This window comes from Euzebyella saccharophila (assembly GCF_014855495.1).
In the GTDB taxonomy this organism is placed as follows: Bacteria; Bacteroidota; Bacteroidia; order Flavobacteriales; family Flavobacteriaceae; genus Euzebyella; species Euzebyella saccharophila.
The window spans coordinates 1,153,426-1,211,096 of the sequence record NZ_JACYFJ010000001.1; the positions used below are offsets into that span (position 1 = coordinate 1,153,426).

The 57,671-nt window shown below is 42.0% G+C and carries 41 protein-coding genes (1 of these 41 running past the window's edge); 8 read left to right on the forward strand and 33 right to left on the reverse strand.

Translation table 11 applies throughout. From position 1 onward, the window contains the following. The 15 genes from IL355_RS04875 to IL355_RS04940 all read right to left on the reverse strand — a co-directional run. Positions 1–2,550: the 5' portion of an efflux RND transporter permease subunit gene (locus IL355_RS04875; protein WP_192461036.1), read on the reverse strand. 1,203 nt of this gene lie to the left of the window's left edge; the window shows 2,550 of its 3,753 coding nt (coding positions 1–2,550); the start codon lies at positions 2,548–2,550; its stop codon lies off the left edge, out of view. Positions 2,551–2,667: 117 nt separating this feature from the next. After that, positions 2,668–3,087, reverse strand: coding sequence for an HYC_CC_PP family protein (locus IL355_RS04880; RefSeq protein WP_192461037.1), 420 nt, complete (start codon positions 3,085–3,087; stop codon positions 2,668–2,670). A 58-nt stretch (positions 3,088–3,145) separates the two neighbouring features. Then, a complete protein-coding gene (locus IL355_RS04885) occupies positions 3,146–5,113 on the reverse strand; it encodes a heavy metal translocating P-type ATPase (RefSeq protein ID WP_192461038.1) in 1,968 nt (655 codons plus the stop codon). Next, complete coding sequence (locus tag IL355_RS04890; RefSeq protein WP_192461039.1) at positions 5,110–5,484, reverse strand: DUF3703 domain-containing protein; 375 nt, start codon at positions 5,482–5,484, stop codon at positions 5,110–5,112. Before IL355_RS04890 ends, IL355_RS04885 begins: the two co-directional genes overlap by 4 nt. A gap of 60 nt (positions 5,485–5,544) precedes the next feature. Beyond that, positions 5,545–5,961, reverse strand: coding sequence for a Fur family transcriptional regulator (locus tag IL355_RS04895; RefSeq protein WP_192461040.1), 417 nt, complete (start codon positions 5,959–5,961; stop codon positions 5,545–5,547). A gap of 14 nt (positions 5,962–5,975) precedes the next feature. Beyond that, complete coding sequence (locus IL355_RS04900; protein WP_192461041.1) at positions 5,976–7,175, reverse strand: efflux RND transporter periplasmic adaptor subunit; 1,200 nt, start codon at positions 7,173–7,175, stop codon at positions 5,976–5,978. A gap of 1 nt (position 7,176) precedes the next feature. After that, positions 7,177–11,520, reverse strand: coding sequence for a CusA/CzcA family heavy metal efflux RND transporter (locus IL355_RS04905; protein WP_192461042.1), 4,344 nt, complete (start codon positions 11,518–11,520; stop codon positions 7,177–7,179). Between the two features lie 123 nt (positions 11,521–11,643). After that, the gene (locus IL355_RS19365) at positions 11,644–11,943 is read right to left on the reverse strand and encodes a DUF6660 family protein (RefSeq protein ID WP_317175471.1); all 300 of its coding nucleotides are present in this window, start codon (positions 11,941–11,943) and stop codon (positions 11,644–11,646) included. A 67-nt stretch (positions 11,944–12,010) separates the two neighbouring features. Then, complete coding sequence (locus tag IL355_RS04910; RefSeq protein ID WP_192461043.1) at positions 12,011–13,225, reverse strand: site-specific integrase; 1,215 nt, start codon at positions 13,223–13,225, stop codon at positions 12,011–12,013. A gap of 557 nt (positions 13,226–13,782) precedes the next feature. Next, on the reverse strand, positions 13,783–15,270 hold the full coding sequence (locus IL355_RS04915) for a TIR domain-containing protein (protein ID WP_192461044.1): 1,488 nt from the start codon (positions 15,268–15,270) through the stop codon (positions 13,783–13,785). A 360-nt stretch (positions 15,271–15,630) separates the two neighbouring features. Next, the gene (locus IL355_RS04920) at positions 15,631–15,930 is read right to left on the reverse strand and encodes a type II toxin-antitoxin system RelE/ParE family toxin (protein WP_192461045.1); all 300 of its coding nucleotides are present in this window, start codon (positions 15,928–15,930) and stop codon (positions 15,631–15,633) included. Next, positions 15,923–16,174, reverse strand: a complete 252-nt coding sequence (locus tag IL355_RS04925) for a type II toxin-antitoxin system ParD family antitoxin (protein ID WP_192461046.1) — start codon at positions 16,172–16,174, stop codon at positions 15,923–15,925. Before IL355_RS04925 ends, IL355_RS04920 begins: the two co-directional genes overlap by 8 nt. A gap of 308 nt (positions 16,175–16,482) precedes the next feature. Next, positions 16,483–19,488, reverse strand: a complete 3,006-nt coding sequence (locus IL355_RS04930; protein ID WP_192461047.1) for a DNA polymerase III subunit alpha — start codon at positions 19,486–19,488, stop codon at positions 16,483–16,485. A 113-nt stretch (positions 19,489–19,601) separates the two neighbouring features. Beyond that, complete coding sequence (dinB, locus tag IL355_RS04935; RefSeq protein ID WP_192461048.1) at positions 19,602–20,816, reverse strand: DNA polymerase IV; 1,215 nt, start codon at positions 20,814–20,816, stop codon at positions 19,602–19,604. 148 nt (positions 20,817–20,964) lie between these two features. Further along, on the reverse strand, positions 20,965–22,077 hold the full coding sequence (locus tag IL355_RS04940) for a Gfo/Idh/MocA family protein (protein WP_192461049.1): 1,113 nt from the start codon (positions 22,075–22,077) through the stop codon (positions 20,965–20,967). A gap of 269 nt (positions 22,078–22,346) precedes the next feature. Between IL355_RS04940 and IL355_RS04945 the strand changes: the two genes are divergently transcribed. Both IL355_RS04945 and IL355_RS04950 read left to right on the forward strand, forming a co-directional pair. After that, positions 22,347–23,528, forward strand: a complete 1,182-nt coding sequence (locus IL355_RS04945) for an FG-GAP repeat domain-containing protein (protein ID WP_192461050.1) — start codon at positions 22,347–22,349, stop codon at positions 23,526–23,528. A gap of 116 nt (positions 23,529–23,644) precedes the next feature. Further along, a complete protein-coding gene (locus tag IL355_RS04950; protein ID WP_192461051.1) occupies positions 23,645–24,526 on the forward strand; it encodes a hypothetical protein in 882 nt (293 codons plus the stop codon). 4 nt (positions 24,527–24,530) lie between these two features. Here IL355_RS04950 and araA read toward each other — a convergent pair whose 3' ends face one another. The 5 genes from araA to IL355_RS04975 form a co-directional block, all read right to left on the reverse strand. Beyond that, complete coding sequence (araA, locus tag IL355_RS04955; protein WP_192461052.1) at positions 24,531–26,036, reverse strand: L-arabinose isomerase; 1,506 nt, start codon at positions 26,034–26,036, stop codon at positions 24,531–24,533. Between the two features lie 17 nt (positions 26,037–26,053). Continuing rightward, positions 26,054–27,679, reverse strand: coding sequence for a sodium:solute symporter (locus IL355_RS04960; RefSeq protein WP_192461053.1), 1,626 nt, complete (start codon positions 27,677–27,679; stop codon positions 26,054–26,056). 31 nt (positions 27,680–27,710) lie between these two features. Beyond that, a complete protein-coding gene (locus IL355_RS04965; RefSeq protein WP_192461054.1) occupies positions 27,711–28,412 on the reverse strand; it encodes an L-ribulose-5-phosphate 4-epimerase in 702 nt (233 codons plus the stop codon). Then, on the reverse strand, positions 28,409–30,094 hold the full coding sequence (locus IL355_RS04970) for a ribulokinase (protein WP_192461055.1): 1,686 nt from the start codon (positions 30,092–30,094) through the stop codon (positions 28,409–28,411). Before IL355_RS04970 ends, IL355_RS04965 begins: the two co-directional genes overlap by 4 nt. Positions 30,095–30,171: 77 nt before the next feature. Beyond that, on the reverse strand, positions 30,172–30,867 hold the full coding sequence (locus tag IL355_RS04975; RefSeq protein WP_222937472.1) for an NUDIX hydrolase: 696 nt from the start codon (positions 30,865–30,867) through the stop codon (positions 30,172–30,174). A 391-nt stretch (positions 30,868–31,258) separates the two neighbouring features. On the opposite strand from IL355_RS04975, the gene IL355_RS04980 reads away from it, so the two are divergent. Then, positions 31,259–31,609 carry a DUF2200 domain-containing protein gene (locus tag IL355_RS04980; RefSeq protein ID WP_192461056.1) on the forward strand — a complete coding sequence of 117 codons (351 nt, stop codon included), beginning with the start codon at positions 31,259–31,261 and terminating at the stop codon, positions 31,607–31,609. A gap of 5 nt (positions 31,610–31,614) precedes the next feature. On the opposite strand, the gene IL355_RS04985 is transcribed toward IL355_RS04980, so the two are convergent. Then, positions 31,615–32,433, reverse strand: a complete 819-nt coding sequence (locus tag IL355_RS04985) for a 3-keto-disaccharide hydrolase (protein WP_192461057.1) — start codon at positions 32,431–32,433, stop codon at positions 31,615–31,617. A gap of 310 nt (positions 32,434–32,743) precedes the next feature. Here IL355_RS04985 and IL355_RS04990 point away from each other — a divergent pair, with 310 nt between their 5' ends. Beyond that, a complete protein-coding gene (locus IL355_RS04990; protein ID WP_192461058.1) occupies positions 32,744–34,075 on the forward strand; it encodes a sulfatase family protein in 1,332 nt (443 codons plus the stop codon). A gap of 1,027 nt (positions 34,076–35,102) precedes the next feature. On the opposite strand, the gene IL355_RS04995 is transcribed toward IL355_RS04990, so the two are convergent. The 5 genes from IL355_RS04995 to IL355_RS05015 are packed head-to-tail and all read right to left on the reverse strand — an operon-like array spanning position 35,103 to position 38,961. Next, positions 35,103–35,384, reverse strand: coding sequence for a hypothetical protein (locus IL355_RS04995; RefSeq protein WP_192461059.1), 282 nt, complete (start codon positions 35,382–35,384; stop codon positions 35,103–35,105). Continuing rightward, positions 35,359–35,538: a hypothetical protein gene (locus tag IL355_RS05000; RefSeq protein ID WP_192461060.1), complete on the reverse strand. Its 180-nt coding sequence runs from the start codon at positions 35,536–35,538 to the stop codon at positions 35,359–35,361. Before IL355_RS05000 ends, IL355_RS04995 begins: the two co-directional genes overlap by 26 nt. A 15-nt stretch (positions 35,539–35,553) precedes the next feature. Beyond that, a complete protein-coding gene (locus tag IL355_RS05005) occupies positions 35,554–36,732 on the reverse strand; it encodes an acyl-CoA dehydrogenase family protein (protein WP_192461061.1) in 1,179 nt (392 codons plus the stop codon). 56 nt (positions 36,733–36,788) lie between these two features. Further along, a complete protein-coding gene (locus tag IL355_RS05010) occupies positions 36,789–37,514 on the reverse strand; it encodes a tRNA1(Val) (adenine(37)-N6)-methyltransferase (RefSeq protein WP_192461062.1) in 726 nt (241 codons plus the stop codon). A gap of 4 nt (positions 37,515–37,518) precedes the next feature. Then, complete coding sequence (locus IL355_RS05015; protein ID WP_192461063.1) at positions 37,519–38,961, reverse strand: sulfatase family protein; 1,443 nt, start codon at positions 38,959–38,961, stop codon at positions 37,519–37,521. 146 nt (positions 38,962–39,107) lie between these two features. Here IL355_RS05015 and IL355_RS05020 point away from each other — a divergent pair, with 146 nt between their 5' ends. After that, complete coding sequence (locus IL355_RS05020; protein ID WP_192461064.1) at positions 39,108–40,145, forward strand: sugar phosphate isomerase/epimerase family protein; 1,038 nt, start codon at positions 39,108–39,110, stop codon at positions 40,143–40,145. On the opposite strand, the gene IL355_RS05025 is transcribed toward IL355_RS05020, so the two are convergent. The 4 genes from IL355_RS05025 to IL355_RS05040 form a co-directional block, all read right to left on the reverse strand. Further along, positions 40,142–42,349 (reverse strand): FUSC family protein, encoded by a 2,208-nt coding sequence (locus tag IL355_RS05025; protein WP_192461065.1) that lies wholly within the window; start codon positions 42,347–42,349, stop codon positions 40,142–40,144. The genes IL355_RS05020 and IL355_RS05025 overlap by 4 nt on opposite strands. Positions 42,350–42,403: 54 nt before the next feature. Then, positions 42,404–42,934, reverse strand: a complete 531-nt coding sequence (gene rimM, locus IL355_RS05030; RefSeq protein WP_192461066.1) for a ribosome maturation factor RimM — start codon at positions 42,932–42,934, stop codon at positions 42,404–42,406. A 20-nt stretch (positions 42,935–42,954) separates the two neighbouring features. Continuing rightward, on the reverse strand, positions 42,955–43,488 hold the full coding sequence (locus tag IL355_RS05035; protein WP_192461067.1) for a 30S ribosomal protein S16: 534 nt from the start codon (positions 43,486–43,488) through the stop codon (positions 42,955–42,957). 110 nt (positions 43,489–43,598) lie between these two features. Further along, complete coding sequence (locus IL355_RS05040) at positions 43,599–45,011, reverse strand: sulfatase family protein (protein WP_192461068.1); 1,413 nt, start codon at positions 45,009–45,011, stop codon at positions 43,599–43,601. A 202-nt stretch (positions 45,012–45,213) separates the two neighbouring features. Between IL355_RS05040 and dnaE the strand changes: the two genes are divergently transcribed. Then, positions 45,214–49,650 (forward strand): DNA polymerase III subunit alpha, encoded by a 4,437-nt coding sequence (gene dnaE, locus IL355_RS05045; protein ID WP_192461069.1) that lies wholly within the window; start codon positions 45,214–45,216, stop codon positions 49,648–49,650. A gap of 127 nt (positions 49,651–49,777) precedes the next feature. Further along, positions 49,778–50,095 carry a thioredoxin gene (gene trxA, locus IL355_RS05050; protein WP_187457969.1) on the forward strand — a complete coding sequence of 106 codons (318 nt, stop codon included), beginning with the start codon at positions 49,778–49,780 and terminating at the stop codon, positions 50,093–50,095. A gap of 71 nt (positions 50,096–50,166) precedes the next feature. Here the strand turns inward: trxA and IL355_RS05055 are convergent, their stop codons facing one another. After that, entirely contained in the window at positions 50,167–51,369 is a 1,203-nt protein-coding gene (locus tag IL355_RS05055; RefSeq protein WP_192461070.1) for a Pycsar system effector family protein, read from the reverse strand. A gap of 53 nt (positions 51,370–51,422) precedes the next feature. Between IL355_RS05055 and IL355_RS05060 the strand changes: the two genes are divergently transcribed. Continuing rightward, on the forward strand, positions 51,423–55,130 hold the full coding sequence (locus IL355_RS05060) for a metallophosphoesterase (RefSeq protein ID WP_192461071.1): 3,708 nt from the start codon (positions 51,423–51,425) through the stop codon (positions 55,128–55,130). Between the two features lie 10 nt (positions 55,131–55,140). On the opposite strand, the gene IL355_RS05065 is transcribed toward IL355_RS05060, so the two are convergent. Together IL355_RS05065 and IL355_RS05070 are read right to left on the reverse strand one after the other, a co-directional pair. Next, a complete protein-coding gene (locus IL355_RS05065; protein WP_225621113.1) occupies positions 55,141–55,995 on the reverse strand; it encodes a hypothetical protein in 855 nt (284 codons plus the stop codon). An 80-nt stretch (positions 55,996–56,075) separates the two neighbouring features. Continuing rightward, positions 56,076–57,437, reverse strand: coding sequence for a vanadium-dependent haloperoxidase (locus IL355_RS05070; protein ID WP_192461072.1), 1,362 nt, complete (start codon positions 57,435–57,437; stop codon positions 56,076–56,078). Positions 57,438–57,671: the final 234 nt, after the last annotated feature.

Consider the following 57,671-nt stretch of genomic DNA (forward strand, 5'->3'; position numbering starts at 1 on the left):
TACCAAACGTGTTTCGATGGGTTGCAACTTGGGTGCAGATGTCACGCCTGGTAGTTTGGTTACTCGAACTATCTCGTTCCAAATATCATCTGGACTCTCGATGTCTGGTCGCCAATTTCGGTAGTACTCGCCATCTTCATCTTCAATCAAGTCTTCGCGTGTGGCAGTAGTTTTTAGCGATATTTCGTCATAGTTGGCATCTTCATCTATCTCGTTGTTCGGATTGATAATGAATTTGTCGTTCTTCAGTACAAACAGTCCGTCATCATTTACCCGATAGCGTTGCCGTTCCCCTGATGCGTTGCGCATATATTCGGACTTGTACTGAATCACGTTTTCGTACATCGAGAGTGGTGCCGGGTCGAGGGCGGATTCGGTGCGACCCGCCTTTCCGACCACAGTTTCGATTTCAGGGATAGTGGCCACGGCCATATCCAATTGTTGTAAAACCCTTTTGTTTTCCTCTACGCCAGAGTGCGGTAGCGAGGTAGGCATCAACAGGAACGAACCCTCGTTGAGCGCGGGCATAAATTCCTTGCCCGTGTTGCGCATAATGAAGAAACCGAGAACGAGCAATGTTGTGGGAATTATCAAGAACAGCAATCTGTTTTGCAAAGCCCATTTCAAGATGCTATCGTAGTACTTTCTGAGTAGCGAAAAGATGCCCAGGACGCCAAAACAGCTTACTGCTACAAAAATCAGGTTCATAATTAGCCTGCGGTCGAAGCCAAGCGGTCGCCAGTACTCGGCCAATAGGAAAACAACTGCGATGGTGGCAATAGTGGTATTTATAAGATTTTTTTGCTTCCGCGAAAGCGAAACACGTATCGATAAAATGGCCACCGCGCCAAAAGCAACGAGTACTAATCCTATCCAATACCCAAAAATCATGGCGGTAATTCCCAATAAAATTAAAAGCCCATTGATGGCATATTTGAGCCGTTCTCGCATTTCGGTTTTTCTAAAGAAAGTGGCTGCGAATGGCGGGATAAGAAATAGCGCAATAACCAGTGCTGCGGCCAGTGCCATTGTTTTGGTAAACGCCAACGGTCGGAAGAGTTTCCCTTCTGCACCTATCATCGTAAACACGGGCAGGAAACTGATAATCGTAGTCATTACCGCAGTAACGATAGCACCGGAAACTTCGGCAGTGGCATTGTACACGACTTCGTTTGTCGTATAAGGTTGACCGTTTTCGTTTACCCGTAAGTCTTCGTCTTCCAGATGTCGAATCATATTTTCGGCAAGGATGACCCCGACATCCACCATCGTACCAATGGCAATGGCGATACCCGAGAGTGCCACGATGTTCGCATCCACGTTAAAGAGCTTCATCGTAATGAAAACCATCAGGACGGCCACGGGCAATAACCCTGAAATCAATATGGATGCCCTTAAATTGAATACCATTATAATGATGACCAAAATGGTAATCAGGATTTCCAAGGTCAGGGCCTCGTTAAGCGTACCCAAGGTTTCCTGAATGAGTTCGGTCCGGTCATAAAAGGGAACGATGGTTACTTGCGAAGTTCGACCGTCTGCCAATTCCTTTGTGGGAAGTCCCGAGCTTACCTCGTCGATTTGGTCTTTGACGTTATTGATGACTTCCAGCGGATTGGCACCGTAGCGGGCTACCACCACACCGCCCACGACTTCGGCACCTTCCTTGTCCAAAATGCCTCGACGTGTCGCAGGCCCTAGGTGGACTTTACCAATGTCCTTAATTCTGATAGACGTGAAATTCTCGGAATTGACGACGGCATTTTCTATATCGGCAATGGATTTTACATAACCCAGACCGCGTACCAGGTATTCGGCCTTGTTCATTTCCAAGGTCTGCGCACCGATGTCTTGATTACTTTCCTTTACGGCTTTTACGATATCTGCTAGACCGATGTTGTACTGCCGCATCTTTTCAGGGTCAACGTCCACTTGGTATTCCTGTACATAGCCACCTATGGAAGCCACTTCGCTCACACCACTTGCAGAAGAGAGCGCATATTTTACGTAGTAATCCTGTATGCTGCGAAGTTCCTGCAAGTCCCAACCGCCCGTAACGTTCCCATCCTTGTCACGCCCTTCCAAGGTGTACCAGAAAATCTGTCCCAATCCCGTGGCATCCGGGCCCAAGGCGGGATTAACACCTTCAGGTAACAGACCGCTGGGTAACGAATTGAGCTTTTCGAGGATGCGGCTACGCGACCAGTAGAATTCGATTTCCTCTTCAAAAATGATGTAGATGCTCGAAAACCCGAACATCGAGGAACTACGTATGGTCTTGACGCCAGGTATTCCAAGAAGGGAAGTGGTAAGCGGGTAGGTAATCTGGTCCTCGATATCCTGCGGTGAACGCCCTTGCCATTTGGTGAAAACAATTTGTTGGTTTTCGCCTATGTCCGGTATGGCATCCACGGCCACAGGGTCATTGGGCAATATTCCGGTGTCCCAATTAAAGGGTGCGTTCACGATACCCCAACCCACAAAAAGGGCGAGCATCAGTACCGCAACGAGCTTATTTTCTATAAGGAATTTTATGCCTTTGTTCAGCATATAAAATGATAATTAGACAGTTATACAATGGTGGTTTGTTGCAATTCTGAAAATCGAATACAACAAAATGTGCCCTAAACGGAATTACCGCAGGGCTGGAAGGTTACTGTCTAAAAATCAAATTAAATAGGTCTCGTAAAGTATCTGAACGTCCCGTTCAATAAAGGGGGGCGAGTAATCCTTGAAGGGAACGATGTTTTCATCAAGTCCTTCAAAGAGATTGATATAGGTGTAGAAAAATGTGGCAACGAAAGTCTGTTGCTCGAATGTCAGTTTGTTGAATGAAGTTTTTAGGTCGTCTTGTCCTTCCTTGACAATCTGTTGGTCGGTACAACAAGATTTTTCGGTCATCGAAGGATTTTCACAGCTTTTGGCCGGCTGTGCTTTTTCCATCCCACAACCTTCGGCTTTTGTAAAAAGACTAAAATCGACCAGAGAGTCCCCACAATAGTGCATATCCACCGTATACGACATCGTAGTTAACATCACTACAAAAGCCATCAAAACGGATAATATTTTATGGAAAACCTTTTTCATCGATGCAAAATTACAAAATTTTAACAGTTTTTGTTGGGTTTAACGGAATTTTAATCAACTAGCCCCAACTCTTTTTCTGCAACCGCACCGCATTAAAAATTGCCAATAATGCTACCCCAACATCGGCAAAGACCGCTTCCCACATTGTGGCAAGTCCACCTGCGCCCAGAATAAGCACGATAATTTTTACCCCGAATGCCAAACCGATATTCTGCCAAACAATTTTTCGGGTAGAACGACCGATTTTAACCGCCGTGGCAATCTTGCTTGGTTGGTCGGTCTGTATGATGACATCTGCGGTTTCGATGGCCACATCGCTTCCCAAACCGCCCATTGCGATACCCACATTGCTTGCAGCGAGTACGGGCGCATCATTGATGCCATCACCCATAAAGGCAACTGTGGTGTCAGGTTTTTTTTTCAGTTCTTCAACCTCGGTCAGTTTATCTTCCGGTAGTAGACCTCCTTTTGCCCAATCGATATTCAATTCTTTGGAAACCTTTTGGGTAATGGAATCCTTGTCGCCCGAGAGCATTATGATTTTAGAGATACCCGCCTCTCGTATCTGTTTGATGGCTTGGTGGGCATCTTCCTTCAGTTCATCGGCAATCGTCACATATCCGGCAAATTTTTTATCGATGGCTACCATTACTATGGATTCGACTATGGTATCGGTTTCAGAGGGAACTTCGATGCCGTTGGAAACCATCAAAGCCTTATTGCCGACCAATACTTGCTTTCCGTTGACCGTACCTTTCAGTCCTTTTCCTGCCACTTCGGAAACTTCGGTCGCTTCAAAATCGGCACCATCGGCCTTATATTCCAGAATTGCCTTTGCAATGGGATGGGTGGATTGTTCTTCCATCGCCATCAGATATTGCATAAATTCCGCTTCTGCAAAAGCGGATTTGTTGACCACTTCCTTAATCTTGAAAACCCCTTTTGTGACGGTACCCGTCTTGTCCATTACCACGGTATTCACCTTGGTCATCGCATCGAGAAAGGATGCACCCTTGAACAAAATCCCGTTGCGAGAAGCCGCACCAAGGCCACCGAAATAGCCCAAGGGAATGGATATGACCAAGGCACAGGGACAGGAAATCACCAAGAATATCAGGGCACGATAAACCCAATCGCGAAATACGTAATCATCCACGAAGAAATAGGGCAAAAATGTCAGTCCGATGGCAAGGAAAACCACAATGGGCGTATAAATCCTGGCAAATTTTCTGATAAACAGTTCCGTCTTTGATTTTCGGGCGGTGGCATTCTGCACCATATCCAGAATCCGGGCGATGGAACTGTCCTTAAATTCCTTGGTAGTTTTTACTTCAATGACCCCATCCAAATTGATGCTTCCCGCATAGACTTTTTCGCTCTTGGCGATGGTATCGGGTTTGCTTTCACCGGTAATGGCAGCCGTGTTCAGCGATGCTTTTTCTGAAAGTAAAATGCCGTCCAAAGGAATTTTTTCGCCTACGCGAACCTGAATTCTTTCACCAATCTCAACTGTTTCGGGATTGACCGAAACGAAATCCCCATTTCGGAAAACCAAAGCCTCATCAGGTCGAGCATCCAAAAGTGCCTTTATATTTCCCTTCGCCCGATTTACCGCTGCGTTCTGGAACAGTTCGCCCACGGCATAAAATAGCATTACGGCCACACCTTCGGGATATTCGCCTATGGCAAATGCCCCCAAGGTAGCAATGGACATCAGAAAAAATTCCGTAAAAAAATCACCGTTCCTGATACTGTTCCAGCCCTCTTTAATGACCGGAAACCCTACGGGAATGTAAGCTACGGTATACCAAATAATCCGAAGCCATCCCTTGAAGAATGGAAACGTATCAAAATAATCAACGGCAATACCAATAATCAGCATAACAAAGCTGAAAATAGCGGGTAGGTAGGTCTTAAAATTGGATGCTTCTTGGTGACTACTATGGTTGTGTCCATCATTGTGACTGTGCTCACCTTGATGTTCTTTCGGGTCTAAATCCCGTAAGTTTACTTTTTTCTTTTTCATTGCATTTTTCGGTATTTCTTTAAAATTTTGGCTAAGTCTTCGGGCATTTCCATTCTTTTCAAAGGCGGTACGTTACTACCACCCGTATTGCCAATAGGTACGTGGTCAATAAATGATTTCCAGCCACCAACCAAAAGACGCAACACCTGACCCAGAACTTCTTTTGTGTTTCGCTGGCGGAACCCGAATTTTAACATTAGCCAATGGGTATAGGTATGCTCTAACGGGTAAGATTGGCCGAGAATATGGGAACGTTCAAGATGGTGCCAAGCTTGGGGCAGATTCCCACTTTGCAAAGAAGAACGATATAGGCTCACTTCATCTAAATAAAGTGCTCTAAGGCCTATTGGTATGGTGGTATTAAATTTCATAATTTATAATTCATTTTTAAAGTGCAAGGTATGTATCTGACCTATGCAACGGAAGTGCATTTATTGTCCGCTGCATTTGTCGCAAATGCCCTTCAGCACTAAATTGGCATCCTCTGCCACAAAGCCTTCCGGCAGGTTGATATGCGGAATCTTATGTTCGGTCAGGCAAACGGTCTCATCGCAATTGTTACAATGGAAATGCAGGTGCAAATCTTGTTCAAGTTCACAATTGCAGCCCGGTTCGCATAGCGCATATTTTTGTACGCCCGTGCCGTCATCAATCTGGTGTACCACGCCTTGTTTTTCAAAGGTTTTTAGGGTTCTGAAAAGGGTAGTTCGGTCCGCTTTCGCGAAAGCCATCTCAATATCGGTGAGCGAGGTTGCCACGTCCTTTTCCGCAAGGTATTTGTAGATAAGTATTCTCATCGCCGTGGGGCGAACGCCATTGTCATTCAGTTTTTTTTCTATTTCTTTCATTGTACTTGTAGTATTTAATGACTGTGTTCGGCTTCGCCCTTTTTTAGTTCCGCCATTAGATAATAAGCGTTGTTTATGGCGTACTGCGTATTTGGTTCTTGTTCGCTCAAAAAATCAATGGCAATCCAATCGCCATCGTGGGTGCCTTTGGTGACTTCAATGGGTTTGAATGACCAATCATCACCTTCTTTTTCTGCTGAGAACACAAAAAACCGTTCGCTATCCGCGGCTATGGCAGCTTCGGGCATCGCCTTAGTTTGTGTATTTTCCGTTTGGATGCACCCCTGAATGTACATCCCGGGAATCAGGTTGCCTTCCTTGTTCTCAATTTCGGCGTGTACGTGAATCGCCTTCGGGTTTTGTTCAAAGGTCTTTCCTACGGAATAGATTTCGGCAGTCAGTTCCTTTTCGGGAATTGACTGTACATTGAAAACCACTTTTTGGCCTTCCTTAACCTTATGGACATCCTTTTCAAAAACCATCAGGTCTGCGTGTACGTGATGGGTGTCCACAATTTCCATTAGGTCGGTCTGCGGATCCACGTACTGGCCGGTTTTTATGGCTACTTTTTCCACAAACCCTTCGATGGGACTTCTAAGTGCCACCCGCTGATATATAGTACCGTTCCGCACACCGGATGCACTAATGCTCAATTGTTGCAGTTGTGCTTCAAGGCCATTGACCTTACTTCGGGATGCCTGATATTCGGCTTCCGCTTTTTGAAAGTTGGCACCGCTGCCCACGCCTGCATCATACAATGTTTTTTGCCGTTCATATTCTTTCTTGAGAAACTGGCTATTGCTGAACGCATCGAGATAATCGGTCTGTTTTTCGATGATATTGGGGTGTGACAAATAGGCGACGGTCTGCCCCTTGCTGACCTTATCGCCCTCAATGACCTCGATGGAAACCACGTTGGCACCCACTACTGTTGTGACAGTAGCCTCGTTCTGTGGCGGGACTTCCAACTGCCCGTTGGCTTCTACGTACCCGCTCATATTCCGCATTTTCAGGGTATCTATTTCCATTTGCAGGGCATCGAACTGTTTGGCCGTAAGCATTACTTCCTCGGCTTCGCCCTCGGAATGTTCTTTTTCCGTTTCCACATTGGCTTTGTTGTTCTCTGCGGATTCTTTTTTGGATTCGCCACAAGCGGTCAACGCCAAAAGCATCGCCAACAAACCAATAACTGTGTATTTTGATAAATTCTTCATTTTATTGCTTGAAATATTGTAGTTCGAAAACTGATTTAAGATAATTGTCGAGTGTTTCCAGCGCATCCATTTCCGTCTGTATGGCATCTCTTATAATTTGGGTGAATGCGGCATAATCCACGGCACCTTCCTTATACGCTAACAATGCGCCTTGTCGCTGTTCCTCGGCAAGTGGTAAGGCCTTGTCCTTATAGAATTGCCACGATGCTTCCCATTTTAGATAGGCTTGCAACGCTTGTTGGTATTCTGATTGCAATTGCCGTTTTACAAAGGCTGCATTGGTCTCGGCAATTTCGCTTTGGATTTTGGCTGCCTTGGCCTGACTGCGTTCCGTACCGGTAAATAATGGAAGGGATATTCCTGCCTGGTAGGTATAGAACCCGCTACTGCCGTTCACCCGTTGCAGTCCGCCTTGAAGGTTGAGATTGGGCAACAAATCGGAACGTTCAGCTTGGTAGCTGGATTGGGCTTCCTCAATCCGCTTTTGCGAAAGTTCCAGTTCTGGATGGGTTTCTATTCTTTCAGGTAAGCCCAATATGGCTACTTCGCTTTCATCCAACCTATCGGGAACGGTATAGAACGTGTCGGAAACCAACCAAAGATTGAGCTTCTGAAGGGCAATGGCGTAATCACTTTCGGCCTGTTGCAGTTTATTGGTGATTTGCAACGCCTGATTGGTTGCCGATGAATATTCCAAACGTGAAATAGCTTCAACTTTATAGTTTAGTTCAATGGCTTTTTCAAATTGAGAATAGATGGAATCCAGTTCACGGTAGAGTTCAAATTTCTGCCGTTGCTGATAGGCCTCTGACCACGCCTTTTTCACTTCCTGTTCCACTTGAAGTGCGGATAGGTCAAATGCAGTTTCCGCCAAGGCGATACGCTGTTTTTGCAACCGCTTCTTTGCACCGATACCGAATAGATTGATGTTCTGTTGGCCGACGCCTACTATGGTATAGATGCCCTGGCAATCCGAAACTTCCTCACCGCCCGTGAACACTTGGGTATTCCCTAAATCATAGGCCGTGCCCTTTAAAGCGTTTTGCTTTTGGATTTCCAACTGTTTGGTTTTCAAGAGTGGATAGTTTTCCTTGGAAATTTCAACCGCCTGTTCCAACGTAACAACGGGTAGCATATCGTTATTTTGAACTTGCTGCGCTTCTACTTCTGCGAAAGCAAAAAAGAAACAAACCACCGCAGAAGCGGTTACGATTTTTGAATTGACCTTTACCTTACGTCCCGAACGTTTTTCTACCCATTGATAGAAAATGGGAAGAATAAAAAGGGTCAGCAATGTGGATGTAATCAATCCACCAATAACGACTGTCGCCAATGGTCGCTGAACTTCCGCCCCTGCGGATGCGGAAATCGCCATTGGTAGAAACCCAAGGATATCGGTAAAAGCCGTGAGCATTATGGGGCGCACCCGTCGTTTAGTGCCCTCGATGATACGTTCTTTCAAATCGGTGACACCTTCCTCTTTCAGTTCGTTGAGCCCGCTTATCATTACCAATCCGTTCAGTACGGCAACCCCAAAAAGCACAATGAAACCGACCCCTGCGGAAATACTAAACGGCATATCCCTGAGCCAGAGAGCGAACACACCGCCTATGGTGGCCATAGGGATGGCCAGATAGATCATCAGGGTCTGCGGAAAGGACTTAAGTGCGAAATAAATCAGGATGAAAATGAGCAACAAGGCTATGGGGACAACGGTCTGTAACCTATTGCTGGCCCGTTCCAGATTTTCAAAGGCACCACCGTAGCGTATGTAGTAGCCTGCGGGCAACTCAAACTGCGCATCCAGTCTTGCCTGAATGTCCTCGACAACCGACTTTACGTCCCTGTCACGGATGTTGATGCCCACATACGTTCTACGGTTGGTGTTGTCCCGGCTTATCTGCATCGGTCCGGGTTCATAGCTTACTTCGGCGATTTCCCGTAAGGGTATCTGGGAACCGTTGGGCAGATTGATGAAGAGGTTTTGAACATCCTCGATATCCTGGCGGTTTTCCTTTTGCAATCTAACTACCAAATCGAATCGCTTTTCGCCCTCGAAAATCACACCTGCCTTACCGCCCGCAAATGCGGCCTGCACCACATTGTTAAGTTGGTCGATTTCCAGGCCGTACTGTGCCACTTTGTTTCGGTTGTAATCAATGGTAATTTGCGGCAGTCCATCGGTGGCCTCGACTTTCATATCGGCAACACCGGGAACCATCGCAATGATTTTGCCCATTTCTTCGGCCTTACTTGCCAGCACATCCAAATCCTCACCGAACAGCTTGATAGCAACGTCTTCACGAACGCCTGTAAGTAGTTCATTAAAGCGCATTTCGATGGGTTGGGTAAACTCAAAATTGACACCGGGAACGATGCTAATGGCATCTTTCATCTTTTTGACCAGTTCATCTTTACTTTCCGCAGAGACCCATTCATCGGTTGGCTTCAGGATGACAAAAACATCGGCAATATCCATCGGCATAGGGTCGGTCGGAACATCGGCCACACCGATACGGCTAAGGACGGTTTCCACCTCGGGAAATTCCGCCTTGACGATGCGTTCTATCTTGGTGGTGGTCTCAATGGTTTCCGAGAGTGAACTTCCGGGTTTCAAAATGGCGTGAAAGGCGATGTCGCCCTCGTCCAATTGTGGAATGAACTCACCGCCCATTCTGGTAAAGACAAATATTGTCACCGCAAAAAGGGCAAGTGCAATACCCACGACTATTTTTCCCTTTGAAAGTGCCTTCGTAAGCAAGGGTTCGTATTTTCTTTCTATCCAATGCACGAACCTATCGCCATAAGACTTCTTCTCGGTTTTCGGTGATCGTAGGAACAGGGCGGATACCATCGGCACATAGGTCAGGCAGAGCAGCATCGCACCAATCATTGCAAAGATGAACGTGTGTGCCATTGGCTGGAACATCTTGCCCTCGACGCCTTCCAACGCCAATATGGGAAGGAATACTATAAGGATGATAAGTTGACCGAAAAATGCTGCATTCATCATTTTTTTGGAAGCCTTGGCAGCAATATCATCCCGTTTTTCCGAGCTGACCGTATTCTTTTTAGCCACGTAAGAATACATTAGGAACACCGTGGCTTCCACAATGATTACCGCACCGTCCACGATGATACCGAAATCGATGGCCCCCAAGCTCATCAGGTTGGCCCAGACATCAAATACGTTCATCAATATAAAGGCAAACAGCAGCGATAAGGGAATGGTCGAGGCCACAATCAGTCCACCACGCCAGTTCCCTAAAAGCAGTACCAGCACGAAGATGACGATAAGGCCGCCTTCCAATAGGTTTGTGGTCACCGTTCCCGTGGTTTCGGCAATCAGTTCGCTGCGGTCGAGGAACGGTTTGATGACCACGCCTTTAGGCAATGATTGCTGAATCTGTTCCATTCGCTGGGTCACGTTTTCGATGACCTCGTTGGAATTTGCCCCTTTCAGCATCAGAATCATCCCACCAACGGCCTCGCCCTTACCATCTTTGGTCAATGCACCATAGCGCACCGCACTTCCGATACGTACAGTTCCCACATCCTTGATTTTAATGGGAATACCCTCAACGGTCTTGACGACCATATTTTCAATATCCGAAACACTTCTGGCGAGACCCTCGCCACGGATAAAATTGGCCTGATGGTTACGCTCGATATAGGCACCACCCGTATTCTGGTTGTTACTTTCAAGGGTCTGGAAGACGTCTGAAATGGTAATGCCAATGGCGCGCAACTCGTCTGGGTCGACGGCCACTTCGTATTGTTTTTTGTTCCCACCAAATGCATTCACTTCCACAACACCGGGAACCATCGCCATTTGCCTGCGGACAATCCAATCCTGAATTGTTCGCAGTTCGGTAGCCGAGTAGTCGTCTTGGTATCCTTCTTCAACTTCAAGCGTGTACTGGTAGATTTCGCCCAACCCCGTTGAGATTGGCCCGATGGACGGTTGGCCAAAACCTTCGGGAATCTGTTCGCGTACTTCGGTCAGTTTTTCGGAAACGAGCTGTCGAGGTAGGTAGGTTCCCATATCATCATCGAAAACAACCGTTACCACGGAAAGTCCGAAACGAGATACCGAGCGGATTTCCTTAACGTCCGGTAAGTTGCTCATCGCCACTTCCACGGGATAGGTCACGAACTGCTCTATATCCTCTGTACCCAAATTGGGCGATTGCGTGATGACCTGTACCTGATTATTCGTAATATCCGGCACAGCATCAATGGGAACCTGGGTCATACTGTAGATACCGGCACCGATAAGTGTCAAGGTGAGCAGACCGATAATAAATTTGTTATTGATTGAAAAATCAATGATTCTGTTAATCATAAAAGAATGGTATTAATTCAGTTGAAATATTGAGGTGCATTCACGAGCAAGCGCAAACATACCTTTGAAGTTTTCAAAAGTTGAAAACTTCAAAACCGGATATAGCTATCCTGTAAAACTGAATTAAACCTGTGGGGGCTGAAAGAGAGAGAAAGTAATATCCTTACCTATACTGTCGAAGTGGGCAAAGTTATCCTGAGGAATGGTCGCTTTAAGCGGTTCGAAGTTAGCAATACCAAAGTGTATGGTGTGAACGTGACAGCAATGGCACTGGCAGAACGGTGAGCAAAGTTCACAATCATCCCCGTGGTCACCGTCAAAATCAACTACCGAGACGGTTTGGGAATCGTCGGCAACATTCTCTGAATCGCTACAAGGCACTAAATTGAGCGCCAAGAAGTAAATCGATAGTATGATTGCCATAACTTTCACGATGCAAAGATAACAGAATTTCGGTGCAACGGGGTTGCAAAATAAAATAGACACCCGTTTAAAAATTCACGACACTTTCAAGTGCATTATCCGCATCTTTATGAATAAAGTTGGATTGATACTTGATTGTTGTAGTTATGGAAGAATGCCTATAAAGTTTCTGAAGCATTTTTATGGGAATCTTATCCTCTGAGATATGCCCAAAGCTATGTCTTGCTATGTGCATAGTCACCTTTTTGGTTATCTCAGCTTTTAAAGCAGCATCCTTTAGATATTTGTTGAATTTCTTATTGGCTGTTTTAACTTTGGCATATACATCCTTCGGGTCTTTGAGGTTGGCTTTTTTCATTTCAGGAAACACAAAATCATCGTCACTGTTTCTTCCATTACGATAATGTTCTAAAATGTCGTTCGCCTTGTCAGGTATTCTAAGGGATAATAATTTGGAATTTTTATCCATTCGATAATGAAGTCGTCCATCATAAATATCATTCCAACGAATTTTAAGGACATCGGCTGTTCTTATCCCGGCAAAGTAAAAACTGAAAAGCCAGACATTTCTAGCGTGCTTCTCATTGTCACTAAGATTTTCAACACTTTCTAATGATACAATTTCTTCTTTCGTAAGGCCTACTTTCTCAGTTTCAGGAAATTTTATACGTATTTTATCAGAGCCAAAAGGATAGAGTTTTTTATCAACAATCCCCATCTTGATTGCTCTATTATAAATGGTTCTAATAACTACAAGGTTGTTCACGATTGACCTTTCGGAAATCTTTCTGGTAGCCATTAAATAACTTCTGAATTTTCTAAGAAATTGTTCATCAATTTCCTGAAAGGTCAGCTGCCTTGATTTCACAAAACTCAAAACGTGGTTTACACGAGCTTTGTCCGCAGAATGGCGTGCTAGTTTTTTGTTTGTTTCCTGTTCATTTAAAAATTCATCAGCCACCTCAAAAAAGCTGGTAGATTTGGACGAGCTATATAGCTTACTCTTAATCTGATTAGCAGTAATGTCTTTCTTTTCGGATTGTAGTTCCAATAACTTTCTACTGGCTTCGCTGAGCTTTGTGCTCAGTAAATTATTAAGCCTTGCAGCGTTTGGATGTGATTTCTTAACACGAATATTTTTTTCATCCCAATCTTTTATGTCAATATAGTGGCCGATGTAGTGATAATTGGAACTACGATTTTTTGTGATTCGAATAGCCAAAGGATAAAGCCCTTCCTTATTTGGTTTTTTTCTCAGGACGATTTTTACATTTGAAGCCATATCCAATGATTAATTTAGGATATAAAGTTAATCAATTTTGGTACAACATAGGTACAACAAATTTTAATTTTAAAGCACATCATATAATTTTAAATAAAATTAAAAAACTCATAAACAATTGATTATAAAATATATTGTGAGAAATTAACTAAAAATACACTGGATTCAAAATCCAGTTCCTTTGGAGTGTGGGTTCGATTCCCACCCAAGGTACAAAAGACCCTGTTAATCATTTGATTGGCAGGGTTTTGTTTTTTTGATCAGTAGTATTAATTGATTAAAGTAATAGAAAATTGTTTTTGTACGGTCCGAAAAAAAGGGAAGGCTACAAAAGGGGTAGGGCTACAGAGCCTGTGCAGCGTTTAACGAAACGGCCGACGAATACCTTTAAAACAATAAAAGTGTTAGGAATAATTGTGCATCATCGGTCTCGCTTATCGCAAGTTGGTGGAGTACGGGATGAGGATTTATCGGCTCAGTATCGGTTTGTTTGTTAAGTCAATTATTTTCTTTCTAAAGGTGTCGTCTATTGGTGATAAACTGTTGTTGTGCGCGTTTTATTGTTTTTGCTCGGTTCTTGTTTCGAATAATTTTTTGGTTAAAACTTCAACTATTTCTTCGGCCTGATTATTTAAATCCTTTGTTTGATCAAAGCTTAATCCACCAAGTTTATGTGTATCATCAAAATATCCAGGATAATTATCTACGTACCAAATAGGAATTATTGAGTTTGTTCCAAATCTTTCTTTGAAATTATCTGATTCGAATTTTGTCCATATTTTTTTTGGATAATCCTTACTCATTAAAACGATTACATAAAAGGCTTCAGATTTATAGATTGGAGCTAAATAATCCTCTACATTTTCAGCAAGAATTCGTGCCTGTTCGTTTTTATCGTAAAATACTGATACTTCTCTCTCTAAAAGAAGATCATTAATCTTGGAGGCCAAATCTCTATTTTCACCAGCAAATGAAAGAGCATAGTCGTATTTGTTACTGAATGAAAGACTTATGTATCCTACCTTTTTGGAAAATTTTGACCATAAAATATTCCTTAAATAGAACATGAACTTAGGGTCTTCAACCGCCAATACTCTAGAATTAGGATCATAATGAATAACATCCTTAAGTTCTTCATTATCTCTAATTATACCTTCAAGAAATCCTTTATCTACGACTTGAGAAACACTTAGTTTATTATCTGGATACTTTAGGTAGATATCATCTATTTGAATTGACCATTCTTCCGATAAAGACAGCCAATATAATAGGTGAAGATATGGAGCTCTTCCCTCTCTTCTTAATCGGTTCCCAACTGCAAATTTTCTTGCTTTTGGATAAAAAATTCTTTCGAAATCTGAGAGAACTTTTTCTTTTATAACTTCTATACTCTGATCTATTTTTGTTTTATCGGAAACAGTTTCTAAAACATGGGCTTGAGTACATGTTTCTTTTGAAAGTAGCTGGGCGATATGAAAACTACCTTTTGCTAAATTTATAATCTCCTCTTTCGTATTAAAATTTATGTTCAGGACTTTTTCTCCAAGTGAAATCAGTTCGGATATTTTATTCTCTGGATTCTGCTCAAATTTTATGGTATCAATTCTATTATTTAAGTCACCAGCAATTTGAACCAAAGAATCACCTGCTTTATTGATTCCGATTAATATAAGTTTATCATCGGTTCTTTCTTCATCGGCCAGAACTTTCATATAATCAGCTATAGCAGATTTTAAGTCTAATTCCAATAGATGAAAATCATCGATTATTACTGTACCCAAATTGTCAAATTCAGGCAGAATTCTTATAAATTCTAAATCATCCTTTTTTCTCGCCGTTAAGGAAGTAATATTTGCATTTAGTCCTAATTCTTCAATAACTTTTATTACGCATGTAGTTTTTCCAATTCCAGATGGTCCTTCAACTACCAAACATCTTCCTTTAGTTCTCAACGAAACTAATATTGAATTATACTCAGCTGGTTTTACAAATGTATATGTGGGAATTCCAGATGTTTTAAAAACATCTTCTAGATATGCTTTCATAGGTTAGTTTGTGGTTACAAGATATAAATTTAATGGAAAGTTTAATTTTAGTGTAGAAAGCTCTACAACGCAGGACTATATGTAGTCGTGCGTTTGGATTTTTGTTTTTCGCACCGGTAAGGTACGTAAAAAAGAAAAATACAAAGGAGTGCACCAGATTGGGTATCCGCCAGAATGGCTTTGTCGAGCTGGTAGCAATTCGGTTTCACTTTTAGGTGAATTGTGCACACGGGACGTGTATGATCAGTTGCGAGATTTTAGTACAGGGTTTGTCTTTTTGTATTGTGAATAATTGCTTACTGTATTTTCGGCTAGGGAAATCCGCTAGCAATGAATTATAGCCCGCGTGCGGGTAGTTTTTTATTCCTCCATTCTATTTTTCAAGTCCATTCTTTCATGTAGGATTCTTGTGATTTCGATTAAATCTTTTTCCAAGGTTCTAAAGAATATTATGTGTTTGTTTTCTTTGAACCCGAATAGGGTAGGGGTAATTCCAGCGTAGTTTTTCCCAAGTGTTGGATTGTCCGCAATCCATTTACAGGATTCCATAAGTTCCCGATAATATTTGTCCGCTTGTTTTTCAGACCATTTATCTGCGGTATATTCCCAAATTCCATTTAAATCGGCAACTGCTTTGTTGGTCAATTTGAATTTAGCCATTGGCTTTTCTCTTGGCTTTTAAATCTTTTAGATTTTTTTCCCAATCAAAGTCGTGCGCAATTCCACTATCGATTCCCTCTTGAATCGCTTTGCGTAGGGCAATCACCTTACTTTCCTCATTTTCCAGTAACCTAAGCCCTGCACGAATTACTTCGCTCACATTTTTATAGCGTCCCTCAGAAATTTGTTCATGAACGAATTGGTCAAAGTAAGTACCTAATGATATCGATGTGTTTTTACTCATTGCAACTAGATTTTGAATAAAAATACCAATAATTGGTAATATTTCAAAATTACAGGCAGCGCAGGACTATATGTAGTCGCGCATTCGGATTTTTGTTTGTCTTAAGGAAAGGTACGCAAAAAAGAAAAATACAAAGGAGCACACCATATTGCATACCCGTCAGGAAGGCTTTGTCGGGCTGGTAGCAATTTGGGTTCACCTTTAGGTGACCGGGCGAAACGACCAATGAAAACCTTTAAAACAATAAAAGTGTTAGGAATAATTGTGCATCCTTATTTGATTGACAGTCTTTTTATGTTGTTAAATTTTTAGGTCATAGGTTTTTTGGAAAACACCTTGGTACTGGTTTTCATATCGGCATAACGAGGGTCCTGAATGTAGTCTTGCTTTTGCATTTTTACTACCTCAATGCTCAAAAAACCAAATTCACTTACCACCTTGCCGTAAAAACGGTATACCCCTTTGCCCCTGAAAAAATAATTGGCAGCTACGGGCGGAAACAAAACAGTATCGAAAACCTCTCCTTTTTGATCTACCAAGGTGGCAAAATGCATTCGCTTACCATGATGGGTCTTTGTATTTTTTACCGTTACCAAATAGCCATAAATATCAATATAATTGTTTAAGAAACGCTCTAAGTCGGCAGCACATCTATTGTTTTTAGGCGGTTCTGCCAATATATCGAACGGGCTGCACAAGCAAAAGCCCAATAGTTCAAGTTCGGCAAAGGCCGTTTCTAAATGGGTGGTATGCAGGTGGGGAATCTTAAAATCTTGATGTTTGGGCGGAAACAGTTTCGGGTGGTCTATTTTCGTGCTTTTGTTGAGGAATAAATGGGCTTTCCAGAGTAGTTGATGTTTGTTGACCCCTGTAAACCTAAAGGCGTCAATACGGATTAAAATACTTATCTGTTCTATGGAAATGCCTACCCGATCCAAAAAATCTTCCAGGGAAGAAAAACTTCCGTTTTTGCCCCGTTCTTTTAAGATACGTTCAGACACCCGAAGTTCCAGCTCCCGCAAGTAGCCAAATCCTAAAAAAATATCCTTCCCATAAATAGCATTTACATGAAAACTTTGGTTGACGCAGGGCGGATGTATAATACCTCCCAACATACGTGCTTCATGTACATAGAACTCCGCGCGATAAAATCCGCCGCCGTTATTGAGTACGGCCACCATATATTCCAAGGGAAAATAGGCCCGTAAATAGAGGGTCTGATAACTTTCTACCGCATAAGAGGCCGAGTGCCCTTTGGCAAAGGCGTAACCTGCAAAACTGGCAATCTGCTCCCAAACTTCAAAAATGACACTGTCTGGCTCCCCTTTTTTTCGGCAATTGTCAATAAATTTTAAACGGACTTTGTCAAACTCTTCCCGAGACCGGAATTTACCGCTCATTCCCCTGCGGAGCACATCGGCTTCGCCCAAATCCAAATCCGCAAAATGGTGCGCCACCTTAATGACATCTTCTTGATAGACCATGACCCCGTAGGTTTCCGGCATAATATCCAACATCACCGGATGTCCTTTTTCTTCGGCCCTGCCTTTGTTCCTGTGCCGTAGGATATACTCGCGCATCATTCCGCTTTTTGCCACTCCCGGGCGAATGATGGAGCTTGCCGCCACCAACCCCAAGTAATTATCCACTTCCAGTTTTCTCAAAAGCATGCGCATGGCGGGCGATTCCACATAAAAACACCCCATACATTGAGCTGTTTTAATCAACTCATTAACCGACCGATCAGTCTTAAACTTTCGCACATTATGAATATCGAAGCTGTTAGCCTTTTCAGGCTGATTGTAGGCTATGATATCCAAGGTCTCCCTTATTTTCGAGAGTCCGCGCTGCCCTAGAATGTCAAATTTAAAGAGGCCTACGTCTTCGGCAATGACCATATCAAACTGGGTAGTCGGAAACCCCTTGGGCGGAAGGTGTGTTGCGGAGAACCAATGCAAGGGCTTATCACTGATCAAGATACCGCCCGCATGAATGCTTAAATAATTGGGCATTCCCATCAATAATCGTCCATATTTGATGACCAAACGAGAAATATCATCGGAACTTTTTGGGCTATATCCACCTTCACACAGGGCGTCTATTTCCCGCTTTGGCAAACCGAACACTTTGCCCAACTCCCTAATAACCCCCCTTTCCTTAAAAGTGACATAGGTACCTAAAAGCGCTACATGCTCAAACCTGTCAAAAATATATTGGGTCATTTCGGGGCGATCGCGATGCGAAAAATCAATATCAAAATCTGGCGGATTGGCGCGGTACAGATTGATAAAACGCTCAAAATAGAGGTCAAGTTCTATGGGGTCTACATCGGTAATGCGTAAAAGATAGGCAACTATACTGTTGGCGCCACTACCACGCCCCACATAGAAAAACCCACGCTTTCTCGCTTCACTTACAATATCATGATTGATCAGGAAATAGGACACAAAGCCCATCTCTTTTATGAGTTTCATCTCTTTTTCCAAACGTTCTAGAATACCCTCCCCACCATCAGGATAGCGGTAGGGCAGGCCTTCTTGGCAAAGTTTTTCAAGAAGGGCCTCGTCTGCTTCTTGAGAGCCCAAATACGTACGCAGGTTCTGTGGGGACCTGTTTTCCGAGAAATCGAAAAAAATATGGCATGACCTTAGCAAGCTCTCCGTGTTTTCCAAAATATGCGGATGCTCAGAAAAAGCGGCTGCCAAATTGGTTATGGGAAACATTTTTTCGTCTTCGGAAGCCTCTTCGGTCTTTTCCAGTTGACTCAATAGGATATTGTTGTCAATGGCCCGGAGAAGTCGGTGGGCATTAAAATCACTTTTATGCCTGAAGGTAACCGGCTGTAGCACCACCAATTTATTCTTTAAATTGGATAGTTTTGAGAAGGGTAGTTTTCGTAAGTCCTTAATGGAAACACCTATAAACTCCTTCTCTCCCAAATGGTCTATTTCGTGCAACAGTACTTTTTCAAAAGGGTATACCACATAGGCATTTTGAAATTTGGGCGCCGTTGGGGGAATTTCTTTTTGCTGATGCAAATGCCGTGATAGAAAATTATTCAGCTCCATAAATCCCTCATTGTTTTGTGCGATGCCCACAAAGCAGGGGTCTATTCCGTTTCTAAAATCAATGCCCAAAATAGGCGTTACATTAAAATCAGGAGCCAAACGGACAAAATTGAGACAGGCCGAAGTATTATTGATATCGGTTAGTACTAAGCGGGTAACCTCGTTCTCTTGGGCCAAGCGCAGCAGTTCCTTTTCGGAAAATGTTCCGAAGCGAAGACTATAATATGTGTGACAATTTAAATACATATTTTTTGCCCAATTCAATTTTTACAAGGTCAACATACCGTAGAGGGTGTATTTATTCACTAGCCCCTAATCCCTAACTCCTAATCCCTAACCCCTAACCCCTAACTCCTGTCTTACTGCTTTCTATGCGCCAATACTATAGGCGGCCTACCGTCAAAAGGGTTTTGCATTCGCCCCACCGTTTTGGCTCCCATGCCCGAAGCCCTAATCACACTTTTATCACCGTAGCGTTTTCGAATATGGTCCATGGCGTGGTAGAGGCTCAGAATCTCCTCCGTATCATCAAAGAGATTGATCTGATAATTGCCCGATACTAAGTGGCTGAACCGTATACCTATTAATCGTACCAACAAGCGGCGGTTGTACAGCGATTTGAACATTTCCAATATTTTAGGAATGAGAATATGGTCTGCGCTTGTATAGGGAATACGCAATTGCTTGGAGTAGGTGTTAAAATCGGAATACCGGATTTTTACCGCGATACAGGCCGTTAATTTTTCTCCCCTTCGTAATTGGTAGGCCAGATTTTCGGTCATGGCGATAAGGATTCCTTTCAATTTTGTTACATCTATGGTATCCTTGTCAAACGTACGTTCCGTTGAAATTGATTTTCGGTCACAAAACGGAATTACCGGGGTGTGGTCAATGCCATTGGCCCGTTTCCATATGACTCCTCCGTTCTTGCCCAGCACCCGTTGCATCACGTCAATAGGCATTTCCTGTATGGTTCGTACTTGCCGTAAACCTAGGTTGCGAAGGGTTTGATAGGTTTTATCGCCTACCATGGGTATTTTTTTGATGGACAATGGGGCCAAAAAAGGCTTTTCAAGTCCGAAATCGATTTTTAATTGATTATCCGGTTTCGCCTCGTTCGTAGCCACTTTTGAAACCACTTTGTTTACCGATAGGCCAAAGGAAATAGGCAATCCGGTTTCTTTGGTAATACGCTGTCTGAGCTCCGATGCGTATTTGTAAGAACCGAAAAAACGGTCCATTCCGGTAAGGTCTGCGTAAAACTCGTCGATACTCGATTTTTCGAAAAGCGGTACTTTTTCTTGGATGATTTCGGTAACCATATCGGAGAACTTACTGTAGGTGCCTGCATTCCCCTTAATGGGAACGGCTTCGGGACAAAGTTCTTTGGCCATTTTCATAGGCATGCCCGAGTGTACTCCAAATTTACGCGTCTCATAACTACAGGCGGCAACTACACCACGATCGCTCAACCCCCCAACCAATATGGGTTTGTTCTTGAGCTCAGTATTCATACGCCGCTCTACGGACACAAAAAAAGTATCAAGGTCTAAATGTAAAATGGTCTTCTGCATAGCTGATCCAAAAAATAAATCGGGACAGCTAAATTATGGAATAATTCCATTTAATTGGAATATTTCCAATATAAGAGATGAAAATTAACAGAAATCAAAAGAGTGCGTTACTATCCTGATTTCTGTTAAAGTGTTTTTTCGTTTTCGTTTACAGGTTGATAGCTACTTTTCCGCCGGTTTCTACGGCTCTATAGATGGCATCGATTATTTTCATGTCTTTCAATCCTTCTTCCCCATCTAACGGAACAATGGGCTGTACCCCTTCAAAAATAAGTTGTGACATACCATCCATTTGCAAGGTTTGGTGCGTGATATGGGGCTGATCCAATTCTCCTTTATGGGTACGCCCTTTAATAGGACCGTAACCGGTAGAAGGTTTCATCTCTACCCATCCCTCGGAACCTGTCATAAAAAAGCGGTCCAGATGGCTCATATTGTAAGTGGACAAACAGTTGGCCACCGCACCGCTAGGGAAGCCCAACTGAAATTGAATGGTTTCGTCAACTCCTTCCTTGAATTTAATGGGGTCGGTTTTGGTTTCTTGGGCGGTCACCCAAATAGGCTCTTCGCCCAGCATGTAACGCGCACCGTTTATGGAATAGATGCCAATGTCCATCATGGCACCACCACCGGCCAATTCTTTGTTTAAACGCCATTGGTTGGGGTCACCAATAGTAAAACCCGATTGTCCCTGAAAGAATTTCACCTTCCCGAATTCCCCGTTTTGCCTCATTTTAATGACCTCTACCGTTTTAGGCTCATAATGCATGCGATAACCAATGAGCAAATGTACCTTGGCAGCCTTACAGGCATCGACCATTTCTTGGGCCTCATCAGCATTTACCGCCATGGGCTTCTCACAGATAACATGCTTTCCTGCTTTCGCAACCCGTATAGACTGGTCTTTGTGCAATCCGTTAGGGGTAATCACATAAACCGCATCAATATCCTTGTTGTCTTTGATAGCATCAAAATTCTCGTAGTTGTAACAGTTTTTTTTCGGAATATCGTACTTGGCCTGCCAGTCTTTTATTTTTGATGGAGTTCCACTGATAACGCCCACCAATTTTGCCCGTTTGCAATCTTTCATAGCTTCCGCTACTCGGGTACCATAACTACCAAGTCCCATAATGGCCACTTTTAAGACCGGACCTTGGTACGGTGCTTCGGTAACCGCAAAAAGAGGGTTGCTGTGGTATAATAGAGGTAGGCCAACTGCCGATACGGTCAGTTTTTCCAAAAAATTTCTTCGTGATGCCATAGTAGTGTTCTGTTTGTTGAATTCTAAAAGTAAAACATTCAATCGTAACATAAAATGTTTTATTTAGTGAAAGTAAAGCCGGCAATAACGGGATTGGGATAAAAGAAGGAGTTTTTCATTTTGCTAAATGAAAACCGTTGTGTACAGGAAAATCAAAATAATTAACTTGCTTGCCAACGGGAACAGCCCCAAAGTAAAACGTGAATCCGTTATGATAAGATTCAACGTAGGGGTTCTATTTTTTAAGAATACACCAAACAACCTTTTTTATGATGCAACTACCTTTCAAGTCTATTACCAAAACGGCATTATATAGTCTGATTTTCTTTGTCACATGCCATTTTCATGCACAGACAGTCAAAAACGGATTTGTAAAAACCACCTTGACCAAGGAGTTTCTTTCAGAGGGTGTAGCAACGGCAGATGTAAACAATGACGGTCTTTTGGATATTGTGGCCGGTTATTCTTGGTTTGAAGCACCAAATTGGGAACGCCATGAGGTGGCTCCCTTTAAGAGCTACGACCCTTACAAAGAGTATAGCGAGTCTTTCTTGAACTTGGGAATGGATGTAAATTTAGACGGTTGGGATGATGTTGTAATAGTAGGGTATCCCGGTGAAGGCGGATTTTGGTTTGAAAACCCTAAAAATGAAGAGGGCTATTGGACCAAACACATGATAGCGGATGCCATGGGTATTTCCAATGAGTCCCCAGGGTTTTTGGACATTGATGGAGATGGCCGCTTGGATATTTTGTGCGGAGATTATGAAAAAAGGCAAATAGTATGGCTTCAGGCTCCTAAAACAAAAGGGGAAACAGAATGGAAGCGCTATCCGCTTACCAAAGAAAATGTTTCTGGTACGGATCGGTATTCGCATGGCATTGGTTATGGTGATGTAGATGGTGATGGTTTCAAAGATGTATTGGTGACCAATGGATGGTTCAAGGGAACCGCAGATTTAAAATCAGGAAACTGGGAATTTCAGGAAGCCAACTTGGGAGAACCCTGTTCCCATATGTATGTATTTGATGTAAATGACGATGGATTAAATGACGTGTTAAGTGCTTCTGCACACAAATTGGGAGTTTGGTGGCATGAGCAGGATAAATCCGGTAGTTTTAAGACGCACTTGATGACCGAGACTACCTCTCAAACACATTCTTCCATTATGGCGGATTTAAATGGAGATGGAAGAAATGACTGGGTAACAGGAAAGCGATTTTTGGCGCATAATGGCAATGATCCCGGAGACGCAGATACACCCTATCTTTTTTGGATTGAATTTATGCCCGGCCAGAAACCTTATTTTAAGGAACATTTAATTGATTCCGATTCGGGGGCCGGACTCAATATTGCCATTGCCGATATGGATAAAAACGGAAAGCCGGATATCGTCATCGCTAATAAAAACGGTGTTTTTCTTTTCCAGAACATGTTGGAAGATAAGTGAAGCTGGTAATTTTTTAATCACATACCCAACATTTGAGGGCAATCTGCGTTATAGCAAGTACTACGGTTATGTTTGCCAATTAGAAATAGGGTAAGCATCGGGCAAAAATTTTTGGAGTGTCGTTTTTTAAAGCGAAATACATTTTTCTGTTCACAGTACTTCTCTGTTTTTGGGCAAATTCGTATGCCAAAAGCATGGTGGGTGTCCGTTCTATGCCTTTTGTACAACTGCAGGAAATACCTAGCGATTCCACGGATAAAAAGACTAAAATAAAAATTACCTCTCCCAATTCATCAACAGTTTGGGACATTACCCAACCAGCTAAGCTGGAATGGTCTACCATCAACATTGGCCCTGAGAAATCTATAAGGTTCTTTTTAGCATTAAATGATATGGTAGTACAAGAACTGGGTACTTTTAAAAATTCCTTTAGTGTTTCCGATATTATTCTGGCAAAGAATATCAGTACCGGCGATGCGTACCAAGTGGTAGGAATTGAGCTTTTTCCTGATAACAAATATCAAATTGCCAAGTTTGCCACTCCTTATTTTTCCATCAAAAACCCTATTTCAGATGCGAGAAAGAAGGCCTACGAGGAGAAAAATCGACAAAAACGGACACCCTCCCCTATAGCTGTAGAACCGGTCAACCAATTTGATGGCCGTAATATTACCTATGTAAAAGAAGTTGCTTTTGACAAAGAAGATATCACTATTGATATTTGGGACCACGGCAGGCAAGATAATGACATCGTTTCTATCTACCTGAACGGAAAAACAGTAATTGCCAAACACCTTTTGACCTATCAGAAAAAAAGAGTGAGCTGTAAACTCGAAAAAGGCAAGGCCAACGACCTATTTCTTTATGCCCATAATTTGGGCAACTCGCCGCCCAATACCGTTTCCATTGAGATTACGGATGGCAGTACTTCGGAAAAAATTATTCTCAATTCCGATTTAAAAAGCTGTGAAGCCGTTCAAATTAGTGTGAAGCCCTAGGCTATTATAAGCCCTTGTTCAAAACATAGGCGGCATCGTTCCAGCGTAATTCTTGCTTAAAGCGGTATAGGTCTGTCTTTTCATCAATTAATAAAAACTCAATATCCATGATTTCAGCAAAATCTTCCAACGATTCAGCTGATATGTTTTGGCTATAGCAGGTATGGTGTGCACCACCTCCGTAAATCCACGCCGCTGCGGCGGTCTGCAAATCTGGTTTTGGGTCCCATAGCACTCTGGCGACGGGCAGTTTGGGCATATCGTGTTCAATTTCCAAAGCCTCTACTTTGTTCACCAGCATTCTAAAACGGTTGCCCATATCAACAATGGAAGCGTTCAATGCCTTTCCTGCACCGGAATTGAATACCAAACGTACAGGGTCTTCTTTGCCGCCAATGCCTAATGGGTGTACTTCGCAGTGTACATCGCCATTGGCAATCGTCGGGCATATTTCAAGCATATGTGAGCCCAGACAACTTGATTTTGAGGGATGGAAATGATAGGTGTAGTCTTCCATAAAACTGTTACCGCCTTTTAGCCCAGAGCCCATGACCTTCATGGTACGCACAAGCGCAGCGGTTTTCCAATCTCCTTCTCCACCGAAACCGTAACCACTGGCCATCAAACGCTGGGTGGCAATACCGGGAAGCTGTTTCATGCCGTGCAAATCTTCAAAGGTATCGGTAAAGGCTGTGTAGCCACCCTCCTCTAAAAAGTCACGCATTCCCAATTCAATTTTAGCGGCATCCAATAACGATGTACGCATATTTCCATCGGATTTTAATCCTTCCGCCAGTTGGTACGTTTCTTCATACTCCTGAACCAACGTTTCAATTTGTTTCTCGGAGATGGCATCAATAAACTTCACCAAATCGCCTACACCATAACCATTTACCTCGTACCCAAATTTTATTTGAGCGGATACCTTGTTGCCGTCAGTAACGGCCACTTGCCGCATATTATCACCAAAACGGGCTACCTTCATTTTTTTGGAATCGGCTACGGCACAGGTGACCCTGCACCAGTTGGCAATTTTCGCGATAACGGATTCGTCCTGCCAATGTCGTACGACCACTTTTCTGTTCATTCGCATGCGCGAGGCCATAAAACCAAACTCGCGCCCCCCATGAGCTGACTGGTTCAAGTTCATGAAATCCATGTCAATGGAGCCCCAAGGAATATCTCTATTGAACTGGGTGTGCAAATGAAGAAATGGTTTTTGTAAGGCTTTTAAACCGGCAATCCACATTTTTGCAGGGGAAAAGGTGTGCATCCAAGTGACCAAACCAACACAATTCTCTGTGTTGTTGGCTTCCATACAAAGCCTGTATATTTCATCCGGCGTTTTTACGGTAGGTTTATGGAGTACCTTTACAGGTATATTCTTTTCTGCATTTAAAAATTGGGCAATCTCTTGAGAATGGTTTGTAACCTGTTCTAGGGTTTCAGGGCCGTAGAGGTGTTGGCTTCCGGTCACCAACCAAACCTCGTAATGGGAAATATTGATCATTATTTACTTTTTATTCTTTATAAACTTAGGGTACTAAAGGAAATCATTATGTAAACTACAATTAAGAGTACAATGACGGAGGTAACAATATCCCAAATATTGTAACTGCCTTTTCCTTCTTCTTTTTGTTCAGCGGAAACGCTACCGAATGTCAAGCCGGCCAATTGGGTTTGGGACGGTGCAGGATAGAACATACTTACTACAATTGCTATGGCGATACACATGGCGAAAAAGTAGGCCCCGAATACCAACCAGTTGATATCGGCCAGTTGAAACATAAAACTACCTTCGGCAAAACTGGACTTTAAAATTTCCAAAGTCAACTTGGCAAAGCCAATGATGAAGCCGCCCACCAAGGTGGCGATAGCGCCATTGGCGTTGATTCGCTTGTAGAAAATTCCTAAAAGGAACACTGCCGCAATCGGGGGCGAAATGTATGCCTGTACGTTTTGCAGGTACTCGTATAATCCGTCGGATAGGGTAGTGATAATAGGAATCCAAAGAAGACCCAAGCCAACCACAAAGAAAGTGGCTATTCGGCCTGTTTTTACCAATTCTTCTTCTGGCTTTTCAGGTTTTAGTTTTTTATAAATATCCAAGGTGAAGAGGGTGGAACACGAATTGAAGACCGAAGCCAAAGAGCTCATTAAGGCCGCTAAAAGTCCCGCAGCTACTAAACCTCGTAGACCAGAGGGCATTAAGTTACTCATCAACACCGGAAAGGCCTCATCCGGGCTGTCCCAATCCAATTTTCCTTGCATTTTAAGCCCCAAAGCAACTACGCCGGGAATCAAGAATAGGAACACTGGCATGAGCTTGAGCAACGCCCCAAAGATACTTCCCCTTCTACCTTCCTTTATATTTTTTGCGGTTAGTACTCGTTGTACAATCACCTGATCGGTACACCAGTACCAAATACCCACTACGGTACTGGTAATGAACAAAGGCAGCCAAGGATAATCAGGGTCAGAATTAGGTCGCCACATATTGAAATAATCGGCACCAACGGTTTCTTTAAGTTCCCCCCATCCGCCTACGGCGTCCAATCCTAAATAGGTAAGAATTCCAGCGCCAAAGACCAATACTATGGCTTGAATAGTTTCCGTATACACTACAGCACGCATCCCGCCCAGAACGGTATAAAGCCCCGTGAGAACAACCGTTGCTACGGCCCCAATCCAAAAAGGAATTCCCAACAGAGCCGAAACGACCACCCCACCGGCATAGATTGTGACCGATACTTTGGTCAAGATATAGGCAATCAATGAAACGATAGACAATACCCAGCGAGAGCGGGCATCAAACCTTCTTTCCAAAAATTCTGGCATGGTGAACACCCCGCTGCGCGCATAAAACGGCAAAAAGACCCAGCCCAGCATAAGAACGAGCCAAGCGTGCAATTCATAAATAAGCAGCGGCATTTTGTCTCCAGCCCCGTTTCCGGCGAGACCTACTACGTGCTCAGAGCCAATATTGGAAGCAAATATGGAAGCACCCACCACGAACCAGCCAATATTTCTACCGGCAAGAAAGTAATCTTCCGTATTTTTTTGTTTTTGCATGATGACCCACCATGCCACTCCTAAAAGTACCAGAAAATAGAGGGCAATTACCACCCAGTCCAGCGTATCCAATCCTTTCATAATATCGTTTTAGTTGGTTGAAAAAAGGTTCTTATTCTTGACCGTAATAGGAGTTACCCCCATGTTTGCGTTCAAAATGTTTCTTTTTAAGAGCTTCTTTGAGTTGTTTTGCATTTGGGTTGATTTGCAAAGTTAGGTGGGCCATTTTGGCTACCTCTTCACAAACCGCACTGTTGTAAACCGCTTTGTGAGCGGTTTTTCCCCAGGTAAATGGGGCATGATTGCCTACCAAGACCATTTCAACCTCATTATGGTCAAAACCACGTTCTTTTAGGTAATCTATTATTTGATACCCGGTCATGTGCTCATAATCTCCTTGAATGTAATCGTCTTTCATAGGAGGCGCACAGGGGATGTCTGATGTCAAATGATCTGCATGGGTGGTGCCAAAAATAGGAATATCCCTAAGGGCCTGTGCCCAAGCCGTTGCGAAGGTGGAGTGTGTATGCACTACACCGCCAATCTCGCTCCATTCTTTATAAAGTACCGCATGTGTTTTAGTGTCGGATGAAGGTCTCATATTGCCTTCCACAACATTGGCATCAAAGTCACAGATGACAATATCATCTACTTTTAAATCGGCATAAGGTACGCCACTCGGTTTGATGGCAAAAACGCCCTTATCTCTATCCACCGCACTGGCATTGCCAAAAGTGAACAATACCAAGCCAAGCTCTGGCAATCTCATATTGGCTTCGTAAGTTTCCTCTTTTAAAGTTTGATATACGCTCATTTTACAGCTTGTTTCATGATGTGAGGTTCCATTACTTGGGCCAAGGCATTGTACTTTTTGTAGACTTCTTTGTAGGCCCCTACTTTAGAAGCTTCGGGTTGGTACACTGTTTCAAAATCACTTCCCATTTTTTCCATAGCTTCAGGAACATTTGTAAATTTTCCGGCAGCGACTGCACCAAAAATAGAAGCTCCTAGTGCACAGGCCTGTTCGGATTGTACCACCTTAATAGGCATGTTGAGTACATTAGCCATCATCTGCATGATAAAGGGTGATTTTTTGGCCACTCCGCCCAAAGCGACCACTCCTTTGATAGGAATACCTTCGGATAAAAATCGGTCTACGATTTTTTTGGCACCAAAACAGGAGGCTTCTACCAAGGCCCTAAATATTTTAGGCGAAGTACTTCCTAAATTAATTCCGGCAATGACCCCTTTTAAATTTTGATTGGCATCAGGTGTTCTTCTGCCGTTCATCCAATCCAACGCCAGTTCACCTGAAGCTCCAATAGGTTCTTTTTCAGCGGCCTCGCTCAGTTGGGGAATGATATTTTTAATGGCCTCATCAACCAATTTTTTCTTGGTACTATCATCAATTAAAGCTGAATTGCCTATCAACTCCTTAATGGGCCATGCCAATAGTCTTTCAAACCAAGCATAGATATCACCAAAAGCGGATTGTCCAGCCTCAAATCCCAACATTCCAGGAATGACCGAGCCATCTACCTGACCGCAAATTCCTTGTACCAGTTTTTCTTTTCCTTCCAAAGGAGCTACCAAAATATCACAAGTGGATGTACCCATAATTTTGGCCAAAAAATAAGGTTCTGCCTGGGCGCCAACCGCACCCATGTGGGCATCGAAAGCGCCAACGGCCACTTCAACGTTTGTTGATAAACCTAAACGTTCCGCCCATTCGGCACTTAAGTTCCCTGCCGATACATCAGCGGTGTATGTTTTAGTGAACATTTGGTCTCGCAGCCCGTCTAAAATCGGGTCAAGGGCAGTAAAAAAATCGTTGGAAGGGAGTCCGCCGAATTCTTCATGCCAAAGCGCTTTATGCCCAGCAGCGCAACGGCTGCGTTTCATCTCTTTTACATCAGTGCCGCCGGTAAGCAAAAAAGGCACCCAATCACAATGCTCTACCCACGAATAGGCGGCATCCAATACGGACTTATCAGCACGGGAAACATGTAAAATTTTAGACCAGAACCACTCGGACGAGTATATGCCACCCTCATATTTAGAATAATCTATTTCCCATTTTTTGCAGAGTTCGTTTATTTCTGCAGCCTCTTTAATGGCTGTATGGTCTTTCCATAGCACAAACATGGCGTTGGGGTTTTCCTCAAATCCTTCCGCCAAAGCCAGTGGGGTTCCTTGTTCGTTAACCGCTACGGGGGTTGAGCCTGTGGTGTCTATTCCAATCCCTACAATATTCTGAACTACATCATCTTCAACTTGGTTAAGAACATTTTTAATTGTCTGTTCTATCCCTTCTATATAATCCAAGGGATGTTGACGAAACTGATTGGTGGAGGGGTTGCAATACTTGCCCTCTTCCCACCTTTTATAATAATGTACGGAGGTTGCCAATTCTTGTCCGTTTGATATGTTTACCAAAAGGGCGCGAACTGAGTCCGATCCAAAATCCAAGCCTAAGCTATAGTTATCCAAATCCATGATAAGAAAAATTGAGGTACCCTCCACTATTTGGGTGGCCCCAAATACGGTAAGTTTCCTATGCTGTGTTTAGTTGATTATATGTTGAAGTTTTTTACATAATTATATTTGTCCTCATCAAACTTGTAGAGGTAGGCACCTTTTTTTGATTCGGTTTTGTCCTTTTCATTCAGTTTGATTAGAAAATCCATGGAATTCAGTTTTTTTCTAAAGTTCCGTTTGTCTATTTCCTCACCTAAAATGGCTTCATATAATTTCTGAAGCTGAGGCAGGGTAAATTTTTCCGGTAAAAGATTAAAACCAACAGGACCGCTTTTCACCCTTCTTCGGAGTCTTTTCATTGCAGCATCGATCATCTCCTTATGGTCAAAAATCAGTTCCGGTAAATTATCAATAGGAAACCACTCCGCTTTATAACTCTTGACCAGTTCATCATTGTAATCCTTCTTTAGAACCAGGGCACTATAGGTTACTGAAATTACCCGTTCATAAGGATCTCTTTTTGCTTTACCGAACGCCCGTACCTGTTCCATATAAACATCATCTAAGCCCGTAAGTTCCGTAAGGACCCTGTGGGCGGCATCATCTAAATCTTCATCGTTATGAACAAATCCGCCAATTAATGACCAACGGTCTCTTTCAGGCTCAAAACTTCTACTTACCAACAGTAGTTCTAAATTACCGTCATTGAAGCCAAAAATGAGGCAATCTACTGCCACTGTAATTTGTTGGACTTCTTTATAAGCCCTGTTTATCTGAAATGGTTTTTGCAAAGCGTTTCAAATTTGGAGTTAAATATAGGACAAAAAATATAATAGTGTTTTGTTTACACTTTTAAATATTTAAAATTTGTAAACCTAAAATGGATTTAAAAAAATCACTATTTGCTAAAATACGGTTATTTGTTGCTTTTACCCAGCGTTTAAAGTCAAAAGAGTGATGAATTGATAATAATGAAATTGTAAATAGAGCATCCGGTCTAATTTTTTTATCTTTCTAAGAGTAACCTTTTGATTTTCAATATGAATAATAGCTTGGATGTGTCCTCTAGAGCTTAGAGTTGTTTAATTATATAGTATAAGTTTCAGTTAGGAACTCTATTTTGTTGGGAACCTCAATAGCGCCAATATTTTTAAAAAACCTAACATAGAAAGACCTAATGCCATGAAGAAACATCGAATTTTTACCACTTCATTTGCCAGTGTGTATCCTCATTATGTTGCCAAAGCTGAAAAGAAAGGCAAAACCAAGGAAGAGGTACACCAAATCATATTTTGGCTAACTGGTTATGATGAAAAGGGTTTGTCCGAAATTTTGGAAAACAAGACTGATTTTGAGACCTTTTTTTCAGAAGCACCTCAGCTCAATTCAAATGTGGATAAAATTAAAGGGGTCATTTGCGGATATCGGGTAGAGGAAATTGAAGATCCCCTCATGAAAAAAATAAGGTATTTAGATAAATTGATCGATGAATTGGCCCGGGGCAAGGCCATGGAAAAAATTCTTAGGTCTTGACTGGTTCAATACTCCAGTAGTTCTATTTTTCTAAAATCGATGGGGTGACTGTTTGATTGTAAAGAAATGTAGCCGCTGGTGACTTCTGTTTCCCCATCCTTTATAAAAGCTTTTGCATATTCGTTTTCCGGATTGTAAACCGGGTCTGAGTAGTTCATAATTTCCTTGCCATTGACGTAATGGGTGACATGCCCATCTTTAATGTCAATTTCTATGGTTACCCATTGGTCTCCATGAAAGGTCTTGCTCACCTTTGCAGGATTACAAAATTCCTTACTGGGTTTTCCATCTACGGAAACATGCATGCCAATACCACAAATGGCCCCTAGCGGCCGGTCGTCCGTGCCATTCCCTCCATGAAGGTTATATTCCAGACATATAGGAAATTGCTGGTCTAGCTTAACAGTTTTTGGGTTTTGTGTGTGAATTTGCACTCCACTGTCCCTAAAACCCCATTCAGGAGCACCTGCGGCAGTTTCTCCCACAAAACGATACTCCGCCCTAAGACGGTAATTTTTCAACTCCTTGTCATAGAAAAGTGCACCAAACCGATTATTGAATTCGGGTCCGTACTGGTCATATCTAATTTTAAGAATACCATCTTCTACTCGAAAAGTATTGCCAAAATTCTCTCCTAAAGGATAGGAATTGATCTTCATTGTCCAGCCCTCTAGATTTTTACCATTGAATAGGGGTTTCCAATCCGCTGTCAATTTCTCGGTAACGTTAATAGAAGTATCGGATTCTTTTTGCGTTTGTTTTTCACCACAGGATACTGTTAGAATCAAAGAAAGGCTGATAAATAATCTAGAAAAGACTGTCATAAATAGTTGAGTATGGTTGATGCTCATAAATATACTTATAATACCGATGGAAGTTTCTGGTTTGTTCAGTCTATGCGTAAGTCGCCATTTTTAATAAGTCCGCCATTAACAGTATGGTACAGGACACTCTTTCATCTTGGGCACGTTATATTTGATTGGAAGTGAGGCATAAAAAGATTTAGAAGTTGGGTGTTGACGTCAGAATACTTTTGTACTCGAAAGACAATTGCTAGTAAACGGTTGTGTTGGTCACTTGCTTAAATCACTCGATTAAAAAGGAAGACAGAATATAAAATGGACTAATAATAGGATGAAAAAATTAATAGTAATAGCAGGGCTTGTTTTGGTGTGTCTGATTTCATGTAAAGAGCAACCCGATAAAACGTCCGATAAAAAAGCACAGATACAATATCCCAATATTGTATTCATCCTATCCGACGATCAAGCATGGACCGATTATGGATTTATGGGCCATGAGCATATCGAAACACCTAATATCGATAAGCTCGCTAGGGAAAGTCGCACATTTACCCGGGGTTACGTGCCGACTTCTTTATGTTCACCATCTCTAGCATCCATTATTACCGGTGTCTACCCCCGTAATCATATGGTCCTGGCCAACGATCGGGTGCTTCCGGGTGATGAAAAGAATGGTAAACCAGCGTGGACGCAATCTTGGAGAGCAAAAAACTATGAACCCGTAATCGAAAACTTCAAGAAGCTAAATACGTTACCCGATTTCTTAAAAGAAAAAGGGTATCTCTCCTTTCAGACCGGTAAATGGTGGATAGGTAATTATGAAAACGGCGGATTCGATTATGGTATGACGCATGGTAATCCCAATAAAGGTGGGCGACACGGTGACTACGGCCTCGAAATAGGCCGTAAGGGTATGGATACTCTTTATAGCTATATTGATTTGGCATTAGAAAAAAAGAAACCATTTTTTATGTGGTATGCACCCTTTTTGCCTCATGCTCCACACAATCCGCCAGAGGCACTTTTACAGAAATACTTGCCAAAAGCACCCTCCGAATATGTGGCAAAATATTGGGCCATGTGTGAGTGGTTTGATCAAACATGTGGTGACTTGATAAACTACATCGATGAAAAAGGGGAAACCGAGAATACCATTTTTGTTTATGTCTGTGATAACGGGTGGGTTCAAAATGAAAATAACAGTACTTACGACCCGGTTTCAAAACGGTCACCTTATGATTTGGGAATGCGAACACCAATCATGTATAAATGGAAAGGAAAGATTACTCCTGAAATTGATGCACAAAATTTGGTCAGTAGTTTAGATATGGTTCCCACTGTGTTGGACTTAATCGGTTTGGAACGCCCAGATGATTTAGATGGGATAAATGTGTTGAACGAGGCGGAACAGAATAAAAGAGAAGCTGTTTATGGGGAAATTTATGAGCATGATTTCAATACGGTTGAAGAAAGTCTTAATTACCGAATAGTGATGACAAATCCATATAAATTAATTCTCCCAAACCCTGAAAACAAACCAAATGAGAAGGTTCAGTTATTCAATATATATGAAGACCCCTTAGAAGAAAACAATTTAGCTCCTAACAATAAAGAAGTGGTAAGTGAGCTACAACAAATTTTGGAGGAGACTTGGGTCAACTGATTTATAATTGAACGGTACTTTGTTATACAATCAGTTTTAGACTAAAATTCTTTCCCTAGTTGTTCAGGTGGTAAATTTTTAAAAAGAAGATTTGTTAAGGGAAGATATTGGGTCTAACAAAAAAGAGCCTTGTCCTGAAACAACGCTCTTTTACGAGAACACTATATGAAAATGAAAAAATTACTTCTTGATTAACTACACGTCAAACTTACGCCAGTGTCGGATGTTTGCCAACAAAATGATGTGTGTGCCTGTAAATCTGTTGTGAGATGGCTTTTTGGTGTTATTTAGTTATTCTGACCGATAAATATTGCATTAATGCTGTTGAAGTGGGATACAGAAATCCCAGAATGGCACAAAACAAAAAAGAGTCTTGTCCTGAAACAAAGCTCTTTTACGAGAACACTATATGAAAATGAAAATATTACTTCTTAATTAACTACACGTCAAACTTACGCCAGTGTCGGATGTTTGCCAACAAAATGATGTGTGTGCCTGTAAATCTGTTGTGAGATGGCTTTTTGGTGTTATTTAGTTATTCTGACCGATAAATATTGCATTAATGCTGTTGAAGTGGGATACAGAAATCCCAGAATGGCACAAAACAAAAAAGAGCCTTGTCCTGAAACAAAGCTCTTTTACGAGAACACTATATGAAAATGAAAAAATTACTTCTGATTAACTACAGGTCAAACTTACGTTTGATAGGGATGTTTGGCAACAAAATGATGTGTGCGCCTGTAAATTTGTTGTGAGTAAGCTTCTTAGTGTTACATAGTTTTTTTATAAGAGGAGTATACCTATCATTGGCGGTCTTACTATCTTATCAATAAATTCTAGAGTGGCCCAAAACAAAAAAGAGCCTTGTTCTGAAACAAAGCTCTTTTACGAGAACACTATATGAAAATGAAAAAATTACTTCTGATTAACTACACGTCAAACATACGATGCCTTCGGGGTCGGGGCAATAAATTGATGTGAACATGGCAATTCTTGTGGTGTACAATCGTATTTAAGAATTATACATTTATAAATTGATATTCAGATACACCGAAAGCCGATTTTTCAGTTCTACCTTTTCATTGTTTAAGTTTTGACTTATAGGAAGCATTCCTGCCAGACCCAAAGCAAAACGGTTGTAACTGGCTTCGACACTCACCCTGCCCAAAAAAACCTGGCCTTTGGTGTTGGCCACTGTTTGCCCATACTCCTTATTCGCCTCATAATGTTCTCCTGCTACTCCAATGATAGGGGTCAATGCCAGGTCTGATAGATAATAGGTTTTAAAGGCGTTGATGCCATAATTCAATTGGTTTCCGAACTGATACTCTTTGGGTTTCGGTTTTAAAGGTGTAATTGGCAATGGTGCTTATGCCCCAATTGAGGTAGGTAAAACCGTAATTGATGGCAGCGATGTAATCCCAACTTCCGTTCCCCACTTGACTGGGATTCACACTGCCCATCCTCAAGTCTACTTATCAAGAAAATGCGGGGAAACCTGTAATATCGGCACCGGTAATCAATAAATGAATATCGTGCGTGCCCTCGTAAGTTACAACACTTTCTAAATTCATCATATGGCGCATAATACTGTATTCGCCGGTGATGCCCATACCGCCCAATATCTGTCTCGCCTCACGGGCAATTTTCAGGGCCATTTCCACATTGTTCCTTTTGGCCATCGATATTTGAGCAGAGGTCGCTTTTCCTTCATTTTTTAATTGCCCCAGACGGAACGATAATAGTTGTGCTTTGGTGATTTCAGTGATCATTTCGGCCAATTTCTTTTGCTGCAATTGAAAAGCTCCAATGGGTTTGCCAAACTGCACCCTTTCCTTGGCGTATCTCAAAGCGGTGTCATAGCAATCCATGGCTGCGCCGATGGCGCCCCAAGAAATGCCATAACGAGCAGAGTCTAAGCAACCTAAGGGAGCGCCGAGTCCTGATTTGTTGGGCAATAGATTTTCTTTAGGAACTTTTACGTTATCAAAAATAAGCTCTCCTGTTGCCGATGCCCTTAAAGACCACTTGTTGTGGGTTTCGGGAGTAGAGAAACCCTCCATGCCTCGTTCAACGATAAGTCCGTGAATTCTTCCTTCTTCATTTTTGGCCCAGACCACTGCAATATCGGCAAATGGGGCATTGGAAATCCACAATTTCGCGCCGTTGAGCAGATAGTGGTCTCCCGCATCCTTGAACTTGGTTTCCATGCCACCCGGGTTGGAACCGTGGTTGGGCTCGGTAAGTCCGAAACACCCCATGAACTCTCCCGTAGCCAATTTGGGCAAGTATTTCTTTTTCTGCTGCTCGGTTCCATAGGCAAAGATGGGATACATGACCAATGACGACTGAACCGAAGCAGTGGAGCGAACCCCACTATCGCCACGTTCGATTTCTTGCATAATGAGCCCGTAGCTTATTTGATCCAGACCGGCACCTCCATATTCTTCTGGAATGTAAGGTCCAAAAGCACCAATTTCCGCTAGGCCCGAAAGAATCTGTGTTGGGAATTCCGCTTTCTGGGCAAAGTCTTCAATAATCGGGGAGACTTCTTTTTTTACCCACTGCCTAGCCGCATCGCGCACTAATTTATGCTCTTCAGATAGTAAATCGTCTAGGTTATAGTAGTCGGGAGCTTGGAATAAATCGGGCTTCATAGGTGATGCTTTTTATCAAATGTACTAATGAAATATAACATTTCATACAGGCATTGTTACATTTTAAGATAAAAATCTTTCGTAAGGTCGATGTATTCTTTTGTGTAATGATGGCGTTCTATTTCAATGGTCAATTCACTTATTTTAGGGACGCTTTCAGCATTTGTTAATTCTAACAACGTACGTTTGAATTCTGAACCTTCCCGGCCCTTTACCTGGGTCATCTTTTTAGGAAAAAGATTTAGGTCTTTCGCCATTTCAAGAAATGTTATTTCTTCTTTATGAGGAATGATGCAGCAAAAACGTCCCTTGGTAGAAAGTAGTTTGGCAACCCCTACTAACAATTCTTCAAATGGTAAAGAATTGTTTTGTCTGGCAATATCCCGTGAAGCATCACCACTCGTAACGTTTTCCGAGTAGAAGGGCGGATTGGAAACGATGAGGTCATAAGGCTCCTCTATTTCATCAACAAACTCGTCAAAACCTGCATGGTAGCAGAAGATACGGTCTCCCCAAGGGGAATTTTCAAAATTTTCTACGCACTGTTCATAGGCGTCTTCATCTAGCTCAATGGCTTCTATATCAGCGAAAATGGACATATCCGCTGTTCGTTGTGCCAACATCAGCGAAATGATTCCTGTGCCGGCACCAATGTCTAAAATAGTTTCTGGTTGATGTTTTAGTGGGGTCCATGCTCCTAATAAAACGCCATCCGTGCCAATTTTCATGGCACATCGATCTTGTTCAACGGAGAATTGTTTAAATCTAAAGGTTTCGGCCATTCAATTAGCTTTTGGTCACTCTACCTGGTTCACGAGTCTCGGAGCCCTCCATATCACGAAGGGAGTCCCCCAAACGACCCCGCATTTCATCGGCCAAGGTTTTTATTTTTTCAACAATTTCAGGGTGTTCATTCGCCACATTCATGGTCTCACTTTCGTCCGCTTCCAAATCATAGAGTTCAATTTCCTTTAAATCCACCATAGTGTAATTTCCAGGTAAGCCATCTCCTCCGGGCGTTCCGCCAATCATGGTTCTGTATCGATGCGGAAAATAGAGTTTCCACTTGCCATAACGTACCCCAAAAAGTTCATTAACGCGGTAGTAAAAGAAGTATGCTTCATGAGGACTTTTTGTAGAAACACCACTAAAAATAGGCCAGACGTTTTTACCGTCAATGGTTTTCTCGGGCAGTTTGCTGTCTGTTAGTTCAGCAATGGTGGGTAAAATATCGATGGCCATTACGGGCACGTCAACTGTTTGTCCACCTTCTAGCTGCTTAGGGTATTTAATGAGAAAGGGTTCCCGCTGACCACCTTCCCAAGCAGTTCCTTTTCCTTCTCGATATGGTTTGGCACTTCCGGCGTGGTTGCCGTAGGCTAGCCAGGGTCCGTTGTCCGATGTGAAAATGACGATGGTATTGTTGGTAAGGTCATTCTTTTCCAAGGCCTGCATGATCTGGCCAACGGACCAGTCAATTTCCATAATAACATCCCCATAAAGCCCTCTGTTGGATTTCCCTTTAAACTTGTCAGATACATATAAAGGAACGTGTGGTTGTGGGTGTGGCACATAAAGAAAGAAAGGTTTTTCTTTGTTTCTGTTGATAAAATCGACACTGTGTTCGGTTATTTGCGTCGTCAGCTGAGACTGGTCGGTCAAGGTATCAATTACCGTTTCATTTTGATATGGCGGTAAGGGACCAAAATCAAAAATGGGGCCCTGTTGCGGGTGAAGCGGCCACATATCATTGGAGTAGGGTATGCCGAACCATTCGTCAAATCCGTTTTTGGTTGGGAGAAAATCGGGATGGTCGCCCAAGTGCCATTTGCCGTAAATGGCAGTGGTATAGCCTTTATCTTTTAGCATTTCGGCTATGGTGGTTTCACTTGGGTGTAATCCTACGTTGCTATTGGGCATCATGGCGTTGTGAATACCGATTCTATTGGGGTAGCAACCTGTTAAAATTCCTGCTCTAGAAGCGGAACACACCGCTTGCGCGGAATAAAAACTAGTGAGTTTCACTCCGTCTTTGGCCATTTGGTCCAGATTGGGAGTGGCAATATCGTCGGCACCAAAAATACCTACATCTTGATAGCCCTGATCATCGGTAAAGATGAGAACGACATTGGGTTGGTTGGATTTCTGGGCTTTAGCTTCTTGTTTACTTGCATCTTTACAAGCGATAAATAGAAAGCAGAACGATAGAAGGGCTATCCAATTTTTCATGGTGATCGGTGTTTGGTGGTTTGGATTCCAAAAATAAGCAAAAGCTCTTAGGAATTAGTTTTGATTTATGGGAATTCAGTTAAAGCGGAAGGGGTTGGAGATAGGAAAAATTAAGTAACTTCATCGAACTCAAAAATCAACTTAAAATGAAACCAAAAAACTTAAATAGAAGAAAATTTTTAGGAAGCGCCGCCTTAGCTTCCGCAGGATTGCTTTTACCGACCCATTCGCTTTTTGCGGGACCAGCGATTATCAAAAACTGGAAGAAACCCAATTCAAAAATTAATGGCGTTCAAATAGGGGTTATTACCTATTCATTCAGAAGTATGCCCGATCAAAGTGCCGAGGCTACCCTGAAATATGTGGTGGATTCGGGAGTTAGTGCCATCGAATTAATGGGGGATCCTGCCGAATCCTTTGCCGGTAGACCTGAGAACCCGGTGGACCGCCGTACTTACTATGGCCTGCGACGTTCCAAACGAGACGGTCAATTGACCGAAGACCAAGAAAAAGAACTAGCGGATTTAGAGGCTCAGTCAAAATCATATGCCAAGCAAGTTGCGGAATGGAGAAAAAATATGTCGCTTGAAGATTTTATAAAGCTGCGTAAAATGTACAATGACGCCGGTGTTACCATCTATGCATTTAAGCCGAACGCTTTTAAGCAAAATCATACGGATGCCGAGATAGATTGGGGTATGAAAGCCGCCAAAATGTTAGGTGCGAATCATGTCACCGTTGAGCACCCAAGTGACGATGCACATACGGCAAGGTTGGGAAAATTTGCCAAGCAAAATAAGATTTACATGGCCTATCATGGCCATGAGCAGCAAACACCTACGTTTTGGGATACCGCTTTGCAACAATCAGATTACAATGCCCTTAATTTGGATATTGGCCATTACGTTGCCGCCGGAAACGATCAGCCATTACAAATAATCAAGGATAAGCATGCCCATATAAAAAGTATGCATATGAAAGATCGTCAAGTGCCGGCCAATAGTAAGGGAAATTTAGTTTGGGGCAATGGCGATACACCTTTAAAAGAAGCTTTGCAGCTGATGAAAACCAAGAAATATAAATTTCCGGGCACGATAGAGTTGGAGTACGAAATTCCCGAAGGCTCCAATGCGGTAACAGAAGTACAGAAATGTCTCGCTTTTTGTGAAAAGGCCCTTGGTTAGGAACGATTTTTCCAATCCGCGACCAAAAACAACATTGACTGGCTAATGGTTTGTAGCCACTGAATCTGTTCTAGAATGAGGTGAGCCTCTTGATACAGGCCTTCCTCTGCAATATTTGACTGAGATTCAGAAAGGGTGTGATGTTTCAAGCGACTTATTTTTTTATCAAAGGCATCATCGGTTTTTGTAGGATTTTCAATATTCTCGTTCCCAAGTAGGGCAATTGCCCGCGATAGATTGGTCTCAACATGGCGGGCTATGGCATGAAAATCAGCTGAGGCCTCCGTGGTGGAATGTGACCTTATAAATCCATTTAAAGTGGATAGCGAAGAGAGTAACCGGAAATTTAGAACTACCATCTCGTAGGTTTTAGTAAAATCACCTTGTTTTGAAACGGGTTCTTGGGCTATTTCCTGAAATGAATTGCTGAGGTTGGAATTTTTGTCGAATGCCTGTTTGCGGGCAATCTGGTAATCTGCCGGCATAGCGCCTTTTTTAGTGTAATAGTCTACGATTTGTTTGAAATAATTTCGATTGGCATTCAAGCTATCCGATATTTTTTGCTCTATTTGGGAATAACTCCAATTGGGCCAAATCCACTTAATGGCAATAAACGATAGGGCGCCACCAAGTACGGTGTCATAAATTCGGTAACTGATCACTTCAAAAATATCCGGTTGTAGAATTCCGTAAATAAAAATGATACTAAGAGTCACAAAAATGGCACCTGCCATGTAGTTTTTTTGAATGACGGAAAACGCCAATACCAAGGTCACCACTCCTAATATACCATAGAGGTAAAAGTTGGACCAAAAAGAAACGATGATCATGGCTATCACGGCTCCAATGAGGGTTCCTATAATGCGCTCCTTCGTTCTGCTTTTGGTAAGTCCGTAACTAGGTCTCATTATGACCATAATGGTGAGCAGAATCCAATATTGATTTTGAAACTCAAGTACCGACCCCAAAAGAAAACCAAGTATCATGGTAATACTTAATCGTAGCGAGTGCTTGAAAATAGGAGATTTAAAATTAAAGTTGTCTTTCAATACCGAAATACTATAATTCTGCTGAGGGGCAAATTTTAAGGCGAATTCATTGTCTAAAAACTCTTGCCTATTGACCTTCTTTTTAGTAAGCAAGTCTTTGATGTTGTTCAGCCTTTTAAAAAGTTCCTCCTGGTATTCATAAAAGTTTTTAAGCATTAAATAATCCTCATCAAAACGCTTAACGGTATGGGCCTTCATTTCGTTGATGAGGTTTTTTGTTTGTTCAAGTATGGTTTCCGTAGTTTCTTTGCGGGAAGTAAGTACTGGTATGTTCCCAATTTTCCGGAGCTCGTTCGCCATCTGTAGTATCAACTGACTGAAAGATTTACCGTGTTTTGGATTGTTCTCAAAAAAAAGAACCATTCTATCATAACCGATGGGGTTGGCCAAAGCGGTTTCGAGAATTTCTACCAATTGCGCAAATACCAGCAACCGAACACCATGGTAATGGGACTGGTTGATGTTCTTCTGGTCCAGTAAAATCTCACGTAACGACTGATGAAGCTCAACGATGCGGTCTTGTTTTCGTATCAACAAAGAGCGGAGGTGATGGTGTTTTTCCTTTGGATCTATCAGTTGGCTTCTAACCTCAAGGAATTCAGCGGTGGCCTCAATAATGTTTTGAAGCACTTCTTCTACCTGGGATTTAGGCCTAAGTAATTGCCAACTACTCGCCAAAAACAAGTACCATATTCCCCCTAAACCTATCAGTAAAGAATATTCGTACACTTCCAGTTGTTGGGGATTAAAGGCGAAACTCAACACCAAGGCCATCAACCCAGAAAAGCCCACTAATGCTGCCCTAGGCCCGTAAATGGCCAAAAAGGAAACCGAGAAGCTGATAAAACCTAAAACAGGTAACAGATACCAAAGGGTCAAATCTAAATAACCACCTATTAAACTAATGCAGGTAATCAAGGCCGTGGCCACTAAAATTGAAATCGTATTTTTTCTAATGCTACCATTGGTATTGCTAGGGGAAGTCCATAAGGCACCAAGGGCTATAGATAGGCCTATTTCAAGGTAATCATAATTAATTCCGGTTAAAACGGGAATGACAATGGCAATGCCAAGTATAAGTGCTCTGGTAAAATCGCTGCTCTTCAGATAGCTGCGCAGCTTGAACCAAAATTTTGATAATTGAACGTTTTTCAAACCATTTTAATGTTTATGATTTCAATGGTTGCAAAAAAATAAAGGAATGGTGGTTTATTCTAAATATAGGTCTATTAAACCTTCTGGCGCATCAATATGCACCGTTTTGTTTTTTCTGTCTACTTTGGTCAATATCGCATCGGTAATAGGAATAAGGATTTCTTTATCTCCTTGGGCTACCAAAAGAATAGCTTGGGAAGTACTGTCATTTACCCCGGTGACTTTTCCGATAGGTCCCTTTGAGGCATCCGTTACGTCAAAATCGATGATTTCATGAAAGTAGAATTGATTTTCGTCAAGTTTGGGCAACATGGTGAGGGGTAAATAAAGCTCGTGACCCATAATACGGTCTGCGGCAGCTTCATTCTTTACCTCCTCAAAATCCAATCGTAGCAAATCGGATTTGTGCAAGCGACATCTATCAATAAAAAATGGAACCAGATTATTGCCTTTCATCAAGACAAAAACTGATTCCATGTTTTCGTATGCATCGGGTTCATCAGTATCGAGCTTTGCCAATACTTCACCCTTATAACTATATTTTGAAACGATTTTACCTAGGTAGAAACAATCTTCCTTGCGCATATCGCTTCTTTGTCAAATGCTTATTCAGCAGCTTTTTCCTCAGCAGCAGGAGCTTCTCCCTCTGCTTCAGCTTCGGCGGCAGGAGCTTCTTCCTCCACAACCTCTGCTTCAGCAGCAGCTTTTGCACGTGCTTCGTTTATTTCTTTTTCAGCTTTGAGGGCTTCCGCTTTAGCTTTTGCTTTCTCTTCGTCAAGACCGCTTACTTTAGCTGAAATCTTACCTTCTTTTTCCTCTAACCAAGCGTTGAATTTTTCTTCTACTTGCTCTTCGGTCAAAGCACCTTTACGCAAACCTACCAACAAATGCTTTTTAAGCATCACGCCTTTGTAAGAAAGAATGGCTCTTGCGGTATCAGTTGGTTGTGCACCGTTTTGTAACCATTTTACAGAACCGTCAATATCTAAATCGATAGATGCAGGGTTGGTGTTAGGGTTGTAAGTACCTAATTTCTCTAAGAACTTACCATCTCTTTTTGCGCGGCTATCGGCAGCAACAACCCAATAGAAAGGTTTGCCTTTTTTACCGTGTCTCTGAAGTCTAATTTTTACTGGCATATCACATTAATTTGTAGGGTGCCCGACCCAGGTTATTAATTCTTCTTTTCCCTAAAAAGGGCTGCAAATATACTTCATTTACTTTAACCTACAATATATTTTGCCCAAATCTATTCGCGTTCAGCTAATTGGTCTTTTACTTTGATCACTTTTGAGCTATGCTTTTCTTTCAAAAGCTTTATTTCAGCAACTATTTCCGGATGTTGTTCTGCTATATTATATTGTTCCGATGGGTCTACATTGAGGTTGTAAAGAATTGGTGTTGGGTGATTTTCGCGCTTACCAAACTGTCCATAGGCGCCTTGTGTACTAAAATGGGCCTTGTATTTACCTTTTCGTATGGCATAAATTTCTTGTCCCCGGTAATAAATCATATGGTCTCTAGGACTTTTTTCTTTACTGAAAAGCGTGGAGGCTAGGTCGTAACCATCCAATTGCCGGTCAGCGGGCAAATCCACACCTGCCATTTTTGAGAAAGTGGTAAACAGATCCATGGTGGAGCCCATATCGGAAATGGAACCTGGAGTAATATGGTCCGGACCCCAGAATATAGCAGGAACCCGCATACCGCCTTCCCAGGTGGTACCTTTTCCGGCGCGTAATTGACCGGCACTTCCCCCATTTAATTTAAAGGGTAGCCACGGTCCATTGTCGGATGTAAATACAACTATGGTATTTTCTGCCAACCCTTCCTCTTTTAAGGTTTTTAGGATGTTTCCAATGCCATTGTCAATTTCTTCCAAAACATCTCCATATAAACCTCTTTCGCTCTTGCCTAAAAATTCTTTGGAGGCAAATAGGGGTACATGCGGCAAGTTATGCGCCAAATAAATAAAGAAGGGTTTGTTTTTATGTTCTTTTATGTACTTCACCGCTTCATTGGAGTATCTGGTGGTGATGGAATTCTGGTCTGCAGGTCGCTCGATAATTTCAGTATTTCGGAAAAGAGGTACGTTAAAATGTTCGGTTTTGATTTCTTCATTGTTACGAGACCAATAGTCTTTGTATTCATCCCCTTGAAGCCTATCCATGTCATTGGAATAAGGGATTCCAAAATAATAGTCAAACCCGTGGTTGGTGGGCAAATATTCTTTCTTGTGTCCTAAATGCCATTTTCCGATGCAAGCGGTAGTGTAGCCTGCTTTTTTCATTTGCTCGGCTAGCGTAATTTCGGAGGCAGGAAGACCGTTAGCGGAATTTGGAAAAAGTACACGGTGCTTGCTGCTAGCCATGCCACTTCTAATGGGTAGCCTTCCTGTCAATAGAGCGGCCCTGCTTGGTGTGCATACACTGGCGCCAACATAAAAGTTGGTCCATTTTTGGCCCTCGAACGCCATTTGGTCCAAATGGGGTGTTTTAATGGTGGGGTGTCCGTAAATGCCCAAATCGCCATAACCAAGGTCATCTGCAAAAATGATGATAAAATTGGGTGGGGCATCTGCGTTTTGGGCATTGGTTTTGATGTGTAGGCATAAAAGTAAAATGATGGTCAAAAGTAGTTTTGGTGTAATTGAGTTTGGCATAAGTTAATTTTTAGAGGTTTGGAAGATACTAAAAATATGTCCGTCTAATTCCATTGATCGATGCGTTTAAATCCGTTAATAACTACTAAAAACTACATTTTAAAAATCTATGTTGTTTGTCTAATTTTATGGGCTCTTGTCCTGATGAATTTTTTTCTGTTCGGGTGACTTCAATTGTGTTGAAAATCAGAATTTTATAAATATGTATTTAGTCTTTGATACTGAAACTACCGGTCTTCCCAAACGTTGGGATGCCCCCATAACAGATACCGATAACTGGCCGAGGTGTATTCAAATTGCTTGGCAGTTGCACGATGAGATGGGTAATTGTATTGAGCATCAAGACTATTTGGTAAGGCCTGATGGTTTTAATATTCCTTTTGATGCAGAGCAGATTCACGGTATTTCTACCGAATTGGCGGAGCGAGATGGGGTGCCTTTACAAGAGGTTTTGGAAAAGTTCAATGCTGCCATGGCCAGAACCAAATTCATTGTTGGCCAGAATGTAGGGTTTGATGTGAATATTATGGGAGCGGAATACCATCGCATGGATGTTACTAATCCATTGCAGGAACTTCCGGTTTTAGATACTTGTACTGAAGATACGGCGGCCTTATGCCAAATTCCCGGTGGTAGGGGTGGTAAATTCAAATTACCTACGCTAACAGAGCTTCATGAATTTCTGTTCAATCAACCTTTTGCAGAAGCCCATAATGCCACGGCAGATGTGGAAGCTACGGCCAGATGTTTCTTTGAACTCATTAGAAAAAGACAATATCCTCTAGAAAAATTGGATGTTGCTCCTGGATATTTTGAGAATTTTTCTGAGGCGAATCCGCAGGAGATTCAACTGATTGGACTGAAGCACATCAACCTTAAAAAGGCATCCAAAAAAATTGCCGATGCCCTTTGGGAAAAGGATACGGGCGGTATTACCCAACAGGAAATCAAGGAAAACATAAAGACCCTTGAGAATGCCAGTTTTGCCCATCTGCACAATCATACCCAGTTTTCTATTCTCCAGTCCACCACCAGTATTCCCGATTTGATTGCCAATACGGCAAAAGCCAAAATGCCTGCGGTTGCAATGACTGATCATGCCAATATGATGGGGGCCTTTCATTTTGTAAATGGTGTTTTGAATCATAACAAAGGGGTGGCGGCAAGAAACGAGGCAAACTTGCAACGGTATGAAGCAACTAAAAATGGAACATTGGAAGAAGGGCAAGAACCTTTGAACGAATTGCCAGAGCCTGAGTTGGAGATTACACCAATTATCGGATGCGAATTTCAGGTTTGTGAAGACCATACCAATAAGTCCCAAAAAGACAACGGATATCAAATAGTGATGTTGGCCAAAAGCAAAAAGGGTTATTTGAACCTATCAAAAATGTCTTCCATTGCCTTTGTAGACGGAAAATATTATGTGCCTAGAATCGACAAAAAGATTATAGAGCAGTACAAAGAGGATGTAATAGTCCTAACCGGAAACCTGTACGGGGAAGTACCCAGTAAAGTTCTCAATGTAGGAGAAAATCAGGCAGAAGAAGCACTGCTTTGGTGGAAGGAAACCTTTGGTGATGACCTGTACATTGAAATTATGCGCCACGGCCAAGAAGATGAGGACAGGGTTAACCAAGTATTGATTCAGTTCGCCAAAAAGCACGATGTAAAACTGGTTGCCACCAATAATACCTATTACGCCAAAAAGGAAAATGCGCATGCGCATGATATCCTGTTGTGTGTAAAAGATGGAGAAAAACAATCTACACCTATAGGACGGGGTAGAGGGTATCGCTACGGATTGCCAAATCAAGAATATTATTTCAAGTCTTCAGAGGAGATGAAGGAACTCTTCAAGGATATTCCCGAGGCGATCATCAACATTCAAGAAATTATAGACAAGGTAGAGACTTTTACTTTGGCCCGGGATGTATTGTTGCCTGCATTTGATATTCCTGAGGAGTTCCAGTTTGAAGAAGATAAAATAGATGGCGGAAAAAGAGGGGAAAATGCCTATTTACGTCACATTACTTATGAGGGCGCCAAAAAAAGGTATGGGGAAATCACTCCTGAAATTGATGAACGACTTGATTTTGAGCTTCAGGTAATCGAGAAAACAGGGTACCCTGGTTATTTCTTGATTGTAGAGGATTTTATCAGAGCGGCAAGGGAAATGGACGTATCCGTTGGTCCTGGAAGGGGTTCTGCAGCAGGTTCCGCGGTAGCCTATTGTTTATGGATTACCAATTTGGACCCTATTCAGTACGACCTACTTTTTGAGCGTTTCTTGAATCCGGACCGTGTGAGTATGCCCGATATTGATATCGACTTTGATGACGAAGGCCGTGGCAGGGTAATGGAGTATGTAATTGATAAATATGGTTCCAACCAGGTGGCACAGATCATCACTTATGGAACCATGGCTGCTAAATCCTCTATTCGTGATACAGCGAGAGCTTTGGATTTGCCCTTGGGCGATGCCGACCGTATGGCAAAGCTCATCCCCAATATGTCTAAATTGAAAAAGATAATTGGGGTAGATGAGAAGGTTTTAAGAAGCAAGTTTAATAGCGAGGAAATTGAAAAAATTAATGAGCTTCTAAACATTTCGGAAGGTGAGGGGCTTGAATCCGAGACCTTGAACCAGGCCTATGTTTTGGAAGGCTCTGTGCGAAATACAGGAATTCATGCCTGTGGGGTGATTATTACCCCTGATGATATTACCAAGTTTGTACCTGTGGCCTTGGCCAAGGATTCGGATATGTACTGCACCCAATTCGATAACTCGGTGGTGGAAAGCGCAGGATTATTGAAAATGGATTTCTTGGGACTGAAAACCTTGACACTGATCAAGGATACCGTCAAAATTGTAAAAGCAAAGCACGGTATAGAGCTGGACCCGGAGAATTTTCCATTGGATGATGAAAAAACGTACGAGCTGTTCCAACGGGGGGAAACGGTTGGGGTGTTCCAATATGAATCTCCCGGAATGCAAAAGCACATGCGCTCGTTAAAACCTACGGTTTTTGCGGATCTTATTGCTATGAACGCATTGTACAGGCCAGGTCCAATGGAGTATATTCCAAGTTTTGTTGCCCGTAAGCATGGTACCGAAGAAATTGTATATGACCTTGATGCTTGTGAAGAATACTTGGCCGAGACCTACGGAATTACGGTGTATCAAGAGCAGGTGATGCTTCTTTCGCAGAAGCTTGCCGATTTTACCAAAGGTGAGGCCGATGTACTTCGTAAGGCCATGGGTAAAAAGCAAAAGCACGTACTTGATAAAATGAAGCCCAAGTTTATTGAACAGGCTTCTGCAAAAGGTCATCCGGTTGACAAATTGGAGAAAATCTGGAAGGACTGGGAAGCATTTGCTGCCTATGCCTTTAACAAGTCGCATTCTACCTGTTACGCATGGATCGCTTACCAAACGGCGTATTGCAAGGCTCATTATCCAGCAGAATACATGGCAGCGGTTTTGAGTAATAATATGAACGACATTAAACAGGTGACCTTCTTTATGGAAGAATGTAAGCGAATGGGCTTGCAGGTGCTGGGGCCTGATGTAAATGAATCCTATTATAAGTTTGCCGTTAACCAAGAAGGTGCCGTTCGTTTTGGTATGGGGGCCATCAAAGGAGTAGGTCGTGGTGCCGTGGAAACGATTGTCGAGAACAGAAAAAAGGAGGGGCCATTTAAATCGGTTTTTGACATGGCCAAGCGAATCGATTTAAGAGCCGCCAATAAAAAGGCATTTGAAAACTTGGCTGTTGCCGGAGGTTTCGATTCCTTTGGAGATACCCATAGGGCCCAATACTTTCATGATGAAGGTGATGGAATTACCTTTTTGGAAAAAGTAATCAAGTACGGAGCCAAATTTCAAGAAAATGAAAACTCTTCGCAAGTAAGCCTTTTTGGTGATGCTAGTGAAGTGCAAATACCAGAACCTATTGTGCCACCTTGTGAAGATTGGGGTACTATGGAGAAGTTGAGGAGGGAAAAAGAGGTGGTTGGAATTTACATTTCGGGTCACCCCTTAGATGATTTTAAAACCGAAATAAAATCTTTTTGTAATGCCGATGTATCTTGTGCCAGTAAATTGGAAGAGTATGTAAATAGGGAGCTTTCATTTGCCGGTGTAATTACGGATGTGCAGCACAGAACCTCTAAAAACGGCAAGGGATGGGCGGCTTTTACCATGGAAGATTATTCGGATTCCTTTGAGTTTAGGATTTTTGGTGAAGAGTATTTAAAATTCCGCCATTTCTTGATGCTTAACTCCTTTGCTTATGTAAAGGTTTTTGTGCGTGAAGGTTGGACCAATAGGGAAACGGGAAAAAAAGGGGATCCTAGAATGCAGTTCAACAGTTTTATGTTGTTGCAAGATGTGATGGAAGCCTACGCAAGAAAACTTACCATTAAATTGAATATTGATGATTTAAAGGAGGAAGATATAGTTCAACTAAAGGATACTTTGGTTACGCATTCCGGTAGTCATCCTTTAAATTTTGTCGTATATGAAATGGAACAGGAAATAAAGGTGAACCTGTCAAGTAGAAAACAAAAAGTTCAGATATCCAGTGAGTTGCTGGCTTTGTTGGAAGCACAGCAAGTTCATTATAAGCTCAACTAAATAGACCTACATATTCAGGGGTATAATAAATGATGTTAATAGCGTTATAGCTAAAATGAATTCTTATTGCGTAAGTAATACGTGCTTTATTTGACTAAATTTGCATAATTCTATAAAAACAAACAAAATGGCATTAGAAATAACAGACGCAACTTTTGATGAAGTTGTATTGAAAAGTGATAAACCAGTAGTTGTAGACTTTTGGGCGGCTTGGTGCGGTCCTTGTAGAATGGTTGGTCCCATCATAGAAGAAGTTAGTGATGAATATGACGGCAAAGCTGTTGTTGGTAAAGTAGATGTAGATGCTAACCAAGAGTTTGCCGCTAAATACGGTGTTAGAAACATTCCTACCGTATTGGTGTTTAAAGATGGTGAAATTGTAAACAGGCAAGTAGGTGTATCTCCTAAAAAAGTATACACAGACGCAATTGATGCGCTTTTGTAATCTGTTTGACTTTCTTGATATAAAAAAATCCCGCTTCTGGCGGGATTTTTTATTGTGTTTTAATTCAAGTTTTAGGTTGGAAGTTCTATAATTCTTTCGGGGCCATAAAATTTTAAGGCCACGAAGAAGGCTATGGTAGATAAAATCATCCCTACCATAAAAATGGTATAGGTCCATCTAAGTAACTTGTATTTTTTATCAAGCACCACTCCCAAGAAATATAGATCTTTAGTAAGAGTACTATATACGTACGTTTGATCTTTTATTAATTCTTGCATGGCCCACTCATAATCCTGTAGTTTCATCTTGTGGAAATTACCAAAGAACAAAAGATTGACATCCTTGTTTTCCACATCCTTTTTATCAAACTCGCCACTTGTTACATTGGGTCGGGTGGCCAATACGGACATGACCATGGAAGCAATACTAAAAAGAACGAATATACCCGTTGGATAAATTAGGTAGTCATTACTTGGATTATCAAGTTTGGGAATCAAATTGGTTAAAAGAAGTGAAATGATAATGGCATTCACTGACAGAAGAATATTCGCTTTGGTGTCCGCAATATCACTTAATTTCAAGTGGTTACGCATGGAGACCCTATACATGGTCTGTATGCCTCGTTCTGGGCTTTTATCCTTTAACTGAACCTTTAGTTCTTCTTTTTTTCTGGTTTTATTGGCCTTTTTGACCTTTTTGACCAATTTTTTAAGATTACCATCTTTGCCTTCTTGCCAATTAGCCTTTGCATAGTCCGTATAGAACCTATGTTCCGTTTGAAACATTTTAATGTTAGTTTTTCGCCATTCCTTGGGCGAATAATCGGCAATGCCCAATAGGGCCAATTCTTCACGAAGCATTTCGGAAGTGTCCGCATAGCTGGTCTGCCCTAGGTGGGATGAATCCGCATCTCGCATAATTTCCTCTAAAAGGTTTTGCGGTTCATGATTTCTTACCGTAGCCATAATAAGGTCGCACACTTCCTGAGTAAATCCTTCCGAGCATTCCTGCTCCTTCAAAAAAACTTTTGCAATTTCACAACTGCTGCGTTCGTGGTTTTCGGTACCCTTGGTGTAACCGGTATCATGTAGCCATGCCGCAACAACAACAGCGTCACTTTCCTTTTCGTTCAGATTATAGAATTGCAGTAATTCTTTACTACTTTTGACAACCCTTTGGGTGTGTCTAAGATTGTGATATAAAAAGTTGCTGTCCAATTTATTGACCAAAATATCAGTCGCAAAATCTTCCGTCTTAGACAGTAAATCTGACATAAAATTAGGTTTTGCGTCCAAAATACAAAATATTAAGAACCAATAGTATCCCTATGACCAAACATTTTGCGCTCATAACGTTTGTTCTCTTAGTATCTGCTTGTGCTACCTATAAGCCCAAATATAAAGACGGTAAAGGAGTTGATTCAAATGCTGAAAAGGAGGTGGTTCACACTTTCTACCTCATAGGAGATGCCGGTCTTTCGCCTATGAACGATATGAACAAGGCACTCAAAATCTTCAAGAAAAGATTGGATAAGGCAGATGAAAATAGCTCCGCAATTTTTTTGGGAGATAACATTTACCCTGCGGGATTGCCAGACCCGAAGGATTCTACAGCGGCCTACTTGAAGGCCAAAAACGATTTGGATGCCCAACTAAAAACTTTGGAGAACTTTAAAGGAAGCCCTCTCTTTATTCCCGGTAACCATGACTGGTATACGGAAGGATTGGTGGGCTTGAAGCGGGAACAAAAATATATTCAGAAAGCATTGGGTAGCAAGGAAGTCTATTTTCCGGAAGATGGTTGCCCCATCAAAACCATTGAGGTTAATAATGATGTGGCTATCATTGCCATAGATACAGAATGGTATTTGACCAATTGGGATAAGCGCCCAGATATCAATGATAAGTGTGAAATAAAAAGTAGGGCCAGATTTTGGTTGGAGTTGGAGGATGCCATCAAGGATAATAGGCAAAAAACCACAATTATTGCCATGCACCATCCTGTTTATAGTCATGGTGCCCATGGAGGTGAATTTGACCTTAGAAGACATTTTTATCCCAAACCGCATGTAGGACCATTACCAGTAATAGGCTCCGTTATCAATTTGCTAAGGAGAACAACGGGAGCATCCATTGAAGATTTAAGCAATAAAAGGTATAGGGAGTTGCGCAAGAGGGTAGCTACCTTGGCCCAATACTCACAAAAGGTGATATTGGCATCTGGGCATGAGCATACGCTTCAATATATTGTGCAAGATAATACACCTCAAATTGTCAGTGGTTCGGGAGCTAAAAAGGGTGCTACCCGTTTATTGAACGGTAGTAAATTTTCTACGGGACAGAGGGGGTATGCAGTTCTGGAAGTTTATAAGGACGGATCTTCACAAGTAGACTTTTATGGCACTCACGGTGAAGAGGGAGAACAGTTTCTTTTTACCTCTCAAGTTTTGCCGCCAGACCGTAAGGTGTTCGAGAATTCCTATCCAGATTCGTTTCCTGCCACGGTGAAAGCTTCGGTTTATGATACGCCCGAAAAGGAGAAAAGCGGTTTCTTTAAATTTTTGTGGGGCGATCGCTATAGAAAATATTACACAACAAAAGTCACCGCACCTACTGTAAATTTGGATACTTTAATGGGTGGGCTTGAGCCTGTACATAGAGGCGGAGGACATCAATCCAAATCCTTGAGGCTTCGGCATAAAAGTGGAAAGGAATTTGTAATGAGGGCCTTAAAAAAAGATGCGGAACTCTACTTGCAGGCCATGGCCTTCCAAGATCAATACGTGATGGGGCAATTTGAAGATACCTATACGGAAGATTTTTTATTGGATTTCTACACAGGTTCACATCCCTTTGCCCCATTTACAACGGCGGTACTTTCCGATGCGGTGGGAATTTACCATACCAATCCTGTTATGTACTACATACCCAAGCAACCGGCTTTAAAGGACTTTAACGAAAACTATGGTGATGAACTGTATATGATAGAGGAACATGCTGGAGATGGGCATGGCGATTTGTATAGTTATGGATATGCCAATGAGCTAAAAAGTACGGACAGCATGTTGGAAGACTTACGTGATGATGAGAAGTACGCCGTAGATTCTCAGCTCTATTTGAGAGCCAGGTTATTTGATATGGTCATAGGTGATTGGGACCGCCATGTTGACCAGTGGAGATGGGCAGAATTTAAGGATAAGGAGCGTGATAAGGTCATTTATAGGCCTGTACCAAGAGATAGGGATATGGTATATTCTAAACATGGGGATGGTTTTTTTATGAAAATGGCCACCAGAATTGTGCCGGCCTTAAGGTTGATGGAGGGCTTTAATGAAGAAATAAGAAGCGTAAAAGGGTTCAACGCCTCTCCTAAAACCTATGTTTTGGATGTTGCTGTACTGCCAGAGACTACTTTGGAACAATGGCAAAAACAGGCCCTGTTTTTACAGGAAAACCTAACGGATGAGGTCATTGAAAAGGCATTCCTTTCATTTCCTGAAGAAGTGAGAGATGACACTATGGATGAGATAAAGCGTATTCTAAAGTTGAGGTTGTCCAAAATTAAGGAGACGGCTGAGGAGTATTATAAAATCCTTAATACCTATGCAGTGGTGGTGGGTACGGACAAGGATGATTGGTTTGAGGTGAACGTACTTAATAAACAACAGACCGAAGTAAAAGGATATAGAAACATAAAGGGGGAGAAAGATAAATTGTTCTTCCATAAAGTTTTTGATGCTCATATCTCCAAGGAAATTTGGGTATATGGTTTGGATGATGATGACCGTTTTGAGGTAAATGGAGATAGCGGTAGCGGAATTAAGGTTCGGTTAATTGGCGGACATAATAATGATATTTATGATTTGGAACAGGGTGGGAACATTACCATTTATGATTACAAATCCAAAAAAAACAGTCTTAAAGAAACTCATAATGCCAAAGTGAAACTTACGGATGATTACAATGTGAATACCTATTTGCCAATGCAGATGCGAAGCTCTATGAACCAATTGGTGCCCACCATTGGGTTTAACCCGGACGATGGCGTAAAAATTGGATTGAGCGATACCTACATCTATAAAGGTTTTAGGCAAAATCCCTTTACCCAAAGACACAAGGTGGATGCGTCCTTCTATTTTGCCACTAGTGGATTTGAATTAGGTTATTCCGGGGAATTCGCCGAAATATTCGAGAACTGGAACTTTGATCTAAGTGCTCGTTTTACGAGTCCTAATTTTAGTGTTAACTTTTTTGGATTTGGTAATGAATCTGTTAACGAAGATGATGATTTGGGAATGGACTATAATCGGGTTCGTATTCAAAACCTAGAGGTAAGTCCGTCCTTGGTTTGGCGCGGGCAATTGGGAGGAAAACTTCAAAGTGGGGTTTCCTATGAATCTATTCAAGTAGAAGAGACCGATAATAGGTTCATTAATACATTTTATTTAGAGAATGGAGAGGAAAATAAAATGTCTTTTATTGGTGCCGATGCGGAATATTCCTATTCAAATTCGGACAATGCCGCATTCCCAACTATGGGAATGTCCACTTCCTTAAAAGTAGGTTATAAGAATAACGTAACAGAAAATAAGGATTTTGGGTATGTAATTCCTACATTCTCCTTTGATCACAGGCTAATACCCAATGGTAGATTGGTTTTGGCAACCAAGTGGAAAGCGCACTTTACTATAGGGGACGGTTACGAGTTTTTTCAAGCGGCAAGTATTGGAGGTATAGATGGTCTGCGAGGTTTCCGGAATCAACGCTTTACCGGTAAAAAGTCCTTCTATCAAAATACAGATTTAAGGTATAGTTTAAGAAGAATGAAAACAGAGTTGTTGCCCGTTACCATGGGAATGTACGGCGGTTTTGACTATGGTAGGGTATGGCTGCCCAATGTGGACTCTAATGTGTGGCATACCTCTTACGGAGGTGGTTTTTTTATTAATGGTGCCGATATGATTTCCGCTCGTATAGCCCTATTCAATAGCGAGGATGGGCTTCGTTTCTCATTTGGGGTAGGCTTCGGTTTTTAAAATAGGTAAATTAGTCTATCGAAAAGGAGTAGAGGTTGCCTCCTCCTTTTTTATTTTCCTCGTCTGAGAGCAAAAGTTCCCTGTCGTTTAAAAAAGTAACAGATTCTAGTTGGGTTCGCAGTCCCAACTCATATTCCTTTATTTTCCCACTGAGAAAATCATCCCCGGAGAAATCTGTAAACTTCCAAAGTTTACCGTAGCCCAGAAGAACAACGGTAGTTCCATCATTGGAAATATCCGCAGCCGTAATACGGCAAAAATCCCAATTGTCACAAATATTTAAAGAACTTATGAGTTTTGCATCATAGTTTCCTTCTGTGTCCGGTACTTTGTACAAGGCGGTGCGACCGGTAAACGGGTTGGCCCTATCTTTTGTAAAGATGTACAAGAATCCCTTGTAATGGAACATGGCTTCCGCATCATAAATTAAATCCTTCTTTTTGGGAGGAAAGTCTTTTTGTTCAGGAAACCGGAATTCAATTTTTTGGGCGTCAATCTTTTTTCCCGGTTCAATTTCGGGGTTAGGTAGTTTATAGATGACTAAATCATCCCTGTCATTATAGTTGTTCCCGAAATTTCCAATATAGAGATTGCCCTTTTTGTCTTCGGTAAGCTCTTCCCAATCTCTGTTCTTGGCATTTTTAACTTCTAGTTTTTTTACCAGTTTCCCTTCAAAATTAACTTGGTAAATATCATCCGAGTTTCCACTGTCTGCCACAAACCATGCCGTATCACCCGAAAAATAGGCTATTCCGGAGTTTTCTTTTAGGTCCTTAGGTAATTTGGCTAGGAATTTTAACTGCCCATGATTGGCACAGCTGTGAAGCAAAAAACTAATTAAAATATAAAAGGTGATTTTATTCAAAGTCGAGGGTGTTTTTCAAATTAGAAACGCTTCCCGATGATTAAAATCGGGAAGTTTGTAAGTTTGAGGGTAATCTATTTCTATTGCAGATTATCGGCTACCCTTTGGTCCGTTTTCATATGAAGCTTCTCCACCAAGAAATTTCCTAGGTTGCGACCTTGTATTAACCCTACTTCTACCGCCGCACGGTAGTGGATGCCCCCGTACATTCTGCTAATGGCCGCTTCTTCTGCGGCTTCATGAAAGGAATTGAAGCTTCTGACGGGCAAGCCATAAGGTACTTCGGTATCATCCTCAAAACTAAACCCATCTCCAAAAATACTGGTAAGTGCTGTGGAAGCGGCACCGGATACAACTGAATGTCCACTTGTGTATTCTGGAAAAGGAGGGGTCTGTAATACAGGCTTCCATTCATCATCTATATGCTGATTGATCAATGTTTCTGGTCTTATCAGGTTACTACGGTACTTTTCGTCCCAACAACTAATAAAACCATCTGCTATGGCCATGGAAGTTTTGGTATAGGCGAAAAGCGTCTTGTCAAAATCACTATTGGTTTTTCTAGCGGCAATTTTGGTAATACCGATCCAATGCGCTCCAGGAGTGATTTTTTTGGTTGCAAACATGAGGTGGCCACGGGTAACACTTACATAAGGGTTACAATCCCAAAATTTGGCTATTGCTATTTCATCGGATTCATCACCTTCTTCCTCAATTTTTTTACCAACATCGTAGACCTCTTTAAGCTCCATATAAAAATCGGAATTTGTTTCCATGGAAAAAGAAGGAGGGGGCAAGGGCTTAAACTGGGCGGCAGAATCAATTACAAAAGGCCTAATTTTACTCCAATGGGGCTCAATTCCGTCCATATAGGCGGGTGGTGTTGGTTGCCATCTAGAGGGATTGTCCGCATCCACTGTAAATTTGGGCATGGTACGGGTCTGTGGATAATTGTCTTTGTTCATCCATTCCCCTATATGGTCAGCTACTAAAAGACCGTAGTCCTTAGAGCTTTTAAAAACAGTGGGGTTTTTACCCTCCCATACACCGTATAAACTATCACGAAGGGCTTCCATTCGGTCTTCTGAAAAAATGAGTCGCTTACTTAATTCCATATGCGCCACCAAAGCGGAAAGATCGTAATTTATGGCCGATATGGTATCTGGCTTCGGTATTGGGGTCAAATCCGTAATCTGACCTACTAGGGAATGATAGTTTTCGTTGCCCAAAGCGACAATTTCATAAGCGGCAATATTGGGATAGGCAAAAATTCTACTGGCCACCGGTGGCGAAAAAATATCATGAATCATAATTTCCGTTACCTTATCTACAGAGGCATGTAAATCTTCGGCGCTTATCTCAATAGGCTCAACAGGTTTTGTTTCCTCTTGGCACGAGATAAAGGTTATTGTCATTGTAAGTAGTAACAATAGTTTTTTCATTTACCGTGTAAATTTTGTAGTTATTGCTCCTTTAAAATGAGCAGTTTAGACCTTTTTATAGTTTAAACTAATTGGTTGAACACTTGGATAGGCAAAAGTACATTATTTTACTTTTTCAACAAGTTTAAGGTGCCTCTCAATAAACATCCTAAATTATTTGTCATTCAAAATGGCTAGATATGAAGGCAGCAAATATTTCTACGGGGGCCTGATTTAGAATTACCCTATATTATG

Bases quoted from the DNA above. Each gene is read 5' to 3' on its own strand.
- IL355_RS04880 (WP_192461037.1), bottom strand. From the start codon at position 3,087: ATGAAAAAGGTTTTCCATAAAATATTATCCGTTTTGATGGCTTTTGTA.
- IL355_RS04885 (WP_192461038.1), bottom strand. From the start codon at position 5,113: ATGAAAAAGAAAAAAGTAAACTTACGGGATTTAGACCCGAAAGAACAT.
- IL355_RS04890 (WP_192461039.1), bottom strand. From the start codon at position 5,484: ATGAAATTTAATACCACCATACCAATAGGCCTTAGAGCACTTTATTTA.
- IL355_RS04895 (WP_192461040.1), bottom strand. From the start codon at position 5,961: ATGAAAGAAATAGAAAAAAAACTGAATGACAATGGCGTTCGCCCCACG.
- IL355_RS04900 (WP_192461041.1), bottom strand. From the start codon at position 7,175: ATGAAGAATTTATCAAAATACACAGTTATTGGTTTGTTGGCGATGCTT.
- IL355_RS04905 (WP_192461042.1), bottom strand. From the start codon at position 11,520: ATGATTAACAGAATCATTGATTTTTCAATCAATAACAAATTTATTATC.
- IL355_RS19365 (WP_317175471.1), bottom strand. From the start codon at position 11,943: ATGGCAATCATACTATCGATTTACTTCTTGGCGCTCAATTTAGTGCCT.
- IL355_RS04910 (WP_192461043.1), bottom strand. From the start codon at position 13,225: ATGGCTTCAAATGTAAAAATCGTCCTGAGAAAAAAACCAAATAAGGAA.
- IL355_RS04915 (WP_192461044.1), bottom strand. From the start codon at position 15,270: ATGAAAGCATATCTAGAAGATGTTTTTAAAACATCTGGAATTCCCACA.
- IL355_RS04920 (WP_192461045.1), bottom strand. From the start codon at position 15,930: ATGGCTAAATTCAAATTGACCAACAAAGCAGTTGCCGATTTAAATGGA.
- IL355_RS04925 (WP_192461046.1), bottom strand. From the start codon at position 16,174: ATGAGTAAAAACACATCGATATCATTAGGTACTTACTTTGACCAATTC.
- IL355_RS04930 (WP_192461047.1), bottom strand. From the start codon at position 19,488: ATGTATTTAAATTGTCACACATATTATAGTCTTCGCTTCGGAACATTT.
- dinB (WP_192461048.1), bottom strand. From the start codon at position 20,816: ATGCAGAAGACCATTTTACATTTAGACCTTGATACTTTTTTTGTGTCC.
- IL355_RS04940 (WP_192461049.1), bottom strand. From the start codon at position 22,077: ATGGCATCACGAAGAAATTTTTTGGAAAAACTGACCGTATCGGCAGTT.
- IL355_RS04945 (WP_192461050.1), top strand. From the start codon at position 22,347: ATGATGCAACTACCTTTCAAGTCTATTACCAAAACGGCATTATATAGT.
- araA (WP_192461052.1), bottom strand. From the start codon at position 26,036: ATGATCAATATTTCCCATTACGAGGTTTGGTTGGTGACCGGAAGCCAA.
- IL355_RS04960 (WP_192461053.1), bottom strand. From the start codon at position 27,679: ATGAAAGGATTGGATACGCTGGACTGGGTGGTAATTGCCCTCTATTTT.
- IL355_RS04965 (WP_192461054.1), bottom strand. From the start codon at position 28,412: ATGAGCGTATATCAAACTTTAAAAGAGGAAACTTACGAAGCCAATATG.
- IL355_RS04970 (WP_192461055.1), bottom strand. From the start codon at position 30,094: ATGGATTTGGATAACTATAGCTTAGGCTTGGATTTTGGATCGGACTCA.
- IL355_RS04980 (WP_192461056.1), top strand. From the start codon at position 31,259: ATGAAGAAACATCGAATTTTTACCACTTCATTTGCCAGTGTGTATCCT.
- IL355_RS04985 (WP_192461057.1), bottom strand. From the start codon at position 32,433: ATGACAGTCTTTTCTAGATTATTTATCAGCCTTTCTTTGATTCTAACA.
- IL355_RS04990 (WP_192461058.1), top strand. From the start codon at position 32,744: ATGAAAAAATTAATAGTAATAGCAGGGCTTGTTTTGGTGTGTCTGATT.
- IL355_RS05000 (WP_192461060.1), bottom strand. From the start codon at position 35,538: ATGGGCAGTGTGAATCCCAGTCAAGTGGGGAACGGAAGTTGGGATTAC.
- IL355_RS05005 (WP_192461061.1), bottom strand. From the start codon at position 36,732: ATGAAGCCCGATTTATTCCAAGCTCCCGACTACTATAACCTAGACGAT.
- IL355_RS05010 (WP_192461062.1), bottom strand. From the start codon at position 37,514: ATGGCCGAAACCTTTAGATTTAAACAATTCTCCGTTGAACAAGATCGA.
- IL355_RS05015 (WP_192461063.1), bottom strand. From the start codon at position 38,961: ATGAAAAATTGGATAGCCCTTCTATCGTTCTGCTTTCTATTTATCGCT.
- IL355_RS05020 (WP_192461064.1), top strand. From the start codon at position 39,108: ATGAAACCAAAAAACTTAAATAGAAGAAAATTTTTAGGAAGCGCCGCC.
- rimM (WP_192461066.1), bottom strand. From the start codon at position 42,934: ATGCGCAAGGAAGATTGTTTCTACCTAGGTAAAATCGTTTCAAAATAT.
- IL355_RS05035 (WP_192461067.1), bottom strand. From the start codon at position 43,488: ATGCCAGTAAAAATTAGACTTCAGAGACACGGTAAAAAAGGCAAACCT.
- IL355_RS05040 (WP_192461068.1), bottom strand. From the start codon at position 45,011: ATGCCAAACTCAATTACACCAAAACTACTTTTGACCATCATTTTACTT.
- dnaE (WP_192461069.1), top strand. From the start codon at position 45,214: ATGTATTTAGTCTTTGATACTGAAACTACCGGTCTTCCCAAACGTTGG.
- trxA (WP_187457969.1), top strand. From the start codon at position 49,778: ATGGCATTAGAAATAACAGACGCAACTTTTGATGAAGTTGTATTGAAA.
- IL355_RS05055 (WP_192461070.1), bottom strand. From the start codon at position 51,369: ATGTCAGATTTACTGTCTAAGACGGAAGATTTTGCGACTGATATTTTG.
- IL355_RS05060 (WP_192461071.1), top strand. From the start codon at position 51,423: ATGACCAAACATTTTGCGCTCATAACGTTTGTTCTCTTAGTATCTGCT.
- IL355_RS05070 (WP_192461072.1), bottom strand. From the start codon at position 57,437: ATGAAAAAACTATTGTTACTACTTACAATGACAATAACCTTTATCTCG.